Here is a 53,517-nt window from a genome sequence, read left to right as displayed (position 1 = left end):
CTGGCCCCGTCGTTTGCGGTGTCGCTGTCGCCGTCTGTACCACCGTTGGAATCTTTCGTCTCGGATGAACTGTCGGACTCGTCGTTGCCTGCGGCGTCACCGGACTCGCCGGCGCTGGACGCGTCGTCTGAACCAACATCGTCATCGCTGTCGCTCTCGTCCCCGTTACTGTCATCGGCACCGGACGCTCCACGATCTCCGTTATCCTTGCCCCGTTCTGTACTCCTGTCAGCGCCGTTTCCCTCGCCCTCGCCCGCGTTGTCGGAGTTTCCGCTTTCCCCGTCGTTACCCCCGTCAACGGGTGGGTCTCCGTCGGTTTCGTTTCCCTGCTGTCCGGGGGCGTCATCAGGTGGTCCTCGTTCGCTCTCGTTGGCCCCAACGTCGTCCGGTGGTCCCTGCTGATCGGGGCCGGCGCTTTCCGGTGGGCCGGCGCTCTCCGGTGGGCCGGCGATACCGCGAGCAATCGATGCGACCTGTTGACCGGAAAGCTTACTGGCGTTCTGTTTCAGCTGCTCCAGTGCGGTGTCGTTCACACCGGTCTGTTTGGCAGCCGTGTCGGTGTCGTTAATCGCGGTCTGCAGGCCTGCGATCTCCGCAGTGAGCCGGCTCTGCTGAGCCACGTAGGCCTGCGACCCCTTCTCGTATCGCTGTTCGAGCGTGGCGTTGCGCTCCTGTAGCCGCTCAAGTCGGTGTTCGAGCGAGCCCGCTCGCTTCGTGACTAGCTCGGCCCGTTCGGTTCCGTTCGATTGGTTGTATGCCGACCGCCACATCCCGTTCTTGACCGTGTCGTTCGCGGCGGCAGCGTTCGACTGAAGGAACGCCGTTAGTTGCGTTCCCATCCCGCTAGCAGAGTTGTTCTGCGTGGCCACTGTCTCCGTCGCGGTCTCCTGCGCTGTCACGGCCGGGAGGCCGACAGCGACAGTCCCGAGGATGACCAGCATTGTGAGGAGCGTGGCCTGACGTGGGCTCATTCCTATCCCTACTTCTGCCCTCCCACATCAAAAAGAAACGCCTTCGTTCGCGCCGTTCACGGACACCTGAAACAAGCGCAGATAGTCCAAGAGCGTTTAAGCTGTTCTTTGCCTCGGCGCTTCCATCGGAAGCAGTCGCCAGACGAATACTACCGACAGTACCGAGAGTGCGACGGTGGCAGCCGGTAAGAGGAGTCCCGGGTCGTACCGCAACGGCGGATGATAGCCAAACCCGTAATCGAGCACGTCGTTGCCGAGTGCCAGCACTAGCGCGGTCACGAGCGCGCCCCTCGTCGTCCGGGCATAGTGTGGGACCAATAACCCCTCGGCAACGAAGCCGAGGTGAGTGACGATGATGCCGAAATACGCCCACGGGGCGGGGAAGTAGGCGTCGAAGCCGATGTTTAACGCCACGACGGTCCACAGCCCCATCTTGACCAGCCAGACCAACGCAATCGTGTGGAGGTATGCGAGCGGGACCGTCAGCGGAACTTCGTCGAGCGATTTGCCGAGGAACGGCAGGAGGGTGGCTACCGACAGCGTCATTAAAAATAGCGCGGCCGGCGAGTCGGCGAACAGCGGCCAGAGGAACGTCGACACGTCCGCAAGCTGCTTCTGACCCGGCATCGTCTCGACGTAGAACCGGACGCCAACGAGCATTGCGACAGCATTGACGACCAGCAACCACACGAGACTCGGCGTCTGTTCTAGGTAGTACCGCGCGTACCGACGTGGCAACGGCCCCCGCTGCTCGCTCATAGGTCGACTCGGGGCCGGCCGTGGCAAAGCCCTGTCGGACAGGACCCAGCACCGAATCCGCGCTGTTTGCACGACGGCAAAAGGCTGCCGGCGAACACTTATGTATGTCAATGACACACATTCAGTTGCACCGATGTTTGAACAGTTTTCGCGCGGATACTACCTCGGCCGCCTCTACGTCGAACCGCGAGACGACGCGGCGGCTGCGATGTGTCGCGAGCAGCACGAACGAGTGAACGAACAGTTGTACGCCTCCGGGGACGGGGTCGAGCGCATGGACTATCCGCTTGTAATGAAACTCGGCTCCCAGCACTTTGCCGTCCACGGGGACGAACAGGTCCCGGCAGACACACTCGTTGTTCCTGAAACGATGCTTGAAGACGCCAACATTCGGAACCCACCCAGCCTCGAAGCGGTGTTCCTAGCGAAGGCGGACCACGCCGCACAACTGCTCTCTATCTCTGAGGGGACGCCGACACTCCCCGATACAGCGGTCTGATGGCGTAGCCTCGCCGCTCTGGTGACGTTCACCACCTCCATCGACCGGTGTTTGGAGGAGGCGGGAATGCATGGCATTCTCGAGTTCGGTTATAAGGGGGTTATACGCTTAAGCTACAGACCAATGCGGACCAAGGGCTTCTATTACATTGTATGTCACAGCGGAACCACGCCGACGAGTGGGACAGAGCGACCAAGTCCAAATTCTACCTTCCAGCCGGGGTCACCCCGTCATCCGAAGCCGGCTGGTTCGGGCGTGTCTGGGCCAAGATATTCAACCATCGCGTCTGAGCCACCGAGATCGCTTCGCGGGAACACGCTGAACTGTGGGACAATTTCTGAGGACCCTTCTCAGACTGATCAGTGCGTCTGCGGCGAGGAGAATCGGACAGTAGCTACGTGTTCAGAAACCACGACCAACCGACTCAGTTACGCTACCGCACGGCGACCGTTACCCCCGGTAACGAGAAGCGTAATATCGCTTTTCACCAAGCGTCTCAAACAAGCTCCTGACGTCTTGACACACCAGAACCACTACCCTACAGAACAATGAGCGATATCAAGGCGGTCATCCGGGCCGAGCATCCTGACATAGTGCTCACGGAGACCGTTACCCACGACCGGAGTTCGAAAGTCAGGTCGGTGTCAGAGGCGGGAACAGACCCGACGTCGGGCAAGTTCTTCTATCACATCGAATCGTCTGATTTCCAGCAGTTCGAGGAGGGACTACGGAACGACGGTACCATTGGCGAGTTTGAACGGGTCATCGAAACCCGAGACGATGAGGCCATCTACAGCTTCGAGTATACGGACGAAGCGAAGATCCTCTCGCCTGTAATTTCGGCCGCGAACGGCGTCATCCTTGACATGGAGAACGACGGGAGCGCTTGGATGCTAACCGTGTGGATGCCTGAACGAACGGACTTGGGTTCGCTCTGGGACTACGCACAGCAGCATCAGATCGATATCGATCTACTGCGCGTGAACGAATACGCCAGCTTAGGGGAGACTGACGCTGGGTTGACCGACAGCCAGCGAGAAGCGCTCCTCGTTGCACTCGAAACGGGGTATTTCGAAGAACCACGGAACGCGACCCTCGGCGATGTCGCCGCCGATCTGGATATCTCGCAGCCGGCAGCCGGTGGTCTCCTCCGACGTGGGATCAAGCGACTCATCATCTCGTCGCTGCGGGATGACAGCGAAGTGCCAGACTGACTACCGGCTTTTGGACCCAGTGACGGTTCGGGAAGTCACTTTTAAGCCCGTCCCCGTCCGCCATCCAGTGATGCTTGACCGGTTGCTGGGACGGGCGTCGCTGAAGGAACGGGTGGCCGAACTCGAAGAGGAGAACCACCACCTCGAACGACAGCTCGACGCCGAGACGGAGCGCCGCGCCGACGCAGCGACCGAACGCCAGCGGGCCGAGGCCGAGGTCAACCGGCTGGAGGACCGCGTCGCCGAACTACAAGATCGCGTCGAGCGTCTGCAGGCCGAGGAGGGGGAATCGACGTTCCGGGCCGAGGAGACGCTCAGCCGAGCACGACTGAGTGCAGTGATCGACCGGCTGGAAGCCTTCGAGACGGAGCCGGAGGGCGTGTTCACGGCCTACGTCGACGCGGAGCGCTCCCTGCCCGGCCCGGTCCGGGACGCCTTCGGCGACCGCGCGTCGCTGGTCGCCAGCGCTGCACCGTGTCTCGCGGTGACCGACGACGCCGGCCTCCTGTCGGCGTGTCTGTCCGTCCCTGCGCCGCCGTCGCCGTTCACTGAGTGGAACGAGAGCGTTCGGCTGGAGCGGTCGTGGTTCGAACCGACCGGCGAGCACGTCGTCGCGCTGGTCCGCTCGGACCTGTTCGCGCTGGGCGAGTACAACGGTCGGGAACGGACCGCGTTCCACGGGTTTGATTCGGAGCTCAAGAGCCAACACTCGAAGGGCGGCTTCTCCCAAGGCCGGTTCGAGCGGCTCCGGGACCAGCAGATCGACTCTCATCTCGACCGCTGCCGGGCCGCTATCGAGGCGGTGTCGCCCGATAGGCTGTACGTCGTCGGCGAGGGGTCGGTCATCCACGAGTTCGAGGACCTCGCCACGGCGACGAAGCCGGTCGACGCGACCGGTGAGCCCGACGAGGCGCTCGACGACGCCGTCCGGTCGCTGTGGACCGTTCGACTTCGCGTGCCGTAGCTCGGGCCTGTCCATCGCAGTTCCGTCGGTACCGGTTCCGTAGCTTTTTCGCGGGGCGGTGACTCTCTCCGGCTATGGCCGTAGCCATCTTAACACACGAGGCTTTCCCCGACCGAGCCAAGACCGCAGTCGGGTTGTTGCGGTACGGTGACCGCGAAGTCCGAGCGCTCGTCGACCGCGAACGGGCCGGACAGCGCGTCCACGACGCGCTCCCGGACGTACAGGACGCTCCAATCGTCGCGTCGATGGCCGACGCGCCCGAGGTGGACGCGCTCGTCATCGGCATCTCGCCTATCGGCGGCGAGTTCGACGAGTCTTGGCGCGAAGACGTACGGACAGCACTGGAACGTGGCTGTGACGTGTACGCTGGACTGCACGACTTCCTAGCCGACGACGAAGAGTTCGCCCGTCTCGCCGCGGAACACGACGCTGCACTCCACGACCTCCGTAAGCCGCCCGAAGACCTGACCGTGGCAGCGGGGACTGCCAGCGATGTCGACGCGACGGTCATCACGACTGTCGGCACCGACTGCTCGACGGGGAAGATGACTGCGTCGTTCGAGATTCGTGACGCGGCGCGGGAGCGCGGTCTCGACGCCGCCGTCGTCCCGACCGGGCAGACCGGCATCGCTATCTCCGACCATGGCATCGTCATCGACCGCGTCATCGCCGACTACGCCGCCGGCGCGGTGGAGCGACTGGTCGAAGAAGCGCAGGCGGCGGACCTCCTCGTGGTCGAGGGCCAGGGCGCGCTGGCCCATCCGGCTTATTCGGGCGTGACGACGAGCATCCTCCACGGGTCGGCTCCCGACGCGCTCGTCATGTGTCACGAGGCCGGTCGCGAGGTCATCCACGGCTACGAGTCGTTCGACATTCCGCCGCTCTCCGAGTACGTCGACATCTACGAGCGCCTCGCCGCACCTATCTCTGACGCGTCGGTCGTCGCGGGGATGCTGAACACGCGCCACCTCGGCGACAGCGAGGCCGCGGATGCTGTCTCGGGGTACAGCAACGCGCTGGACGCACCGGCGACTGACCCAGTCCGCCACGGCGTCCCCGACGAGGTACTGGACGCCATCCTATGAACTGGAGTGTCGACCGCTACGACCTGCCGCTGTCGGACCCATTCGGTATCTCGCGGGAGACCAGCGAGACCAGCGAGACTGTCGTCGTGGAACTCACTCACGAGGGAACCACCGGAACCGGCGCTGTCACGCCGTCGGCATACTACGACGAGAGCGCGGCGTCGGTCGCCGAAACGCTACCCTCGCTCTGTGAGGTCGTCGACCGAATCGGCGACCCACACGCCCAGCAGCGCATCGAGCGGGCGCTCGGCGAGCGAGCGCCGGACCAGCCCGCGGCCCGGATGGCGCTCTCTATCGCCGTCCACGACCTCGCGGCTCGGTGCCTTGAACTGCCGCTGTACCGCCAGTGGGGGCTCGATCCCGACGCGGTCCCGCCGACCACCTACACGGTCGGCATCGACTCGCCTGAGCGGATGGCAGAGAAGGCCAGTACTGCGGCCGACAACGGCTTCGACCACCTGAAGGTCAAACTCGGGACCGACGACGACCGGGCGCGACTGGATGCGGTTCGTGAAGCGGCCCCCGACGCCGAGATACGTGTCGACGCCAACGCCGCTTGGACCGCCGCGGCGGCAATCGACAAGGCGGACTGGCTCGCCGACGCTGGCGTGACGATGCTGGAACAGCCGGTCGAGGCCGACGACATCGATGGCCTCCGGCGGGTGACTGAGGCGACCGAGATTCCGGTCGCGGCTGACGAGTCCTGTGTCACAGCCTCGGACGTGCCGCGAGTCGCTGACGCCTGCGACATCGCCAACGCCAAACTCGTCAAGTGCGGCGGGCTCAGGCCCGCAATGCGGCTGCTCAACACCGCTACGGCTCACGGCCTCGATACGATGCTCGGGTGCATGGTCGAGTCCAACGCCAGCATCGCCGCGGCGGTCCACCTCGCGCCGCTCGTCGACTACGTCGACCTCGACGGGGCGCTCCTGCTGGAATCAGACCCCTACACCGGCGTCCCGCTCGATGGTGACGTGTTCGACCTGACCGCGGTGTCGGCCGGCACCGGTACGACGCGAAATCCGGCCTTCGCTGAATCGGTGTGAGCAGTTGCGATGCCCCCTGCTACTCGGAACTGGACTTAGGAATCATCGGTGATAATCCGTGGCGAATCGTTTTGTGTGGTTCTTGTGAGTAATAGTTATGGCACGCTCAGTTCTCTGTGTTGATACTGCTGATCGGATAGACGACGTGGCGACGGCGATTGAGGACGACGAGTCGCTGACGGTGGAGACGGCGACGACGGTCGAGGAAGCGCGGGAGACGCTCGAAGCCGAGCCCATCGTCTGCGTCGTTACGGCGTACGAGCTTCCTGACGGGACCGGCCTCGAAGTCGTCGGTGCGATCCGTGAAACCGCGCCCCAGACGCCCTGTGTCCTGTTCACCGACGTTCCGCCCGCGGAGATTGACACGGCATCGTTCGAGGAAAGCATCGTCGAGTACCTCAACCGCGACCTTCCCGACGCGCACGACCGGCTTGGGTTCGTCGCCAACGACGTGATCGACTACAGCGCTCAGGCGAGTTTCATCCGCCCGGACGACGAGGACGAGCGACTGGAGACGCTCGCGCAGTACGACGTCGACGACCTCCCCATCGAGGAGAGCTTCGAGCGCCTGACCGACCTCATCGCCAGCCACTTCGACGCGGCGGTGTCGTTCATCGGGCTCATCGAGGAAGAGGAGGAGAACTTCCTAGCCTGCCACGGCGGCGATCTGGACACGCTGACCCGCGAGAACACCATCTGCACGCACAGTATGCTCCAAGAGGACGTGATGGTCGTCGAGGACATCATGCAGGACGCCCGCTTCGCCGAGAACGAGCAACTGGAGAACCTCGGCATCCGCTCCTACGCCGGCGCGAACATGACCGCGAGCAACGGACAGGTCATCGGACAGGTGTGCCTGCTCGACCACGAGCCGCGGGGCTACGACGCCGAGGAGCAGGCCGAACTTCAGGACTTCGCCGCCACGGCGATGGAGATACTGGAACTCAGGCAGAGCGTCCGCGACGCCGCCGGCGCGGAGGTCGCGCAATGAGCTCGCTCTCCGGAACCGAGTTCGAGGTGCCCGACGGAATCGGGCCCCTAGAGGGCGGGACGAGCGTTCTGTTGACGGGCGACGATACGGACGCGCTGGAGTCGGTGTTCGCCCGCGTCGTGGCCCCCGCCGACGGTGAGCGGAGTGTCGTCCTCGCGACCGACAGCCGCGGCCGTACGGTTAAACAGTCCCTGAACAGCGCGAAACGCGGTGCCGGGGACCGGTCGTCGATACTCACCGCTGCGGGAAGCCCGAGCGGCGACGACATCAAGACAATCGACGACCTCGCCGACCTCACCGGGATTGGGATGGAGTTCTCGGCGCTCGCCGCCGACTCACAGCAGGACACCGACCGATTCCGGACCGGGATCTTCCTCTGTTCGACGCTTGCCGGCGAACTCGACGACACCCGATCCCTGTACCGCTTTCTCAACTCCACGTTCCTGACCGAAGTCAGGCGGAGCGACGGTATCGGCGTCTGTGCGATCGACACGAGCGCCGATATCGGCGCGAACATGGACAGCACAGTAACTGGACTGAAGACGTCGTTCAAGTCTCACGTCGACGTCGAGACGACCGGCCGCACAGAAGCGACACTCACCATCTCCGACGGTGACGGCGAGACGTCGGTCGACGTTTCGATATAGCAGTCGCGACTGGCTATTCGTATGTCGAAAGAACTGTGAGAACGGGGTAACGCTGCGCGCTTACGCCGACTCGACGGCGTCCAGCAGTGCCTCGTAGTCGGGTTCGTTCGTCGGGTCGTCGGCAACCCAGCTGTAGGTGACCTCGCCGTCGTCGCCGACAACGAACACGGCGCGGTTCGCGACGCCGAGCAGCCCGAGGTCCTCGATATCGATTTCGAGGCCGTAGTCCTGAATCGCCGACCGGCCCATATCGCTGAGCAGGTCGAACTCCAGACCGTGCTCGTCACGGAAGGAGTTCAGCGAGAACGCCGAGTCAGCGCTGACACCGAGCACCGTCGCGCCGGCGTCGTGGAAGTCCCCGAGGTGTTCCTGCAGGGCCACCATCTCGTTAGAGCACGGCGGCGTGAACGCGCCCGGGAAGAAGGCGAGCACGACCGGCCCGTCGCCCAGATGGTCGCTCAGTTCGAAGGCCTCTACCTCACCGTTCGCGATTGTCGCCGAGATGTCCGGCGCTGTGTCGCCTGTGGATACCATCACCGGAATATAACGGCGTCACTCGAATAAACACCCGTCATCCGGCAGGGCAACCCCGGTTCCACTCCACGGTGGGACTGGCGGTTTACAGCCACTCGACGAAGGAGTGGTGTTCGCGGCTCGCCTCGATGTAGTCCCGCTGCATCGACTGGATGGCCGTCGAAAGGTCGTCGCTGTCGCCGAGATACTCGCGGACGCGGGCAATCTTCCAGTCACTCGGGGTCAGTCCGGCGTCGTATCTGTCTTCAATCGGCTCGAGATACTCGTCGATACGAGCCTCCGGCACATCCTGCTCGGCCAGCCCCAGACGGGCGTACTGGAAAATCTCGTCGTAGATTTCATCGTGGTCGGCCGTCCGCTCGCCCTGCGCTGTCACCCACGAGAGGTCGGCGTCCGAGCCGTCCGCTGCGGCGTTGTAGAAGCTCCGTCGAGCCTCCTGCCAAGGCAGTTCCGCGACAGGGTGGTCGGCGACGACCAGCCCGCGGATAAGGCCGACTGTCAGCGCCTGCAGCCCGATCATGTCCGTGACGTGGGGCTGGGTCGGGAGCGGGCGGTACTCGATGCGCAGCGACTTTTCAGTGCTTGCGCCGTCGACGGGTGCGCCGCCGACGACACAGCGGAGCCATCGCCAGTACGTCCCGCGCTTGTGGTCGAACTCCCAGAACTCGTCTTCGAACGCTGCCCGGTCGTCGTCGTGCAGAAACTCCCGGAGGAACGGGGCGAACAGGTCGTCGCTAGCGACGCGGCCGACCACGTCCGTCGTGCTGTCGAGGTCCCGGGGGACCCGAACTTTCGGATTTTCGCTTGTGTTGACCGACTGCTCGAAGGCCGCGATTCGGAGTTCGTGGTGCGTGTTGGCACAGAGCCACTCGCCGTCGGTGTCGTCGTACATGTCCGCCGGCAGGAACGGCGAGTTCACCGACAGCGCGAGCAGCGGGCCAAGCGTCCGTATCGCGGCGTTGTAGTACTCGGGGAACGCCTCGGCGTCGGGAATCTGGAGGTGGGGCTGAATCGAGGTGGCCAGCGACTCGAACAGGATCGTCGGAAACGGCCCGCTGTAGCCCGGCACGTCGAAGTCGATGTCGCCGCCGGCGCGGTCCAGCGCCTCGTTGTCCAGCGCCACGTATCTGGGGGCCTGTCGCATGTTGTCCGCGAGGACGACCCCGTCGCGGGTCTCGTGTGCCGAGAGGTACTGCTCGCTACCCTCCTCGGGGGGGATGGTCCACATCGCGTCCAGCACGAGTTCGCAGTTGTGCTTGCTCGCCTGCTGGCGGGCCTGTTTCGTCTGCATCTCCACCGCCGTCGTCTGGACTTCCATCCCGGTCTGGTCGAAGCTGTTCGGTTCGGTGTTGACTTCGGCGTTGTGCAGGCCCAGCTCCTTGTTGGCCTCGCCCTCGAACACCGCGTCGGGCAGGCGGGTCAGTCGCCCGTCCCAGTCCTCGGGGTCCATGTACGGCTCGTCGTCTGCTTCCTCCTCGACTGACGACTCGACGGCCGGTTCGGCCTCGTCTTCGGGCGTCTCGGGTTCGTCCTCGGCCAGCGGGCTGTCCGGATCGATGTCGAGCGACGGCCCTTCTCCGGGGCCGAACGAATCCGCGGGTTCGTCGGCGGCTTCCAGCGGGTCGCCATCGTCCGGTTCTAGCGACGCGTCGTTTCCACCGCTGGGTTCGAGCGACGCCCCACCACCGCCCTCCGGTTCAGCCGGCGCTTCGAGCGACCCGCTCCAAGCCCCGTCCCCCGAGCTACTCAGGTCGTCGTCGAGGTTCTCTTCGGCGACTGCCTCGCTGTCTTCCTCCTCGTCCGGTTCGGGCGGGTCCGGTTCAGCGTTGATGGCGTACAGCTCGACTTCTAGGCCGACGGAGAACGCTTCGTTGTCGAACTCCCCGGCCTCGATGGCTCTCCGGAGCTGCATCGCCTGTTCGTCGACCCGCTCGGTGAACTCAGCGGCAGTCTCGTCAGCGAGCGACCGGGTCACCAGGTCGACGATATCGTCCATGCTCGGTACTGTGTGGGTTCTTCCACTATAAGTGACCCGTCGTTCGTTCGCAGATCTGATACTGTGCGTTACTCGAACAGGTCCTCGTGGCGGGCTGCGAGATTGGCGTAATCGCCGGAGCTGAACGCCTCGAACACCTCGTTGGGATCAATAGTCGTCTCGGATAGTGGCGTCACCGTGGCCGGGCTTCCGCGGACGAACGACTCCGCAGGCACCTCGTAGCCCGGCGGAACGACTGTTCCCATCGCGACGATGGAGCCCTCGCCGATGGTGGCGTCGCTGACCGTCGAGTTGAAGCCAACGAGCGCCCCGTCGCGCACATGGGCGTCGTTGAGGACGGCCCCGTGGCCGACCATCACTTTCTCGCCGACCGTCGAGGCGTGGACGATCGCCCCGTCGCCGATTGCCGATTCACGGCCCACTTCGACGGGTGCCACGTCACCGCGCAGCACGACGCCGGGCCAGACGTTCGCGTTCGGGCCGACGGTGACATCGCCCACAAGCGTCGCCTCGCGGCTGACGTGGGCGTATCCGTTGATGTCCGGCGTGGCTCCTTCGAAGGCGTACTCTCGGCTGTCCATACTGCTCCATCGTGTCGGCGGCTCGAAAAGATACCGGTCAGAACGGGGGGTTACTGGAGGTCTGCTCGCTGTCGAGCGGCTGCCAGCCCCACCTGAGCTATTCGATGTGGACTACGAGGACAGGGACGGGCGCGCTCTGGACGACCCGCTCGGTGACGCTCCCGAGATTTGCGACCCGATCCCGTCCGGTGCGGCCGTGGGTTCCCATCACGATGAGGTCGATGTCTTCCTGTTCGGCGTAGTCAGTGATCGTTTTGTGGGGGATGCCCTCTTCCATGTTCGTGACGACTTCGACACCGGCCTCCTCGCCGCCGACGGCGATGTCATCGAGCGCGACCTCACCCTCTTCCTCCAGCGACTGGCGCACTTCGTCCTGATTGGACTTGTCGGCCGCGACGTACAGCCGTTTGTCCACGACGTACAGGCCGTGGAGGGTCGCGTCGTTGTCGCGCGCGATGGAGGTGGCGTGTGCGAGCGTCTCCGTCGTTCCCGAACTGCCGTCCGTAGCTACGAGCACCGAATCGTACATATGCGGCTTCTCATGCGAACTGTGCCCACATAGTACTCCCTATCACGCTAACACGGTCCGTGACTGTCCAACCGATGGCGAAACCGTATGATTCAGCTTCCGTCGTTCAGTGTATAATCGCTCTAACCATTAATTGTCAACAGGAATACTTTTGCCGGTCGCTACCCATTCATTCCTATACGATGCAGGGGAGCACGCAGCCAGACGACACACGGGCAGAACTGTACGTTCGTTCACTCCTGCCCGACGGGCACACGCAGCAACAGGCTGCGGTCATCGACCGGCTTCAGGGGCTGTCGGACACCGACGTTCTGTCAGATGTCACTGTTCAGGTCATCGGTCGGCAGATACCGTCTACGCCAGCGGAGGCACGGACCGAACTCGGGCTCTTCGCGCTCAACCGAGTCAGCGTCTTTCAGGAGTGGGCGAAACGCAACAACTGTTCACTCGAACCCGCGTTTCAGGTCCGGTCAGTTGACTCTGAGATGTCGGGGGAGCAGTACCGGGCGCTCGTGTTCCCGGTCCAACTATTAGCCGAGTACGACGGGTCGGAGCTCAGGTGCGTGACTCCGCACACGGCCGACGGAGAGACGGTCACCGTCATGGACCGGCTTACCATGCTTGAAGGAGAGGAAGAACTGACGCTCTCATCGCTGGAACGGGCAAGCGCAGCACGGCCGCCAGCCCAGTCTGACCCGCCAGCGGTCGACACTTTCGACGAGGACTCGGACCCGCTGTTGCCAGAGTAACGCCAGCGCCGCCCGCGTCTCAATACACTTATCCCCGGCCGCCGTCGTATCCTCGGATATGAGTACGGTCACGGTCACGCTGCCCGACGGGACCCCCCTAGAGGTCGAGCGTGGCAGCACGGTCGAGGATGTCGCCTACGAAATCGGGCCAGGGCTAGGTGATGACACGGTCGCCGGTGTCGTCGACGGCGAACTTGTCGACAAGCACACGCCGCTGACAGCCGACGTTGAGCTCGAAATCGTCACCGAGAGCAGTGACGAGTATCTCGACGTGCTTCGGCACTCCGCCGCCCACGTCTTCGCACAGGCCCTGCAGCGGCTCTACTCCGACGCGAAGCTCACAATCGGGCCGTGGACCGATAACGGGTTCTACTACGACATCACCGGCGTCGATCTAGACGAGGACGACCTCGAAGCCATCGAGGCCGAAGCCGAGGAGATAATCGAGGAGGACCTCGACATCGAACGCGAACTCGTCGACCGCGATGAGGCCTCCGAGCGCTACGAGGACAACCCGTTCAAGCAGGATATCCTCGAAACTGAGGCCGCAGACGACGAGCAGGTCTCCTTCTACAGCCAAGGCGAGTTCGAAGACCTCTGTCAGGGCCCCCACGTCGAATCGACCGGCGAAATCGGCGGCTTCGCCCTGCTCGAAATCTCCGCGGCCTTCTGGCGCGGCGAGGAGGACAACGAGACGCTGACCCGCGTGTACGGAACCGCTTTCCCGACGCAGGACGCGCTCGATGAGTTCCTCGAACAGCGCCGCAAGGCCGAGGAGCGCGACCACCGCAAGATCGGTCAGGAGATGGACCTGTTCTCCATCGACGAGACGACGGGGCCGGGCCTGCCGCTGTACGAACCCAACGGCAAGAAGATCCTCAACGAACTCTCGGACTACGTCGCCGGGCTCAACCGCGACGCCGGCTACGACGAGGTCGAGACGCCTCACGTCTTCCGTACCGAACTGTGGAAGAAGTCGGGCCACTACGAGAACTACGTCGACGACATGTTCCTGCTCGACGTCAACGACGAGGAGTACGGCCTGAAGCCGATGAACTGCCCGGGTCACGCCACCATCTTCGAGCAGAACTCTTGGAGCTACCGGGACCTGCCGGTGCGGTACTTCGAGGACGGGAAGGTCTACCGCAAGGAACAGCGCGGCGAACTCTCCGGGCTCTCCCGAACGTGGGCCTTCACCATCGACGACGGCCACCTGTTCGTCCGCCCGGACCAGATCGAGGAGGAAGTGCTGGCGACGGTCGACATCATCCTCGACACGCTGGATACGTTCAACCTCGACTACACCGTCCAGTTCGCTACCCGACCCGAGAAATCCGTCGGCGGCGACGAAATCTGGGAGAAAGCCGAGTCCCAACTGGAGGCTGTCCTCGAAGAACAGGACATCGACTACGTCGTCGAAGCAGGCGATGGGGCCTTCTACGGCCCGAAGATCGACTTCGCCTTCGAGGACGCGCTCGGCCGCCACTGGGACGGCCCCACCGTCCAGCTGGATTTCAACATGCCCGAGCGGTTCGATCTCTCCTACACCGGCGAAGACAACGAGGAACACCGCCCGGTGATGATCCACCGCGCGCTGTATGGCTCCTACGAGCGCTTTTTCATGGTGCTGACCGAGCACTACAACGGGAAGTTCCCGCCGTGGCTCGCGCCCGAGCAGATTCGCCTGCTCCCGGTCAGCGACGACAACATCGAGTACTGCGAGGAGATTCAGGACGAACTCGACGACTTCCGGGTCACCATCGAGGACCGCTCTTGGACCGTCGGCAAGAAGATCCAGCAGGCCCATGACGACCGAGTACCCTACATGTGCGTCATCGGGGACAACGAGGAGGAAGCCGGGACCATCTCGGTCCGGGACCGCAAGGAACGAGAAGAGAAGGACATCGACATCGCCGAGTTCCGCGACCACCTCGAAACCGAAATCGAGCAGCAGCGAACTGCCGTGACGTTCCTCGCCGGCCGGTAGTCGCTGCTCACGACTGATTCTCGCTGACCATCCATCGACTCTCAGCGCGTCCCGGGCGCGCCCTTTTATCCCCGGCGGGCGAGCCGACCTGTATGACCGCCGACAGCGGGGAGTCGAGCGACACCATGCGGGAGCGCGCCGCCGGTGACACTCGACTCCTCTGGTTTCTCCTCGATGCGAACCGCTGGCTCGTCACCGGCCTGCTCTCTGCCGTCCTGTTCTGTGGAATTCTGGCGGTCGGGCTCTTACACCCCACACCGGCCCTGACGCTGCTGACTCGCGGCGACCCCGTTGAAACGCTGTTTCAGGCGCTGATCACGGGGACGATAACCGCCGTTACCTTGGTCCTGACACTGAACCAGCTCGTCCTGTCACAGGAACTCGGTGCTGTCGGTGATCAGCGCGAGCGGATGGACGGGTCGATGCAGTTCCGCGCCGACGTTGCTAAGGCCGTCGACACGCCAGTCAGTCCGGCAGAGCCCTCGGCGTTTCTCCGGTCGCTGGTCCGCGGGACTGCCGAACAGGCTGAGACGATTCAAGACACCGTCGACGCGACTACGCTTGATGATGACCTGACGGCGCTGCTGTCGACCTATCTGGACGACGTTCGGAGCAACGCCGACGGGGTCACTGGCCAGCTCGAAGGCGGGACCTTCGGCGAGTTCGATGTCCTCAAGGCCGCGTTGAACTACAACTACTCTTGGAAGCTGTACATCGGTCGGCGCATCCGCGAGGCCTACGCCGACGAACTCACTGATGACATCGACGACTCGCTTGCGGACCTCGTCGAGACGCTCGAACTGTTCGGCCCAGCCCGAGAACACTTCAAAACGCTGTACTTCCAATGGGAACTGTCGGCCCTCTCTCGAACGCTGCTGTACGTCGCTATCCCGGCACTTACCGTCGCAATCACCTCGTTGCTGTTCCTCGATGTGCAGGGTTTCGTCGGCGTCACGGCCGGTGTCCCCGACGTGTTGTGGCTCCTCGCAGTGACGACGACAGCATCGCTGCTGCCATTTACAGTCCTGATCTCGTACGTCCTTCGCATCGTCACAATAACCAAACGAACGCTCGCCATCGGCCCGTTCATCCTCCGCGAGACGGACCGGAGCGTCGACGTCGACTGGGAGTGATGCCGTGCCACATCACCACGGTATAAGTGCCGGTCTGAATTCGATAGTACCATGCAGATTGGTTCGCGTCGGTGCATCCTCAACCCCGCCAGCGGCAACGGCGAGCACGCCGACTACGTCCCGCGGCTGATGGAGGCCCGTGGGTTCGAGGTGTCCGAAACCGAGACGGCGGGCGATGCGGTCGAACTCGGCCGCGAGGCCGGTCGGGCCGAGGCCTCTGAGGTCGCCGTCTGTGGCGGTGACGGGACGATAAACGAGGTGGCCCGCGGCCTCGATGCTGCCGGCCACCTCGATTCAGTGACACTGAGCGTCATCCCGGCCGGGACCGCGAACCTCCTCGCGGGGACCATCGGCGTCGGTGACATCGAACACGGCATCGAAATCGCCGACACCGGGGAGAAGCGGACCGTGGATGTCGGAATGGCCGGCGACGAACCGTTCCTCGTCTCTTGTATCGCCGGGCTCCCCGCCGACGCCAGCGTCTCGACCTCCGGCGAACTCAAAGAGCGGTTCGGGACACTTGCGTTTCTGCTTACCGGGGCACAGGAGGCGCTCCGCTTCGACGGGCTCGACATCACCATCGAGGCCGTCGGCGAGGACGGCCCGTTCACGTGGTCGGGTGAGGCCGCCTGTCTACTGGTGGGCAACGCCCGAAAGTTCGTCGCCGAAGGCGGACAGGCAAACATGGAGGACGGCCTGCTGGACGTGGCCATCGTCGAACAGATGCCAACGGGGAACCTCGTCGCGGAGGCCATCGGCCAGCGACTGCTGGCGCTGGACACCGACGGGGTGACTCACGTCCGGGCCGATGAGATCACTGTCGACGGCCACGGCGAGCCCATCACGTTCAGCCGCGATGGCGAACTCAGCACGCACGAAACGCTGCCGCTGTCAGTGCGTGAGACAGCGCTGACGCTCCGGGTCGGTCCGGGATACGAGCCGACGCCGGAGTGAACGCATCGACCGCTGACCGGCGATTCCCGGACGTTTTTATCGCCGTCCGCCGAGAGACGTGGTATGCCCCCGCTCTCGACGGGCGCGCTCGTGGTGTTCGCGCTCGTCGCCGCCGCCCTGACGCTGTTCGTCACCGAGTGGCTGCCGCCGGACATAACGGCCGTCGCAGTCCTCGTCGCACTGGTCGTTCTCGAACCGTACACCGGCGTCCCGGCCCGGACGGCCATCGAGGGGTTCGCCAGCCCGGCGGTCGTCACAATTGTCGCGATGTACATCCTCAGCGCCGGCGTCGAGTCCGCGGGCGTCGTCGACTGGCTGGCCGGGAAGTTGGCGGCGCTGACGGGTGGGGACGAACGGCGCTTGCTGACCGCCATCGTCGGCACGACGGGCGTCAGCGCGGGGTTCGTCAACAACACGCCGGTAGTCGCCGTCTTCATCCCGCTCGTCACCGGGCTCTCGGACCGGTACGGCATCTCCCCGTCGAACCTGCTGTTGCCGCTCTCCTTCGCCGCGATGCTCGGCGGGACGCTCACGCTGGTCGGGACGTCAACGAACTTACTCGCCAGCGACCTCTCGGCGCAGTTGCTCGACCGTTCGTTCTCGATGTTCACGCTGACGCCCGTCGGAATCGTCATCCTCGTCGTCGGTGTGGCCTACCTGCTGACCGTTGGCCGGGCACTCGTCCCCGAACGGATTCACCCCGCGGCCGACTTCACGGAGGAGTTCGACATGGACCGACATCTGGCGCAGTTACGAGTCCGCGAGGCGTCGCCGCTGATCGGATTGACGGTTCAGGAGGCGCTCGAAGGCGGCGTCGCTGACGACGTGGCCGAGGCGGTCGGCGCGGGGGAGTCACTGCCGACCGACGCGACCGTCGAACAGGTCCTCGCCGCGAGCGACCCGCTCGATATCGACGTGCTCCAGATCGACCGCAACGGCGAATCGTTCTTCGCTACGGCCACCGACCGGCCGCTTGAACCCGGGGACGTGCTGACGGTCCGCGGCAACCGTCAGGCGGTCAATCAGTTCGCGCAGACGTTCGACCTGCGGAACCTCGCTCGCGAGTCCGTCACGGCGGACCTCTTAGCAGCGGGTGACCATCCGGGTGTCCTCGCCGAGGCTGTCATCGACGGGGAGTCGCGGCTCCGCGGGCGAACCCTTGCCGACGTGCAACTGCGCAGCCGGTTCGACGTGACAGTCCTCGCTGTTCGTCGGGGTGACGAAATCATCCACGACAACCTCGAAGCGGTCGAACTCTCCCGCGGCGACCTGCTCTTGCTCCAGACGCCCGTCGACGAGGTGGGTCACCTCCAAGACGAGGGCTACTTGGTCCTGACTGAAGGGCCGCCGGAACTGTTCGACGCGCTCGACGGCGGGACGACGGCGTCGCTCGACGCCTCGGCGGCGGTCCCGCTCGCGACCCTGCTCGCCGTCATCGCGCTCGCGGCGCTGGACCTGCTCCCCATCTACATCGCCGCGCTGGGCGGCGTCGTCGCCACAGTCGCGACCGGCACGCTGAGCGCGTCGAAGGCCTACGACGCGGTGAGCTGGAACGTCGTGTTCCTGCTCGCCGGCCTGCTCCCGCTGGGGCAGGCGATGCAGGCCACTGGCGGGGCCGCGTTCGTCGGCGCGCTCCTCGTCGACGCCGCCGGCGTCCTCCCGCCGCTCGCGCTGCTGGCGCTGGTGTATCTCCTGACGGCCGTCCTCGCCAGCGTCATCACCCCGGCCGCGACCGTCGTGTTGATGATTCCGATTGCCGTCGCCACCGCCGCCGAAATCGGCGTCGCCGGGTTCCCGTTCCTCGCGGTCGTGACCTTTGCGGTCGCGACGGCGTTCCTGACGCCCATCGGCTACCAGACGAACCTGATGGTGTACGGCCCCGGCGGCTACCGCTTCACCGACTTCGCGCGCGTCGGCGCGCCGCTCCAGTTGCTTCTGTGCGTGGTCACGACGCTCTCGGTATCGGTCGTCTGGCCGCTGTGAAAACGCCGGTATCGGCGCTGCGTGTCGTCGTCGCTACTGCTCGTCCTCTTTCAGTTCGTCCAACTCGGCCTCGACCTCGCTCTCGTCCACGTCGACCTGCGTGGACTCGTCGGCGAGTTCCTGTTCGAGTTCGGACTCCGAGGCGCTCTCGGAGTCGGTCGATTCGCCGTCGCCGTCCTCGGCTTTCCCCATCTCGGCTTTCAGCGTGTCGAGTTCGGCGTCGACAGACCCCTTCTGTTGGACTTCTTCGAGCTCGCGCTCCAGCGTACTCTTGTCTGAGAGCTGGTCTTCGAGCACCCCGTCCTCGCGGAGTTCGTCCATCGCCTGCGAGCGGGCTTCCATGTCCTCGGTGCGTTCCTCCGCGCGCTCGATGGCCTGATTGATGTCCTGCATCTCGTCGCCCGCGCCGGTCATTGCCTCGTTGACACGTGCCGAGGCCTTGGCGGCCTCGTGGCGGGCCTTCATCGTCTCCTTCTTGGTCCGGAACTGCTCGATCTGTTTCTGGAGTTCGTCTTTCTGCTCGACGAGCTGGTCTTGCTGGGCCTGCAGGTCCTGTATCTGGCCTTCCAGCTCCTCGATCTGGCTCATTTTCTGCTTCTTTTTTTCCAGAGCTTGGCGTGCGAGGTCCTCCCGGTCCTGCTCGACGGCCTGACGGGCCTGTTCGTTGTGCTTCTCGACGTTCTCTTCGAGGCGGCGCTTCTGTATCTCCAGTCGCTTCTTCTGGGTCGTCAGGTCCGCGATGCCCTGCTTGACGTCCTGCAGTTCGTCACGGAGCTGCTCGTAGCTGTAGTCGAGGGTCTCTGTCGGGTCCTCCGCTCGGTTCAGGACGGCGTTGAGCTTGGAGCGGATGACGTACGACGCGCGCGAGAGGATTCCCATACATGCGCATTGGTCTCTCCAACCTTAAATTTCTTACAGAGGGCTGGCGAGTGAACACGTATGACTACCGTCGGGATACCGGGTGGGCGGGGCGTCACCGCGTCGCTTGACCGCCCAGCATCGGACACCGTGGTCGTCGCGTGCCCGCCACACCCACAGTACGGTGGCTCTCGGTCTGACAGTCGCCTCGAAGCGGTCAGCGACGCGATTGCACCCGAAATCGGCTGTCTCCGCTTCGATTACGGCGCGTGGGACGAGGGCCGCGGCGAACGGGCCGACGCCGAGAACGCGCTGGCGTGGGCGAGCGAGCAGACAGACGCCGTCGGTCTGTTCGGCTACAGTTTCGGCGCGGCTGTGGCGTTGCGGACGGCCGCCGAGGTCGATGGCGACGCCGGCCCAGCGGTCCTGTCAGTGCTCGCGCCACCGGCCGGACTGACCGAGCACCTCGATGCTACTGCCGCGCTCGACGCTATCGACTGCCCGGTACAGGTCGTCGTCGGCGAGCGCGACGACACCGTCGACTGGGAGCCGGTCGTCGACCGGGCCGCCGAGTTGGGACACGCTGTCGAGCGCCTGCCGGCCGACCATCACTTCGTCGGTCAGCGCGGCCGTATCGCCGAGACTGTCGGCCCCTTCCTCCGTGACCACCTGTAGCTGTCGGGAACCACTGTTCGGGGTCCGTAGTTAATTCTCACCGCCAGTGCAGAAGCGATACGACGCATCGCTGATAGCCGCGCCTGCTGCGCCTGCTGGACAGTATCGAAAGACAGAGGCGCTGTCGACCCAATCTCTGCCCATGAACCGCCCGCTTGCGTTCGCAGCCGTTTCGTTCATCGCCACGCTGGTGGCGCTGTTAGTACTGATGCAGACGGCGCTCGTCGCCGGCGGACCAGCCCGGGCGCTCATCCTCGCTTCAGTCGGCAGTCTCGGGACCTACGTCGCTATCAGATCCGGCGTACTCAAGTCCTGACCGTCACCGAGCCCGATCACGGATTCCGGAGGTACACTTATACTACATACTGATCAATAATGTACTATGTCAACACACACCAGAAAGGCGGTGTCTCAGTCGACACGGCACGGTGCGGTTTCATTTCTGGGTGGGTTCATCGCCGGCTATCTGCTGTTCCTCGCCATCGGCTCCAGTCCCGGTGATGCGGTGTTCTCGGCGCTGTCTCTCGCTGTCCTCGTTGCCGTGTGGCGTGTCCTCACGCAGCCGACACTGTAGCCCCGTTGACAGTGCGGCGGGGTGGCGAACAGTGCGCGCTCCGAAACCGTTTAGACTACGCGGGGTTCACCGTCGGTATGCCGACCGAACCTGAAACGGACTACGACCCCGAGCTGGGTCGGAAGTTCATTTTCGTCACCGGTGGTGTGATGTCTGGCCTAGGGAAAGGCATCACCGCCGCCAGTACAGGCAGATTACTCAAAAACGCCGGGTTCGACGTTACAGCGGTCAAAATTGACCCGTACCTGAACGTCGACGCCGGGACGATGAACCCCTTCCAGCACGGCGAGGTGTACGTGCTCAAAGACGGCGGGGAGGTCGACCTCGACTTGGGGAACTACGAGCGGTTCCTCGACATCGACATGACCTTCGACCACAACGTCACCACGGGCAAGACCTACCAGCACGTCATCGAGAAAGAGCGGTCCGGCGACTACCTTGGTCGTACGGTCCAGATCATCCCACACATCACTGACGACATCAAGCGGCGCATCCGTGAGGCCGCCGAGGGCAACGACGTCTGTATCATCGAAGTCGGCGGCACCGTCGGCGACATCGAGGGAATGCCCTATCTCGAAGCGCTCCGGCAGTTCGCCCACGAGGAGGACGAGGACGATATTCTCTTTACCCACGTCACGCTCGTGCCCTACTCGAAAAACGGCGAGCAGAAGACCAAGCCCACCCAGCACTCCGTGAAGGAACTGCGATCTATCGGCCTCCAGCCCGACATCCTCGTCGGCCGCTGTTCGGACAAACTCGACATCGACACGAAGGAGAAGATCGCGCTGTTCTGTGACGTACCGACAGAAGCCGTCTTCTCGAATCCCGATGTCGACGACATCTACCACGTCCCGCTGATGGTCGAAGAAGAGGGCCTTGACCAGTACGTGATGGAAGAACTCGACATCGCGTCGGAGGCGCTGCCCGAGGACGAACGGGAGAACCGCTGGCGTGACCTCGTCACCCAGAAGACCGAAGGCGAGGTCGAGGTCGCCCTCGTCGGCAAGTACGACCTCGAAGACGCATACATGTCCGTCCACGAGGCGCTGAAACACGCCGGGCTGGAGAAGAACGTCGACGTGAACGTCCGGTGGGTCAACTCCGAGAAGATGAACGATCACCACGCCGACCGGATGCGCGAGGCCGACGCTATCGTCGTGCCGGGCGGCTTCGGTGCCCGTGGCACGGAGGGTAAAATCGAAGCCATCCGGTACGCCCGCGAGAACGACGTCCCGTTCCTCGGGCTCTGTCTCGGCTTCCAGATGGCCGTCGTCGAGTACGCCCGTAACGTGCTGGATCTAGAGGGCGCACACTCGGCGGAACTGGACGAGGACACGCCCCACCCCGTCATCGATATCCTCCCGGAGCAGTACGAGATCGAGGACATGGGCGGGACGATGCGGCTGGGTGCCCACGAGACCGAAATCGACGAGAACACGCTTGCGGCGACGCTGTACGGTGGCGAGTCCTGTACGGAACGGCACCGCCACCGCTACGAGGTCAACCCCGAGTACATCGACGACCTCGAAGCCGCCGGGCTGAAGTTCTCCGGCTACGCCGAAAACCGTATGGAGATACTCGAACTCGCGCCCGAGGACCACCCCTACTTCATCGGGACGCAGTTCCATCCGGAGTTCCGCTCGCGACCGACGCGTGCCAGCCCGCCCTTCGTCGGTCTCCTTGAGGCTGTGCTCGGCGACGACCCGCACAGCGTGACGACCGAGGAGGTGAGCCACTGATGGTGGACGTCGACGAGTTCATCGAGGAGGCGAAAGCAGAGATCGCGGACGAGATCGGTGACAAGCACGCTGTCATCGGGCTCTCTGGCGGCGTCGACTCTTCGACCGCCGCCGCGTTGGCCTACGAGGCCATCGGCGACCAGCTCACCGCCGTCTACGTCGACACCGGGCTGATGCGGAAAGGCGAGACCGACGAGATCCGCGAGACCTTCGACTACATGGACTCGCTCCGCATCGTCGAGGCACAGGACCGCTTCCTCGACGAACTCGAAGGCGAGACCGACCCCGAGGAGAAGCGCCACATCATCGGCGAGCAGTTCATCCGGGAGTTCGAGACGGTCGCTCGCGAGGTCGACGCGGACTACCTCGTGCAGGGGACCATCTACCCCGACCGTATCGAGAGCGAAGGAACGATCAAGTCCCACCACAACGTTGGCGGCCTCCCCGAGCGAATCGACTTCGAGGGCATCGTCGAGCCGATGCGGGACCTCTACAAGGACGAGGTCCGCGAGGTGGCCCGCGCGCTCGACCTCGAAGAGATCATCTCCGAGCGGATGCCGTTCCCCGGCCCCGGACTTGCCGTGCGCATCATCGGCGAAGTCACCGAGGAGAAACTGGAAGTCGCCCGTGAGGCCAACCACGTCGTCGAGGAGGAACTGGAGGAGTACGAGCCGTGGCAGGCACTCGCCGCCGTCATCGGCAAGGCCACGGGTGTCAAGGGCGACAACCGCGTCCACGGTTGGGTCGTCGCCGTCCGCTCCGTCGAGAGCCGGGACGGCATGACTGCCCGCGCTCAGGAACTGGACTGGGACACGCTCCAGCGCATGCAGTCGCGCATCACCGGGGCCCACGAGAACGTCGCCCGCGTCGTCTACGACGTGACCCACAAACCGCCGGCGACCATCGAGTACGAATGAAGGTCGTTCTCGTCGGTTCGGACCCGAACGGACTCAGAGACGCGCTCGATGCCGAGGGCCACGCGGTCACGGTTGCCGATGTCGGCAACCGACCCGGTCTTGAGGAGGCCGGCATTCACGAGGCCGACGTGTACCTGCTGACCGAGATGTCACAGGCCACTTCGATTGCCGTCGCCAAGGACCTCAATCCCGACCTGCGGGTCGTCGTCTACGCCGAGGGGTCGCTACCGGACTTCGCCAGCCGACAGGCCGATCTCGTTGTCGATCCGGACCTGCTGGACGCCGACGCGGTCGCCGAAGAACTCGACTGAGGACTTACTCCGCCGTTTTTTCGCCGTCTCTCGTTGAATGCTCCGCTTCTGCGATCACAGCCCGTCTCTTTCGCTGATTATTCTACACTTATTTCGACGAATTTAATAGATAGATTAATAGATACTGGAACGAACTAGATTATGGTTGAGATCCAGGCTGTTACGGAACGACCGTTGCTACTGCAAGCGAACCTCGGGGACCGCCTCGTCAAGTTTTTGACTGATCTCGTCGCTAACGGGATCTCGGCCGCCGGAACGGTTCTGCTTGCAGCGATCGTCCTTGCTATCGGCTACGGTGTCGGAAAGTACCTTGATGAGTCTGTTTACGACTGGACGCTGGAACGCGGCCTCGACGACCGCGCCAGTGAGACACCGGTGGCGGTCGTCACGACCGAGTCGGACGCAGTCGCGTCTGCTGCGGGACTGCTCACCCGGTATTTCGTCTACCTGACCACCGTCCTCGCGGCAGTGCGGGTGCTGAATATCCGTGAACTTCAGACGCTCGTCGGCTCGCTGTTCGGGTACGTCCCGAATATCGTCGCTGCCGTAGTCTTCGTCGTTGTCGGGTTCGGCCTCGGTCGACTGTTCGGCACGCTCGTTCCCGGTCTCGTCTCGCGGACGACACTCACCACTGACTTTCCGGAGACGCACTTCGGTCAGTTACTCGACGCCGACGACGAGACGGTGGGCACGGTCACCGGACTGCTAGTCGAGTACTACATCTATGCGACGGCACTGTACGTTGCCGCCGCGACGCTCACAATTACGCCGGTCGCGGGGCTGCTCTACGAGGGGCTGCTGTACACGCCGGCGCTGATCGGCGGGCTGGTCGTTCTCGTTCTCGGCTCGCTCGTCGCGGACCACGTCGCTACAGTGGTCACCTCGGTTGACGACATCGAGGACTGGGCTCCGCGCTCGCTCGTCTCGGGTGCTCTGCAGGCGCTCGTCTACCTGTTCACCGTCGTCATCGCGCTCAACCTCGCCGGCGTCGACTCGCTGTTGCTGGCCGTGCTGTTACTCGCAGTTGTCTTCCCGATTGGTATCGGATTCGCGCTCGCGGTAGGATTGGGCGGCCAAGACTTCGTGGCCGGTCGGCTCCACGGCGAATAAGGGCCCGTCACAGCGTCGCTGCGAGCCGGTCGAGTCGGTCATCGCCGCCGCGCTGGAAGGGGACGCCGTGGCCCGGCACGGCCGTTTCGAACTCCGGTGCGCTCTCGCAGAGCGTTCTGATGCTCTGCTTGACCACGTCGGTATCGTAGCTCACCAGCCACGGCGAGGGCTCGAAGCGGCCGCTGTCTTCCCTGACGAGGTCACCGAGCAGTCCCAGCGACAGTTCCTCACTGACGTAGCTCACGTGGCCCGGCGTGTGACCCGGGGTGTGATAGGCGGTGAAACTGCCGACGGTGTCGCCGTCGGTGAGGGGAACCACGTCGTTAGCCGGTGCGTCCAGAAAGGGCGAAACGAGGCGCTGGAACGCGCCCTTGTGATTTCCCAGCGGCGGGGCCTGCTCGCCGGTGACCAGCGGCACGTCCCGCTTCCCGACGTAGATTGTCGCGTCGACGCCGTCGAAGGCCGTCAGCCCGCCGACGTGGTCGAAATCGAAGTGCGTGAGCAGAATCCGGTCCAGATCCCGGAGCTCGTACCCGGCGTCGCTCAGGCCGGCGACGAGTTCGTTTCCGTGCCATGGGAAACCCGTGTCCACGAGCGTTAGCGTTCCGTCGTCGTCGACGAGCGTCGCGTTGACGCCCGTGAGATCGTACCACCAGCTGTCGTCGGCGAGCGCCGTTACCATGGCCCGGGGTTGGCGCGGCGGCGTCAAAACCCTTGGTCACGGTCGCGTTTCGGCGACCCGTTTCAATCGAGTGCGACCGGTGCGGCCTGTCGCACGTCGTCTTGGAGGCGGTCGGCGTGCTCCAGTCGAATCTCTCGGGCGTCGCGAGCCGTGATTGGTTCCGGCCTGTCGAACGTCGGCGCGACCGGCTCGTACGCGTCCACGTCGAATCCCATCCGGTCGAGATACGACCACACGCTGTCGGCGCTGACTCCGTCCCGGATAGCGTCGTTCGCGTACTCCAGTACGGCATCGAACTCCGGGAGCACGATTTCGTCGTCGGTAACACGGCCCGTCTCGCCCTCGATACGCACCTCGGTCCCCCTGAGATGGTCCATGAGCGACGCCACGGCGTCGGCCAGTTGCAGAACCTGGCTCGGCAGCGCAGCGTCGGGCGACCGCCACTCGACGGTTCCGAACTCCGCACGAATCTGGACTGGCGTCCAGATGGCGCTTTCGGGCTCGAAGTTCGCCGCGACGGTTCGACGGTCGATACCGGCTTCGACAGCCGCGGTCACGAACTCGTCGTAGCGCCGTTCGAGTCGGCGGTCCCATTCGGCCCTGTCGGTGACGTACGACCACAGCCACCCCTGATGTGGCACCGAGTTGTACGCCATCCAGCGGTACAGTTTCGAGCGGGCGCTGTCGGCCAGCCGCCGGCCGCGGAAGTACGGCGACGACGAGACGAGCGCCAGTGCGGGGTCGATAGCGATTAGCGCGTTCAACTGGTCGATTTCCCGTCCCGGCTGCTGTTCGACGTGGATGTGCGTGCCGGCGCAGTGGCGCACGTACTCGAAGTCGTCGCCGACGACGCAGTTTTGAATCCGGGTCCGGTCGCTCGGCAGCTCCCGGATATCGTCGGCGTTGACCGGGGTCGAGAGCGGAACGAGGCGTTTCCCGAACTCGTCGGCCCGCCGCAACACGGCCCCGAGTCGGTCAAGGAGTTCCTCGCGCAACTCTGTCGCTGTCTCACACGGCGTTGTCTTGACTTCTAGCAGGGGCTCGACGAACTCCCGCTCCGCTCCCGGGGTTGCATCGACGAGCGCGCCCGGCTCGACCAGCCGGCCCGCGTCGTCGATGACCCAGTACTCCACCTCAATGCTCCGCCGTATCGGTTCGGATTCGTGTACTGACACAGTGGCCTCGCTGTGGATGCAGCGGTGTGTTCCCGTCTTGGACTCTATTGGTAACACACCACACGAAAACATCGACCAGACAGCTTATGATTGTTGTGTGACTCGTAATATTTGCTGCAACCGAGACAACAAACATAGCTGTCTATGTTCCAGAATCAAAAATATTGGTAGAATTGACTGTCGCCTGCGGGGATATGAATCGATACAGGACGGCACTGACCACGTTCAGAACGGCAACTGCGACCGGACGAACTGCAGTCCCGTCTTGACCTTCGACGGGTCCCGTATCCGCTCCATCTCCGCCTCGGTGAGTTCGAAATCGAAGACGGCCATGTTCGCTTCCAGATGCTCGCGGCTGGAGGCTTTCGGAATCGCGGCCACACCGTCCTGCTGGACCAGCCACCGGAGCGCGATCTGCGCCGGGGATTTTTCGTACGTGTTGCCGAGCTGGACGAGTGCCGGGTCGTCGAGGACGCCGCCGCGGGCAAGCGGACTGTAGGCCGTTAGGAGCACGTCGTGGATGCGGCAGTAGTCCAGCAGTTTGCGCTGGTCCCAGTAGGGGTGGTACTGCACTTGGTCGGTGAGGATGGGGGCCGAGGAGAGGTCTCGGGCTTCGTCCAGCAGCGACGGCGAGAAGTTGCTGACGCCGATGTGCCGGACTAGCCCTTCCTCGACGAGGTCGTTCATCGCCCCGAGCGTCTCCGACAGCGACGCCATCCACGGCGTGTTCGGCCAGTGGATGAGTAGGAGGTCAAGGTAGTCTGTCCCCAGTTTGTTCAGGCTCTCCCGCGTCGACCGGCGGACGCTGCGCTCGTCACGGTTCGAGCCGTCGAGCTTCGTCGTCAGAAACACGTCCTCGCGGTCGACGGCGGCGGCCTCCATTCCCAGCCCTACCTGCCGCTCGTTGCCGTACGCCTGTGCGGTGTCGACGTGGCGGTAGCCCATCTCCAAGGCGGTCTCGACGGTCTCGGTACAAGACGGGCCGGTGAGCTGCCACGTTCCGAGGCCGAGTGCGGGGACCGACGTTCCTTGGACCTGAATCTCGTCCATGCAGGGTGTTGGAGGGGGTCGGTGAAAAGTCAGTGGCTGCGACTCGCCCCTGTCTCGAACCGGCCAGCGCTACCGTGTCGTCGTCATTTTTCCAGTATCGTTCCGCCGGAGCCGACCGCGATGTCGGTGCTGCCGCGGACGACGGCCTTCAGGTTCTCGCCGGCGGGCGTCTCCTCTTGGGTCCAGTCGCCACCGCCGAGGGCGTACACCTTGCCGCCGCCACCGACCGTGTCGCCGGAACCGTCGCCGTCGGTGACCTCGATGTCGCGCAGGCCGGCGTCACCGGTGTCTGTCGGCGTCCACTCGGTGCCGTTCCAGTGGAAGATCATGCCGCCGCCGCCGGAGATCCACACGTCGTCCGGGCCGTCGGAGTCGACGCCGTAGAAGTTGACGTTGGCGTCGGCGAGGCCGATCTTGTTCCACGTCGAGCCGTCGTCGGTGGCGAAGACGCTCTTGTTCCCGTCGACGATGTGCCCCGAGCGGACGCCGTGGAAGTCGACGGCGTTGATGGCCGACCCCGAGCCGGGCGTGGTGTAGTCCCACGTCTGGCTCGCGCCGTTCTCGAAGCTGTAGTACATCTTCCCGGAGTCACCGGCGATGTAGACGTTCGCCTCGCCGGCCCTGCCGGTCACGGATACGTCGTTGAAGTTGTTGGTGACGTCCATCGGGGCGCTGTGGTCGGTGAGGACGCCCGACTCCACGTCGTACTCGCCGATAGCGCCGGACGAGCCGACGAACCAGAGGGCCTTGCCGTCGTCGGTCACGTCAGCCCCGTAGAGGTTGTTGCCGTTACCGGTCGGGCCGCCGCCGACGACTTTCCGCCAGCCCTTGCTGGTCCGTTCGAGGACGATACCGCCACCCGCCACCGCGTACGCGCCGGCGGCCGTGTATTCGACATCGTGGAGGGTGTTCCCGGTTGGGGACTCGACGGCCGCCCAGGGATCGGCCGCCGCAACCGTCCCAGAGAGGGTCGCCCCGCCCAGTGCGGCTGCAGCTGTCGCGCCGATACCCTTGAGTACGCCACGTCGTGTCGCGTTGCAATCGGACATGACACCCGAGCCTGTGGGCTGTCTGCACTTCAATGGGGGACGCAGTTAACGACCTTTCACGGCGATTTAAACGTTTAAACGGCCGATATCGCGGAGAAACATCCACTGAACGTGGAAAAATCAGCGACCCGTGACGTACCGGAAAATATCGCAGTAAGCCGGCTAAACGGACACAAGACTGATACCACGAATCCGCTGGGCCGACTCAGGGAAGTTCGGCGACGAGATTCCCGGCCTCCGCCGCGATGATCTCGTCGATAGCGATCCGTGCGGCCGCTGGGTCCGCGGGCAAACAGAACACTGGCGTCCCGCCGGCGATTCCGGCAGTCGCACGGACGGTGATGACACCGGTGCCCTGTTGTTCGAACAGGAGGCCCCGGTACACCTCCTCGAATCCCGGCAGGGCTTTTTCGAACAGCGGGTGGACCGCTTCGAGAGTCTGCTCCGACGGGGCGACACCGAGGCCCCCTGCGGTGACGACGACTTCCACGTCGTCGCGCCCGACCAGTCTGTCGACGGCCCCTTGGATGCTGTCGTAGCCTCCTTGTAGGCGCTCACGGGCTGTGACGTCCTGTCCGGCCGCTTCGAGTGCTGTCTCGACCGCTTCGCCCGTGGGGTCGCCCTCCTCCGTCGTCGTCCCGACCGTGACGACGGCGACGGCAACTGACTGTTCCTGTGACGCGTCGCTCTGGGTCACTGTCTGCGTTGTCGGAGCCGTCTCGCCCTGCGGTGTCTCCGTCGGTCGGGTGGTTGCTTGTGTCTCAGGGTGGGGTTCGTCGTGAGGTTCCTGCCTCGAATCATCAACTCTCTCGGTGTTCTGTGTGTCGTCCGTTGGCTGGCTGTCTCTGCTTTGCTCTGCCGCCTCGTCGATTCGTTCTGTGACAGCGCTGTCGGTTTCAGGCTCTGCTGCGGTCTGATCACTGTCTCCCGTCGTGTCGGCTACCGCGGCCGGCTCTGTACCGTCGCCCTCACTGGCTGCTACGTCGTCGTTTCCCGCCGCTGTATCCGCTGCTTCGCTGGGCTCTGAAGTAGATGCCTCAGTGTCAGTATCGACCGCTGCGGATTCCTCGTTGTCCCCCGTTTCGCCTTCACCTGTCTCGTCGTCTTCCCCGTCAGTCGGGCCCCGGCGTGTGTCGCGGGACTGGAAATCCACCATACTAGTCCAACGGCCGCGGTGGATAAATACTCTGACGACCGCTTGCGTGACTGCAATACATATATAATATCTGAAAGCGGTAGGCTTAAAATATAGTGTAAAGAAAGAAAATGTATGGCTGGGAGATACCACGTCGTCTGCCATGAGTGTGCGTTCGAGGGACTGTACGAAGACTCGTCGGTCGCGGAGGGTCAGCGGGACGCACACGCTTCTGCCAGCGGACATCGGATGAGCCTGCGTGACATCTCGAGTCAGGAAACCCCCGGTCTGTCGCAGTAGCGGGACCGTTAGCGTTTTGCGCTCGCTTGCCTGATTCCGAGATATGCAGCCACGCTGTTCCGTCGGCATTACTGGAGGTGGTCCTATCGTGACGTCATCGTTTACATGGGCGCGACGGGGTGCGTGTTGATGGGTGACGACGAGTCCGGCTACGTCCATCGTCCTGACACGGAGCCACAGTCCGCAGACGCCCCTCGGGCGGACAGTGAGACAGGGACGGCAGCGGCCGACGGTCCCGAGTTCGGGACGAGTGGGTGGCTTCTCGTCGGGATGATCGGCGTGGCGTTTCTGCTCGTTCCCGGCGCAATTTTGCTCTTGCCGTCCGCCCAGAGTGTTATCAGTAGCTTTGGACTCACACTCCGGGACGCCTATCTCACGCTCCCGCTTGTTCCGGCGTTCGCGCTTGGTGCTCTTGCCGTGTGGTCTGCGGTTCGCTCACAATCGGAGTGACCGGGAATAGTTATGTCTGGGACGCCATTACTACGCTACTGAATGGTCCTGTCGCCGCTTACTGTCGTTTTACTGTCGGGTGTCGTCGGTATGGGCGTCGCCTTTCTGGTGTGGCTCCACCGGGACCGACCGAGTGCGGGACCGCTGGCGGTGTTCGTCGTCGCGGCGAGTCTCTGGGCCGTTACGTACGGTATCGAACTCGCTGTGCCGGGCTTATCCACCATGGAGCGACTCGTCCAGACACAGTTGACGCTCTCGGTCATCATCCCTGTCGCGTGGCTCGTGACGGTTATCGAGTACACGGGGCACCCACACTGGCTCACGCAACGCCGAACAGCACTGTTGGTCGTCGAACCGGCGGTGTTTGTCACGCTCGTGTGGTCGAATCATGCCCACGGACTCATCTGGTCAGGTCACGGGACCCAATCCGTCTCCACATCGTCAGTCGCGCTTGTTCCCGCGTACGAAATTCTGTATTGGGGGCACATGTCCTACATCTTGCTGCTAATCCTCGCCGGCAGTGTCCTCCTGTTGCGGATGCTGTTCCGGTCGAATCAGGTGTTTCAGGGACAGGGGCTTGCACTGCTGCTCGCTATCACTGTCCCGACGGTTATCCAGACGCTGTTCGTGCTTGGCGTGTTGCCGATCGCCTTCAACCCGACGAGTCTCGGGTACGTCGCGTCGGGGGCTGTCCTCTCGGTTGCAATCCTCCGTGGGCAACTACTCGACGTGGCACCGGTGACCAGAGAACTGGGTCGGGAAGCCATCTTCACGGAAATGGACGATCTGGTCATTATCGTCGACGACGAGCGCCGCATCGTCGATGTCAACGCGGCCGCCACGGCGCTGTTCGACGGTGACCAGAACGCACTTCTGGGCTGTTCGCTACCGCGTGTGCGACCCGCACTCGCCGAGACAGTCCCCGGCCCCGGTGAGCGAACGCAGACCGAGACGGCTCTCGAACACGACGGCGGCGTTCGGTACTACGACGTGCGCGTGATACCACTGTACCGCGCGTACGGCGTCGTCTCGGGCCATCTCATCAGTCTCCGGGATATTACGGAGCGGCGACAGCGCGAACAGCGGCTGGACGTGCTCAACCGCTTGCTCCGTCACGACATCCGAAACGAGATGAACGTCGTCAAGGGGAACGCGGATCTGCTTCGGGATACGGCCGATGCTGACGAACGCGAGCGACTCAACCGTATTATCAGCACAGTCGACGACATTGTCGACCGCAGCAACAAGATCGGCCGAGTCACCGAAGCTCTGGAGACCGAACAGCACAGCCCGACAGTACTTCAGAAGCTGCTGGCATCAGTCGTGAGCGATGCCCGAGACCGTCACCCCGACGTGGCGATCACGCTCTCCTGCGAGGATGATCTCTGGATACAGGGCGGTCCGTCGATCCGTATCGCACTGGAGGAACTGGTCGAGAACGCCGTTGAACATCGGGCGGCTGACGCCGATCTCGCCGAGGTCGATATTACGGCGATACGGACCGACGGAACGCCGGGCGTCCGTCTGGCCGTTCACGACAACGGCCCCGGTATCACCGACCACGAGCGCGAGGTCATCCGTTCGGGAACCGAAACGCCGCTCAAACACGGTTCCGGTGTCGGGCTCTGGCTCGTCAACTGGATCGTCCGGAACCTCGGCGGCCGGATGTCGTTCCCTGCTACGGACGAGCCGGGAACGACTGTGGAACTGCAACTGCCGGCGGCAGAGCCCGCCCACGCGACGGACGAGGCGGCGGCCCGCACTGAGAACGCTGATTGACCGCGACCGTTACCACTCGATTTCGGCTCTGTCACGCCAGAACCGTCCGCTTGGTGCATCGGGTCGGAAGCGAGCGAGCCAGACCGGTGTTTCGGCCCCTTTCTCGGGCGTCCGCGGGGCGCTCTCTTCAGTCATGTCCGTCTGGACGTAGCCCGGGCACACCGAGTTGGCGATGAGGCCATCAGCCGCGTACTCGCCGTCGAGATACTTCGTCAGCCCGTTGACGCCGGTCTTCGAGATGCGGTAGGCCGGTGTTCCGCCCGATTGGCTCTCTGTGATGGCCCCTAAGCCGGAGGACATGGTAACCACGCGGCCGCCCTCGTCTGCCAGCAACAGCGGGAGGGCAGACTTTGTCATGAGAACCGCCCCTCGGAGGTTCGTGTCGAGAGTGTGGTCGATAACGTCGGTCGGCATCGTGTCGAGCGGTTCCCGCGAGTCCATCACGCCGGCGTTGTTGACCAGCACGTCGAGTCGACCCTGCTCGCGCTCGATGCGGTCGACGGCGGCGACCATCCCCTCGTCGTCGGTCACGTCGAGTTCGACGGCGTGGCGGTCCGATGCCTCGATATCGTCGGTGTCGCGCGCACCGGCGTACACGGTCGCGTCAAGGTCGACCAGCCCGTCGGCGATTGCCTTCCCGATGCCCCGCGTCGCTCCGGTGACGAGGGCGACCTGCCCGTCGAGGGAGTCATAGAGCGGCACGTCCATACCCGGGGTTGGGCGGCCGGGCCGAAAAGAAGGGGGGCCGTGACGCCGCGGTGGCGGGGCCGACCTACCGCTCCTCGTCACGGCGCATCGCGATCTCGAACCAAGGACAGAGACGGAGCTGGCGGTAGTACTCGGGATGTTCGCGCAGTCGCTCGTATGGGACCCACATGAGGCCGTCGACTTCCTCGGGATTGGGGTCCAGTGAGGTGTCGTGGAGCGTGGCCTGTAGCACCGCACACACTTCCCATTCGAGGCCGGCGTTCTCGTAGTAGCGCTTGTACTCGAACCGGTCGGTCACGCGGAGGTCCCCGTACTGCGAGGGGTCGATACCCAGTTCCTCTTCGAGCCGCTCCTCGGTGGCTTCGACCTGTGTCTGGCCCTCGACCGGGTGGGAGGCGACGGTGCCGTCCCAGTGGGTGTCCCAGAGGCGTTTGTTCGCGGCGCGCTGTGCGAGCAGGACTCGGTCGTTCTCATCGAACAGCAAGGCGGTAAAGGCGCGGTGGCGAACCCCCTCACCGGTGTGGGCGTCGAGCCGATTGACCAGCCCTTCCTCGTTGTCATCGGCATCCACTGCGATGACTTCCTGTCGGGCGTTTTCGTGCGTCTCGTCGGCCGCGTCGGAACTCATATGTCGTACCTCTCACAGAGGCGCGTATTACGCGCTTCGACTTCCCGTCACCGTCCGGGGAGGTCCGAAACGAACTGTTTCAGTATCTGCTCTTCCGCGCGGTGGAGCGTCTCGCTGCAGGTCGACTTCGCGATACCGACGCGGTCCGCCAGCTCCGTGAGCGAGCATTCCCGCGGCGTGTCGTAGTAGCCCGCGTCGATGGCCTCCTGAACCAGTTCGAGCTGGCTTTCGGTCAGTACTTGCTCTGTTTCGAGGTGTTGCTGGATGCGGTCGACGCTGAAGGAGATGCCGAACTCCTCCAGTTGTTCGCCGAGCTCGGAGAGACGCTCCTGCGGTGCTGATATCTCCCAGACGGCCTCGCCGTCAGCTAGCGTGAACGGCATCTCTAGCGGGACGCCTGAGCCCTGAACCGGGAAGAGGAGGAGCGGCATCGACGTCTCGAACTGGACCAGTGCGCTGTCGTCCCTATGTGAGAGGATCTCCAGCGTGGTAACAGACTCCCGGTTCTCGATGTCACGGAGAACTGCGGGGAGGTCGTCCGACGTGATTTCGGCTAATCCCACGCCGGAGTCCTCGCCCGGGAGCGCGGACAGGATCCGAAACGTCGCGTCGTCGTACGTTCGCGAAACGTCGCCGATCCAGATCTCGTCTGGAATCGTGAGCGTGAGTTCTGCGTGTGGCATTGGTGTATCCGAATATATTCGTCCGACCGCCGCGGCCGTGTTCCCGAATATGTTCGCCTATTCGGGATGGAGATAAGAAGCTTGGGGAGTGCTGTCAGGTCGGTATTGGGCCACACAAGCCCATCGAGCCGAACACCTTCGGGTATGGCGAACGCTTATTCCGTCGGGCACTCGCCGTCTGATATGGAGCGCGTTTCGCTGACTCGGACGGTCCCGGCCGACCCGGAGACAGTCACTGCCCTGATAACGGACGTGGCGCCGTTCATGCGCGCGGCGGGGTTCGACGGGGTGACACTCGACGGGGACGACCTCGGCATCACGAACCGCGTCGGACTCTTCGAAATCGAACTGGACCTCGAAATCGTCGAGACTGATGCAGTGCTGCGGTACGAACAGCGTCAGGGGATCTTCGAGTCGATGATGACAGAATACACGGTCGAGGCCGTCGACGGCGGGACCGAAGTCACGGCAACCACGGAGTACAATGCGCTCGATCTCCCGGTACTGGGCGAGATGATCGACTCGACTGTCATCTCGCGACAGCGCACGAAAGAACTGAACAGGCAGTTCGACTGGCTCGTCGAACAGGTCTCGTAGCGTAGTGCCACAGAGGCCGTTCGGACGAATCACTCTCTTCCGTTCGTTGAATATAATAACCCGAACATCTTCGGGAGAGGACCGAGGGACACACACCGATAACCGGTACATATGAGCCATTCCCACGAGGACGTGCCGCCGGTTACAACCGAGGTCCACGATAACTCTTGGTCGGCGAACCTAGAGACGCCCGCACACGCTGCGGACCCCGACGTGGTCGTCGAACAGGCTATCGACGCCGTCGAGATGACGACGGCTGGGAACCACGTCAATCTGGTGAGCCACGCCACACATGGCCACCCTGAGACCTACCTGTTCGACGCGCTGGCGGAGGCGTTCGGTGATACGATCACGACTGAGTACGTCCAACAGTGTGGCTGTGGGGGCCACGTCACCCGCGTCCACCGGGAGGCATAGATGCGCGGAAAACTCGACCTCGACCAGCAGCCCCTCGTGCTGATCTGGGAGGTAACTCAGGCCTGCGAACTGGCGTGTAAACACTGTCGGGCCGACGCCCAGCCCCGCCGCCATCCCGACGAGCTATCGACGGCAGAGGGAAAGGCACTGTTGGATCAGGCCCGCGAGTTCGGCGACGGCCAGCTAGTCGTCCTCTCGGGCGGGGACCCGCTCGCTCGCGCGGACCTCCCGGAGCTCGTCGACTACGGGACCGAGCAAGGTCTGCGGATGACGCTGACGCCCAGTGGGACGAACTCGATCACGCAGGACCGACTTGCTGAACTCGACGACGCTGGACTCCGGCGACTGGCACTGTCCATCGACGGCGGCGACAGCGAGTCTCACGATGCTTTCCGGGGTGAGGCCGGGAGCTTTGAGGCGACGATGGAGGCGGCCGAGGCGGCCCGTGACCTCGACATCCCGCTACAGATCAACACAACCGTCTGCGCGGAGACGGTCGAGCAACTGCCGGCGATCCGCGACCTCGTCGCGGAGCTCGACGCGGTGCTGTGGTCGGTGTTCTTCCTCGTCCCGGTCGGTCGCGGGCGAGTCCTGACACCGATTGATCCCGAGCGAGCGGAGCGCGTGCTGTCGTGGCTCCACGAGGTCAGCGAGGAGGCCCCGTTCGGGCTCAAGACGACTGAAGCGCCCCACTACCGGCGCGTCGCGATGCAGAACCAGAACGAGGGTGCCGGCGGGCTCAAACGCCGCATGGGCATCCGCGCGGGCAAGGGCTTTGCCTTCGTGAGCCACACCGGCGAGGTGTACCCTTCCGGGTTCCTGCCGAAATCGGCCGGCAACGTCCGGGAAGATAGCGTCGTGGACATCTATCGGGACTCGACGCTGTTCCAGCAACTGAGAGACGACGACGCGCTGACGGGCAAATGCGGGGCCTGTCGATACCGAACGGTCTGTGGCGGCAGTCGGTCCCGGGCATACGCGACGACGGGGGACCCGCTGGCAGCGGACCCACTGTGTGACTACCAGCCGGATGGGTTCGAAGGGACGGTTCCCGACCAGCACCCAGCAGATTGAGGGGGTTTTTCACTCCGTGGGAACGCGCATCACCCGTTTTGTAATGTGGTGTCACAGTATCTTATATGAGCGACTCCGGCATTCGAGTGGAGCTGTCGGTCGACGCCCCCGGAGCCTGTCCGGTGGCAAGCGTCTCGGACGAGGCGGGTGCCGCTGTGACCGATGTGGCCCGAAGTAGCCCAGATTCAGACGGGCAGGTCATCGAAGAGTTCACTACGACGGGCACTGACGAAGCGGCAATCGAGGCACGGGAAGACATGGACAAAGTGTTCGCGACGGGCAACGGGGCCCGCTATCAGTTCTCCCGGGCGAGAACCGACTGCGTCTGCGAGGCGGTCGAAACGTATGACTGTCCGGTCGCGGACATCCGCGCCGAGAGCGGACAGCTCTACCTGACGTTCCATGCGCCAGATGTTGACCGAGTTCGTGCTATCGTGACGCGGCTGAAAGAGTTGTACGACGGCGTCTCGCTCCGCTCGATGCGCCGAAACGGCGACGTGGACCCGGTGGACTCGATACTGGTCGACCGGAGCAAACTCACCGACCGACAGCAGGAAGTGCTCGAAACGGCCGTCGAGATGGGGTACTTCGAGTACCCGAAAGGGGCCAACGCCGGCGATGTGGCGGCGGAGCTGGACATCTCCGTTTCGACGTTCGCGGAACACCTCGCCGCTGCCCAGACAAAACTGCTCGACACCATCATCGCGGAGTAGGCCTGCAGAGCGTCGCCACTACTGTCTCCGGCGAGCGAACGCCGCCAACAAGAGATACGTATAGAGAAGTGCGCCAAGAACCCCGGCCGCTGTCCCGACTGATCTCATCCAGCCGAACCGGCTGACGAGACCGAGTAGCTGTATGCCGAGTCCGCTACCAAGCAGCCCAATCGACACCAGCGCCGTCCGGTCATCTGCAGAGGGCCAGACACCGACTGCTGGCGGATAAAACTGGAACGCCGCTCCGACGACGGTCAGCCCAAGAAAGCCCGCAAGCATCGTCCGATAGTGGGCAGTGACCAACGCTGGTTCCCGCCCGAGTATAGCGAGCGCCAGTCCGAGTCCGACACCGACGACGCCAGCCGCGGCCGCCACCACCACCGCGTAGAACCCCACGCGGCGGCGCTCCGACCGCAGGAACAGCACCAGATACGACAGTGCGAACCCCACGACTGCGATGGCTTCGACGACGCCGCCGACGAGGAGGAGCGTGCGGTTGAAGAGTCCGAACCCGAGTAGCGCCGGACCGACAGCGCCGGCAGCGATGACGAGGGCGACGACCGGGCGCGGCACCGCCGCGACGAGAAACCGGGGAAACAGCCGGAACCCGGCACCGAAGACGAACAGCACGGCCGTCCCGGCTGCGAGCAAGTGCGACAGTTGCTGGGGCAGAACTGACCCGAAGCCAGCGGTCGTGGCGAGCGCGCCACCGGCGGCGAGTGCGAGGTAGCCGAGTGCTATCGGGACCGCGACGTTAGCGGTTCTATCAACCGGCTTCCGGTGGACGTTCGGACCGCCGGTCCCCGTCGCTGCGCCGGTGATGTTGTCACGAATCGTCCACCCGAGCGTGCCGAGAAAGACCGCGATGCCACCGGCCCAGAGCGTGGTTCCGAGGGACCGGAGCCACAGCGGACCGAGCGGTGCGAGCGCCAGCCCTGTTGTGCCGAGGACGGACAGCGGGAACTGGGTGGCAGGCCCCAGTTCCCACGCGAGGTCCCGGTCGAAGTATGCCGGCACGAGTGCGTAGGCCTTCCCGAACAGGACGTGCAGGACGAATCCGTACAGGCCGAGCGCGACGACGACGCGGCGGGGCGCGGCGACCGCCATTGCGACGTGAAAACCGACAAAAAACAGCGCGCTGACGGTGACGAACCACCGCGAAGCACGCTCGGGTCGCATCTCACTCCGGCCGGATCGTGACGTGCCACTCCTCGTCGGCGACCTGTTCCGTATCGTACTGGTACCCTTTCTTCGAGAGTACGTCGTACAATGGTACCGGCTCGAAACTGTTCACCAGTCGGAGCGCCTCGCTTTCGCTGACAGCGTCGAGCGCGTTCATGATCTGTTCGAACGGTTCCCCCTCGACGTCCCGAACATCGAGTTCTCGCACCGACTCTTGATGGTCTGTACTCATACGTTCGATGACGGTCCCAGCCAGTCAGACATTTCTCCCGAACGTGTTCGCCTATACGGCGGCCGGTATCCCCGGCTGTGTCTCGGCACGCGTGTACAGGGGTCGACTGAGCGTACTGTCTCGTCTCTCATGTAGCACTGGCCACGGGGACCCGATCCAGTTCAAGGCACGTATGGCTGCTCGGACACTACAGGGTGCTGCTCAGAACGTCCATCCCACTTCACCCACCGGCACGGCTTCCCTGTGTCTACCCGCACACGGGCCTCACAGCCATGTTCTCTTCACGTCTGCTGTACAGCCTTCTGTCTCCCAAGAATATTTGACGTTTGGTTGTCAATATCTGGGCAATGTATGGACTGATTCACCGCTACATTCCAGACAGTCCTGATGGTCGAGCCAGTACCGCGATTATTGCTTCGCTCGTTGGTCTCCCATCGATGGTGGTCGGGATTATTGGGCTGGATCCCACAAACGGAAGCGTAACTACAGAGTTCGGCTTCCTGTTTTTCCTGATCGGCGCTGTGACTCTTGCTATCGCTGGGCAGCTAGCATTGAGCGTGGTCCGACAGACGAATGCGGCGTCCGCGGCTAACTCCCGTGACGAAGCGGAACTAGCTGAAACGACTGAAGCTCCGATTGAAACGCTCCGACGACGATATGCGGAAGGTAAACTCAGTGACGAAGAGTTTCAGCGCCGTCTTGACCGACTTCTTGAGGCTGAGGAACTAGCGGAGGCACCGACTGACCGCGAGCGTGTGTTAGAGTGAAGTGCTCGGATCTCGCCGCAGTATGACCGAGACGCAATCGTACTGCGCAGCCGTTTCCGCTGCTCCAGTGAATAACGAACTCGTAATTAGGCCGACCGTTACCGAAGCGTGGTGTAGCTCAGCCCGGCAATCGCGATGAACTGCAGCGTGCGAAGGACCAGTACGGCCTGCTGGACGTGCGGGTCGCCGGCGTAGAAGCTCTGCATCGAGAAGAAGAAGTAGACGGCGATGGCGTTCTCGGCGAGCATCGCGACGGCGAAGGCGATGAGGCCGGCGACGAGTCCCGTCCGGAACGTCGCGTAGTTGCGGACCCAGACGCCAAGCAGCGGGAGCAACAGCAGGACGTTGAGCCCCGCGAGCGCCGCCGCAGCGGTGATGAGCGGTCCCATCGCCATCAGCGCCGTCCCTCCCCTTGGCCGGCCGCGCTCGGTCCGGCGACAGCCACAGCGAGTGTCCCCGTCATTCGTCCATCTTCTCCACGATTTCCTCGAACGTGTCGCGATAGTTATCGAACCGGTCGGTGAGGAAGTAGAGTTTGGCGTACTCCTCGTCACCGGACTCGACCACGTCGTGGTCCTCTAGCTGTTCCATGTGGTGTCTGATCGTCTTGTAACCCACGTCGAGTTCGCTGGCGAGTTCGTTGGCGTTCATCGGTCGGTCCGAGAGAGCGTCGATGATACGCGCCCGGTTTGCGCCGCCGCGCGTCGCCGTCAGCAGATACCAGAGCGCTTTCTCCATCCCACTGTCCTCCCGGGACCTGCGTCTGCCGGTCGTATAGTCCTGTCTCTCCCCGTCGAACAGCGTGCTGGACTCGGATGCATGTACCACGATGGGATACGGGAGGCAAGACAGCCGACGGATAAAGCGTTTCTTCGCACTCTCTTCCGAGACTGTTCCAATTTCGGTGCGACTGTCCGGCGCGATGCCGACTTCGCCCGTGAGCCCTCAGCGAACCGCCGCCGTCGCGTCGGCCATGATGTCGATGGCTTCTTTCAGCGTCTCCATATCCGTCGCGTAGGAGATGCGGGCGTAGCCCGCGCCGTGTTCGCCGAAGGCGTCGCCGGGGACGACCACGACGCCGCGGTCGATGACCTCGTCCACCCAGCCGTCGGGGACCTTCGGCATCGCGTAGAACGCGCCCTTGGGCGTCGGACAGTCAAGCCCCATCTCCTCAAGTCCGTCCAGCAACACGTCCCGTCGCTTCTGGAAGGCCTCGCGCATCTCCGCAACGGGCTCCTGTGGGCCGGTTAGCGCCGCCTCGGCGGCGTACTGGGCCGGAGCCGACGCACAGGCCTGTGCGTACTGGTGGACCCGCAGCATCCGCTCGATGCGGTCGGTCGCGCCGGTGACCCAGCCGAGCCGCCAGCCCGTCATCGAGTACGCCTTCGAGCAGGCGTTGACGACGACGACGTTGCCCGTGTCGCTGAACTCCGCCGGCGAGCGGTGCTCACCCTCGAACACCTGATGCTCGTACACCTCGTCAGAGATACACAGCACGTCGTGCTCGTCGGCGATGCGGGCGAACGCCCGCATGTCCTCGGGGGACTGGACCGCACCGGTCGGGTTCGCCGGCGAGTTCACAACGAAGGCCGCCGTGTCGTCGGTGATGGCTTCCTCGACCGTCTCGGGGGCCATCGTGAGATCCTCACGCAGCGGGACGGGCCGCGGCGTCCCGCCGGCCAGGTGCGTCAGCGCGTCGTAGGAGACGAATCCGGGGTCCGGGAAGATGACTTCCTCCCCCTCATCGACGTGGGCCTCCAGCGCGATGTGTAGCGCCTCGCTCCCGCCCGACGTGGCGATGATGTCCCCCGGGTCGACGTCGAGGTCGTTGTCCCGGGCGTGCTTGGCGGCGATGGCTTCCCGGAGTTCCTCGGTCCCTTTGTTCGATGTGTACGCGTCGACTTTCCCCGCCTGAATTGCCTCGATAGCCGCCTCGCGGGCGTGCTCCGGCGTCGGGAAGTCCGGCTGGCCGAGGCCGAGGTTGATTGCGTCTTCGCCCGCAGCCTCGAACACTTCACGGATACCCGAGATCGAGACCTGCTCTACCCGTCGAGAGAATCCAGTCATATTCTGTGTGGGGGCGGCCGGACCGATAATTCTTCCCGATTTGCGCTGTTTTCCGGTGGGACTGTTCGTGTCGTTGTGACACTGCGTGCCGTCCTCAAAAGCCCCCACTCACTGGCTGTGACTCGCTGCGGTCCTCGTCACTCCCGTCGGTCGTTCTTGTGGTCCTTGCGTCCTCTCGCGCAGCGGGCGGCTCCTTGCAGTCACCACCTGATCCGCGGCAGCCACGCCCTCCCCAGCCGACTGCGTTGCTCGGCTCACGCTGTTCGCCTCCGCGACTCGTCCCTCGCACGGCAGTTTCGCTCGACGGAGCGAGCGAGAGCGCGCGCCGCTGCATTCGTACTCTCCCTCGTAACGGACTACCGGACGACAGACATCGCAATCGCGCCGCCACCGCTGACGCTCACTCGCCTCGGCGCTGGCGGGTTCTATCGGACGACAGACATCGCAATCGCGCCGCCACCGCCGACGCTCATCCCCACAATCCCGCGGTGATGGTCTTCCCGTTCCATGGCGTACAGCATCGTGGTTGTGAGGATGCCGCCGCTGGCCCCGATTGGATGGCCGAGCGCCACCGCGCCGCCGAGCGGGTTGTGCTTCTCAGCAGGGATATCGAGTTCGTCGGCGACGTACACCATCTGTGCAGCGAAGGCTTCGTTGAGTTCGAAGTGGTCCACGTCGTCGACTGCGAGGTCGTTGCGCTCCAGTAGCGTCGCGACGACATCCCGAACCGCGATGGAGAACTCCGACGGGTCGCGGTAGGCGACCGCGTAGTCCTCGACGTGGGCCATCGGTCCCAGTCCCTCGCGCTCGACTGTCTCGGCATCGGCCAGCACCACTGCACCTGCCCCGTCCGAAAGTTTCGAGGCGTTGCCGGCAGTGATCGTGCCGCCGTCGCTAAAAGCCGGTGGAAGCGCCGCCAGCTGGTCCACCGTTGTGTCCGGGTGTGGCCCTTCGTCTTCAGTCACGAGGCTGTCCGCCGTTTCCACGGGGACGAGTTCCTCTGTGAATTTCCCGGACTGGATGGCCTCGCCGGCCCGATGGTTGCTCCGGCGAGCGTACTCGTCTTGGGCCTCGCGACTGATGTCGTGGTCGGCTGCGATTTCCTCCGTCAGCGTGCCCATGTGGGCGTCGTAGTGTTTGTCCCACAGCGAATCCCAGATCATCGCGTCGACGAGTTCGCTGTTGCCGTGCCGGCGGCCGCCACGCATATCGGGCACGAGATACGGCGCGTTCGACATCGACTCCATGCCGCCGGCGAGACAGACCGACGCCCGCCCGGCTTCGATGCGGTCGGCGGCGGTCGTGATCGCCCGCAGTCCCGACCCGGAAGCCTCGTTCAGCGTCGTCGCGGCAACGCCGTCCGGGAGTGGCGACTCGACGACGACCTGTCTAGCCGGCACTTGGCCGACCCCTGCCTGCACCGCGTTTCCGAGTCCAACCCAGTCGACGCTGTCCGCACCGACGCCGGTTCGGTCGAGCAGTCCCTCGACAGCCGCAGTGCCGAGCTCTATGGCGCTTCGATCCGAAAGGCCTCCCAGTAGTTCACCGTGTGCGGTGCGTGCGCCGTCTACCAGAACCACATCCGTCATACGGTTTACATGAGCCCAATCCTACAATACTGTTCGCCCGACGATGGACGGCGTCCTACTCCTCGGTCGCCGTCCGCAATTCATCGATTGCCGTCTCCAGTCGCCGGAGCGTCGCGTCGGCGTCGGTGTATCCTTGTTCGTACTCGCCGTAGGCGTCGTCGGCTTCGCTCAGAAACTCCTCGACAGCGTCGTGAATCTCGTGGTCGCTCATAGCGGCACCGACGGCAGCCGACCGGAAAAGTCCCGCTACTTGCGGCTCACTGCGTCACGTCGTAGTCCACACTCGCGTCGCGGAGGGCGTCGGTCACACGCCCGACGGTGTCCTGTGTCGCGACGACGACGGCATCAAGTCCCCGGGATGCTGCATCGGCGGCCACCTCGCCCGCTGCGAAGTGTGTCGTCGGCTCAATGCCGGCATCGCGGAGGGCAACAACGGACTCGACGCCCGTGGCAGTGACGATGGGGACGTCCGCACAGGCTGTGGCGATGTCGTCGGTGTTCTCGACGGGTCCCGACCGGACCGGCGGGACCTGTATCACGCTAACGTGGCCGGGGTCGAGGTCGATAACCCCCTTGAATCCGGTGACACCGACGACCTCGCCTTCAGCAGCGCTGGTCGTCGTCACACCCGTCGCGTCGCCGCCGCCGGGGTCGGCGTGCAACAGGCCGTTCGACAGCGAGAGCGTCACCGTCTCGCCTTCTGACAGGTCTGCCGTAGCGATGGCGGCGTCTTCCTGCACGCTACCGAGTACGTCGTCAGTGACGTGGTCGGCGAACCGGCGCACGTCGGTGGCGGACTGGAACACCCAGTCGACGCCCTCCTTCGTGACGCGGTAGCGCGACCGGCCTTCCTTCTCGACTAAGCCGTCGTCGACGAGTTCCCGGATGTACTCGCTGACGGCTTGGCTCGTCACGCCGACAGCCTCGGCGATTTCGCCCTGACTCACCGCGGGCTGGCGCTCGGCGATCTCCACGAGGACCCGAAACCGCGTCGCGGCCCGCTTGTTCTCCAGGACGTCGACCATACCAGAGTCACGGGAGTCACAGGTAAAAATACCACCGACACCGTCAGGCCGGGATATTCGACTGCAGGCCGACTCCTCCCCACCGCCGCCACCGTGACCGACAATATAACCGTCACCAGTGCCGACTGAACGGCGATGACAGCCACCTACGACGACCGGGCGCTCCTGCTCGGGGAGACACTCGTCGTCGCGGACCTCCACGTCGGCCGAGGCACCGGTGGGAACCTCGAACTCCCGGTTGGCTCTGGCTCTGATATGGTCCAGCGGTTCCAGTCGCTCGTCGACCGCCACGCCCCCGACGAGGTCGTCATCGCCGGCGATCTGCTCCACTCGTTTCAGACCGTCCCTCGGTCGGTCGAGAGCACCGTTGCGGGGCTCAAAAGCGCCTGTCAGGGGGTCGGTGCCCGTTTGCTCGTGACGCCGGGCAACCACGACACGATGCTCGACAGCGTGTGGGACGGCCCGACCGAGTCGGAGTACCGGATCGGCGAGACGGTCGTCTGCCACGGCCACGAGGCCCCCGAAGCCGACGCCGACCGCTACGTCGTCGGCCACGACCACCCGACCATCTCCATCGAGGGCCAGCGCCGGCCCTGCTATCTCGTCGGGAGCGGCCAGTACCGCGGCAGCGACGTGGTGATGCTTCCGTCGTTCAACAGGCTGAACGCCGGCGTCGAGGTCAACGAGATGCGCGCCGGCGACTTCCAGTCCCCGCTGATCACCGACGCCGACCGACTGGAGCCGGTCGTCTGGGACGAGAGCGGGCGCGAGACCCTGTCGTTCCCGCCGCTGGGTGAGTTCCGCCGCATGCTATAACGGTAAGTATTTGACCCACGACGGTGGACGCTGGAATATGGTTCAGACACAGATCGCGCTGGGTCTCATCGCGATTACGCTCTTCTCGCTGCTGCTGCTGTACTTCGCGACGATAAAGTACGTCTCGGAAGTCCTCGAAGGGGAGGGCCACGACCACGAGGGAAACACGAATAGCGGCGGTCCGGCCGCCTAGACCGTCGCAGAACCGCGTGGCCGTCCGTTTTTACCCTTACTGAAGCAGGTCGGCAGCCACTTTGCCGCTTTCCAGTGCGCCCTGTATCGACGACCAGCGGGTGTAATCCCCGGCCAAGACGGCGTTCCCGTCCGGCGCTGTCGGGTCCGGGAGTGCGTCCGGATACCCCGGCGGTTGGGCGAACTGCGAGAACGGGACCCGGTCGGTTCGAAGCAGTTCCAGCGCGTCGAAACTCGCGTTTGGATACCACGACTGCAGCGCGTTCCGGACCTCGGCGGCCAGATCCGCGTCGTCTTCTTCCGGCGTCCCGAGGAACGTGGCGCTGTATAGCTCCATGCCGGCGGGCGCGTACTCGCTGGCGACGGCCGACAGCGGCGCGACGGTGTTTGGCCGGTCGTCGGCCGCGTTGAGGATGATACGTTTCCCGGTCGTCGGCGCGCGGTTCGTCGGGAGCGCGAAGTACTGGGTGACACAGCCGACGGGCTCGGTCGGTATCGCGTCGATGTCCGTCAACTCCGCCGCAGTCCGGGGGTCCGTGGCGACGACAGCACTCTCGGCCGTCACGGTCTCGCTGCCCACCTCGGCAGTGACCTCGCTGTCGTGGATCTGCAGGTCCGTCACGGCCGCGTCGGTCTCGATGGTCGCGCCCGCCGAGCGTGCGCGGTCGGCGAGCTGTCGGGGCATCGCTTGCATCCCGTCGGCGGGGACGAATATCTCGCCCTCGCTCAGCATCTTGTAGGTGTACGCGAAGATGCTGCTGTCCGTTCCAAGCGAGCGGTCGAGCGTGATGCCACCGTAGAACGGCGCGGCGAAGCGCTCGACAAATTTCTGTGAGAACCCGTAGTCGGCGAGGTACTCCCGGATGGTTCTCCCGCCCCGGGAGAGCAGTTCGACGGGCTCGATACCGGCCAACTCTCGCTGGAGGCGGAACAGCCGGAGTTTGTCGGCCGTGCGCACGTCGGTGTTCAGCAGTGTCTGTGGCGCGGCCGAGGGGTTCCGGAGCGGGTCCGACAGCACCGAACGGTGGTTCGGGCTGGCGATTGTCGCCCCCGGCGTGAACGTCCGCGGCGACAGCTCCTCGATGTCGAGTTCACGCTTTGCCGCGGGGTAGGCGGTGAACATGACCTGAAACCCGCGGTCGAACGTGTAGCCGTCCTCGTGGGTCGTCCGGATGCGGCCACCTACGTCCGAGCGCTGCTCGAAGACGGTCACGTCTCGGCCCGACTCCGCCAGATGACGGGCTGCGACCAACCCGGCGAGTCCCCCACCGGCGACGACGACATCTGTCATGTCTCCCAGTTCGGCCGCCCGGGACAAGAGCGTGCTGAAGCCGGACCGGACCACACTTGGTCGTCCCGTCCACAGGGGAAGACATGGAGACGACTGCGGCGTTTCGCGGCCTCATCTGCACAGCGTGTGGCGCGGAAACCGACAGCACGGCCGACCGTTGCCCAGACTGCGGCGGAGTCCTCGTCGGCGACTACGACGTTCCGGACCTGACGCCCGCGGCGCTGCCCGACGGGACAGGTCCCGACCGGTACGAGCCGCTGCGACCGTTTTCGCGGGCCGAAACGGTATCACTCGGCGAGGGGGCGACGCCGCTGGTCTCTGTCCCGGATCTGGCCGACGAACTCGGTGTCGAATCAGTGTACGTCAAAGACGAAGGGCGAAATCCGACGGCCTCGCTGGGCGACCGCAAGCTCTCGCTTTCAGTCACTGCCGCCGCCCAGCGCGGGGCCGAGCGCGTCGTGACGCCCTCGACGGGCAACGGCGCACAGGCAAACGCCGCCTACGCGGCCCGCGCCGGCATCGAATCGAAGGGCTTCGTCCCATCCCGCTGTCCGTTCCTCAACAAGGCGATGGTGAACGTTCACGGCGGCGATATGCGCGTCGTCGAGGGCCGGTACGACGACGCCGTCTCGGCGTTCGACGAGGAACTGGCCGATGCGTCCGACGGCTGGGTTCCGATCGCGCCCGGTCATCCCTTCCGCATCGAGGGGGCCAAATCCGTCGCGTTCGAGACCGCCGACGACCTCGACTGGACGGCCCCCGACGCGGTGGTCCACCCTACCGGCCACGGCGAGACGGTCGTCGGCCTCGAACGCGGCTTTCAGACAGCAGCCGACAGCGGCCTCACTGACTCGGTGCCACGAATCTACGCCGCACAGCCGGATTCGACCGCTGCCATCGCCGACGCAGCGAGCGCGGGCGACGATGACCCGGCGACCATCGAGCACCCCGACACCATCGTCGGCCCGCTGGAGGTCACCGACCCCGCCGCCGGCGTTGCGGCGCTAGACTCGCTCGACCGCTCGGGCGGGGGCGGTGTCGCCGTCTCGGACAAAGATATTCTTGCCGGTGCTGTCGACGGCTGCGAGATGGGGCCGGAAACCGGTGCGACCGGTGGAACGGCAATCGCCGGCGCGCGGGCACTGGCTGACGACGGTGCCTTTGACGCTGACGACGTGGTCGTCCTCGTGAACCCCGTCGCCGGGAGCAAGGAGGCGGACCTGCTGCGGAGCCACCTCATGAGTCAGGGTATCTGAGAAATCGCTCGCCGACCCGAGAGCGAGAACTGATACTGCCCCTGATCAGACAGTCCATACTTCGCTGTGGTTTATACGGTTCTGGCCCATCCACGAACCTAATGCGCGCCGCAGCGTTCAGCGAACTCACTGGCCCGGACGGCGTCTCGGTTATCAATCAGACCACTCCTGTGCCCGAACGCGGCGAGGCGGTGGTCACCGTTGAAGCGTGTGCAATCAACCGCCATGACCTCTGGGTTCTCGAAGGCGATTCCGCGATGGTCGACACGGACGACCTGCCGTTCGTCAGTGGCCTCGACGTCGCCGGGACCGTCGACGCCGTTGGTGAGGGCGTCACGGCTGTCGAGCCCGGGGACCGTGTGGTCCTCTGCCCGAACGAGACCTGTGGCACCTGTCGCTACTGCCGTGAGGGGCCGGAGAACCTCTGTGAGAACTTCTCGCTGTACCACGGCGGCCTCGCTGAGGCGGCCCGCGTGCAGGCCGACCGGCTCGTCACGCTTCCCGACGGTGTGGATACTGTTGAAGCGGCCGCGCTGCCGACGGCCTACATGACCGCCCTGCATATGCTCCGCAGGGTCGAGGCTGGACCGGGCGATCTGGTGTTTATTCCGGGCGTCACCGGCGGTGTCGGCGTCGCTGGCGTACAACTCGCCGCCGCTCTCGGCGCTCACACCATCGGCACATCGTCCTCTGAGTCGAAACTGAACCGCGTCGAATCGCTCGGCATGGACCACGCTATCCAGAGCACCGACCCGGACGAGATTCGCGAGACTGTCGCCGATATCGGGCCAGTCGACGGCGTGCTCAATCACCTCGGCGGCGAGTACACGCAAGTCGGGCTGGACGCCCTCCGACGCGGTGGCCGGATGGCGGTCTGTGGACGGACGGCCGGCGGCACCTCCGAGATTGACATTCCCGACCTGTTCCTCGGTCACAAACGCGTCATCGGGAGCACGATGGGGACGCAGGTGGACTTACAACGGCTTGTCGGTCTCGTCGCCGACGGCAAACTGACGCCAGAAATCGACCAGACGTACCCGCTTGAAGAGACTGGTGCGGCGTTTGCGGCGATGCAGGACCGCGATAGCGTCGGGAAGCTCGTCGTGACCCCGTAGTCATTCCTGCGGGTCGTGGACGGTGTTGCCCCGGACTGACTCCGGCACGGACCGCGGCAGAGCTGGTCGGTATCCCGTTAGCTGACGGTGCCTGAAGTGCGTCCGTCCATCGGTCTCAGCCGCCACTGCTTATCGGGCGACGATGACCGGAACAGCCGAGTTGCGAAACACTTTCTGGGCAACGTTCCCGACGACCAGTCGGTCGGCCAACGAGCCGCCGTGGGTTCCGATTACGACCGCATCGAAGTCGTCGGCTCTCTCCAAAATCGCCCGAGCCGGATGTCCCAGCTGAACCTCGGTGGTGATTTCGATATCGTACTCGGCGGCGAGCTCTCGAGCGTCATCGAAGACTGCCTCTGCACGCTCGTTCGCGGCCTCTTCGATATCTCCTTCGAGAGCGAGTGCCGTCGCCGCTCCCCCCCACGGTGACGGTCCGCCCACGACGTGCAAGACAGTAATTTCCGCCCCGGGATGGTTTTCAAGCGCATATTCGAGCGCTCGCTGCGCCATCTCCGAGTCGTCCATCGGAACAAGAATTGTAGAGATCATACCGGGACTACGGTCAGGCTGTGGATAAAACGGTGGTTCGCTTGGTTCAGATAAGCGACGCATTACCACCGGCTGCTGGACCCGCTCTCTATCCGATCAACTGTTTCTGACGGCTCCTGTGTCGGTCGATTGGGGGGTACAAGACCGAGTACGCGTCTGTAGCGCACGGCCGTCTCAAATCTACGATGAGACAGTGTGATGAGAATCGAACGTAGCGGTAAATAGCAATCACGCTATCGTCGTGACCCGGACAGTCAACTCGATTCTCGTGCCAACCGACGGCAGTGACGGGGCACGCATAGGAGGCCGGCGAGGTGCTGATATCGCTGCCACGCTTGGTGCCGATCTCCACGTCCCGTCGGCGGTCGACTCTCGAGTGACCAGTGCGCTCGTGAACCGCTGTCTGACTGCTTTACGACGCTTGCTGCCTCGACGCTCCGGACGCGTGCTGTTTCGCAGTCGTATACGCCTCTCGGACGCGCTTGAACTCGTCCTCGTTGCCGCCGTGGTCCGGGTGGACCTCCTTGACGCGCTCGCGGTAGGCCGATTTCACGTCATCCAGTGACGCGCTCTGTGTGAGACCCAGTTCGCTGAACGCCTGCACTGTCGGGTGTGGTTCCTCCTCCGGATCCGGGCCAAGGTCGACTTCGGGCGTCTCGAAGGGTAAACGTGCGCCGAGGTGAACACCGGGCATCTCGTGTTCGACCAGCACCGGGACCGTCGGGGACCGCTCGATACGGTAGTACGCCCGGGCATCGAACGTGATGGCCACGTCGCGCTTCGGGAGGTAGAAGGCGACGTGTTGCCCCTCGACGAAGTGGTTCTCGGCGAACTGCTCGTCGATGGCTGTGAGGTACTCACGGAGTTCGGCCCGGCGGCGCATCTCACCGCCGTCGGTCGCCTGTCGGTTCGGCCGCTCGGCCGGAAACACCCGGTTCGCGAGGACGAACAGCCCGGCGACGACGAGGGTTCCGGCGACACCGAGGACGAGTCCGAGGACCAGCCACTCCGGCGGCATGCCCGGTTGTGTCTGCACGCCCTGCAGTATGGGGTCAGCGATAAAGAAATTCCCGCTCTCAGGCAGTCACCGGTCTCAGCCGATGTACCTGAGGTCCTCGTCGGCGGGCGACGGGGAGTTCTGCTGTTCCATCTCCTGTATCTTCCGGACAACCTCCTCCATCTCGTCGGCGCGGTCCTCCAGCGAACTGTAGTCGACCTCGAACCCGATGACCTCCTGCAGGATTTCGAGGACGGCCTGTGCGCTCTTGGGGTCGACAAGGTAGCCCGACGTTTCGCCCATGAGACAACTGGCCGGCACATCGCGGCGCTTGCTCAGGCCAAGCAGCAGGCCGGAGACACCGACGATACCGCCGGCCGGTTCGTCTTCGCGGAAGGCCACACCGGCGTCTTCCAGCGTCTGCTTGAAGTCCTCGGTCGTTGTCGCACCGAGCACGTCGTACTCCTCGATGAGTTCGCCGGTCGGGACACCGCCGAGGGCGAACACTCGCTGGACACCGAAGTCCTCGGCGATATCGAGGAACGTGTCGGTCAGGCCGTAGTGTCCTTGATTGTTCTGGGCCTGATGATCCCCAGAGAGCACGAGCAGGTCCTGACCTTCGTCGGGGGTGACGGCGTGGAACTCGGCGCAGGCGAGTTGTGCTTGGCCCTCGTCGATGCTGACCTGTGGGGGGAAATGCGTCGAGTAAACACGGCGGACGAGCTCGCTTTCGAGCTCCTCAAGCAGGTGCTCTGCGGCGAGTTTGCCGACGTGGCCGACGCCGGGCAACCCCTCGACCAGTACCGGCTCGTCGAGGTCGGGGTCCGCTACGCGCTCGATGTCGAATTCGTCCATACGGCTTATTCGCGGCTGCGGCGCTTAAGAGAACGTCGATACTCGCCGTAGCTGTCTTCGGGGGAGAACGGCGCGGGTGCGCTGTTGACCGCCTCGGCCCCACACTCCGGACAGGTGTCGTCCAGCGTGTACACCGGTCGGTCGTGTTCGGATTCCCAGACGGTACAGACGTGGATATCTGATTTCATCGGCTGTAAATCACTGGCGCGACAACCGACTTACTCGTCGTCTTCACTACGCTCACGGTGGAACTGCCCCGTGCCACCGTGTTGCTCGACGACTTTCGCCGCGCGGTCCGCGCTCTCTTCGAGCGCGTCCTCGGCGGTCTTGTAGTCCGGCGCTTGTACCTGAATGCGGTACTCGGGCGAGCCGACGTAGGTCACTTCGAGTTCGATCTCGTCGGGAACTTCGCCGTTACCCTCCGCTGCCTGAAGCGCCTCCTTGATGATGTCGACACCGTCGCTTTCGGGACAGGACAGGTCGACGTAGCCGGTGACCTGCACATACGGCACGGAGACGTTGTTCCGGGCCGTCTGGACGATGGCCTCGATCTCCTCCTCGGAGAGGTCGACGTCTTCGAGGGCGTCCATGCCGTGGATCGCCGCCGACTCGAACCCGTCGTACATCGAGCCGAACTCCGCCAGCAGTTCGTTGGCGATAGCGGCGTAGGTCTCGTCGTCCAGATCCTCGCCGAAGGCCAGTTCCATCCAGTTGTCGGCCTTCTGCTCGTTTTTCCACTCCTGAATCTTCTCTTTCCGCTGGTGGTCGTTGACGTCCTTGATCGAGAGGTCGATCTGCTGGGCGTCCTCGTCGACATCCAGCACTTTGGCAACGACTGTCTGCCCTTCGTTGACGTGGTCGCGGACGTTCTTGATCCATCCGCTGGCGACCTCGGAGATGTGACAGAGGCCACGCTTGCCCTCGTACTCGTCTAGGTCGACGAACACGCCGAAGTCCTCGATCTCGTCGATCTTGCCGACGACGAGTTCGCCCGGTTCGGGCCAGCCGCTGTATTTCATCCTATCGGGCCTCGACGACGGCGGTCACTTCGCCTTCGATGTCGGCCTTCCCGCCCGTCGGCTGGGCGATTGTGTGGCCACAGACGGCACACGAGACCTCACTCGCGGCCTTTTCGAAGAGGGTCTGTTCGTTCTCGCAGTCGGGACATTCGACGGTGATGAAGCTTCCTGCCATCGTTACTCCTGGAACTCCAGTCGGCCGGCACGCCATCCTTCGCGGAGGTGGGCCTTCCCACACTCGCCACAGCGGTACTTGAGGTCCGTCTTCTTGGTGGGCTTGTCGCCACCCGGGACCTTCGAGAACTTACCGTCGTTCCCGATACCGGAGTTGCGCTCGCGCTGGCGGTCGATCCACTTCATGCCGGTCTGGCGGCCACTACGGACCTTCTCGACCTCGTGTTCCTGGTGCTCGTTACAGTGCGGACAGTACGTATTGAATCGTCGTGGCATCTGCATAGATATCGGCCTTACCGAGCGATTTGACGTGGCCGCTTAAAACCCGTTTGGTTCGGACCCACCATGTGCCGCACAATCACGTCCCTATCTGGCGACCGCCCCATGTCCTGTTTGCCCCCACTGGTGCAGACCTGACTACTGAAACCGAGCGGACGGTCCGCTGGATTCGATTCGGACCGCACCGAACACGTCCGACTTTGAACCCGCCAGCAGTTCGAGCTTCACCGCTTCGCCAGCAGAGAGCGATTCTAACTTCGTCGCCAGTTCGTCGTCGATGTAGTCCACGATTTCGTAGGTTTCGTCGGCTTCTACGTCCCGAAGCTCCATTCGTCCATCGTCGTCCATCGGATCGACCACGACCGAGGCCCGCTCGCACGACCGCTGCTGTTGTTTCAACATATGTGACTGTCATCGATTCGAATATATAAATCTCCGCTATCAGGATGTTAAGCATCTAAACACTCTCGGTGAGAATATAAGGTTGTTCTAGTTACAGTGGCCCGTCTGTCGTCCGCTGTTGGTTGGTGTGCTGTGTCGCAGTCGCCTTCGAAGTCACTAAGTACGCTGTTGGCAAAGGAACGCGCATGAAGAAGCTCATTATCCACGGCGACCCGGGGCTGCGCAAGGGCGGCCGCATCGAGTACGAGGATGAGGAATACGAGGTGTTCTCAGTCTCACGGCAGGGTGACTGGCACGGTCCGGACCGGCCACAGCTCTGGTGTACCATCGGCTCGGAGGACGAGGAAGAGACGTTCAAACGGCAGGAATACATCCCAATGCATCTGGATACGGACGACATTGAGGCCGAAGCCGTTACTGTCCTCCGCGAGCGCGCGCCGCCGAACGCTGAGTCCTGACTTGCT

General features: G+C 64.1%; 64 protein-coding genes (1 of these 64 only partly in view). 32 read left to right on the top strand and 32 right to left on the bottom strand.

What is annotated here, in order from left to right:
* Positions 1–971, bottom strand: the 5' portion of a protein-coding gene (locus Har1129_RS11580; RefSeq protein WP_225307806.1) for a hypothetical protein. The gene continues 388 nt to the left of window position 1, outside the view; 971 of the gene's 1,359 nt are visible here — the first part of the coding sequence; it begins with the start codon at positions 969–971; its stop codon lies beyond the left edge, outside the window.
* A 96-nt stretch (positions 972–1,067) separates the two neighbouring features.
* Complete coding sequence (locus Har1129_RS11575) at positions 1,068–1,730, bottom strand: DUF1405 domain-containing protein (RefSeq protein WP_151100792.1); 663 nt, start codon at positions 1,728–1,730, stop codon at positions 1,068–1,070.
* Between the two features lie 133 nt (positions 1,731–1,863).
* Between Har1129_RS11575 and Har1129_RS11570 the strand changes: the two genes are divergently transcribed.
* From Har1129_RS11570 to Har1129_RS11540, 7 genes are all read left to right on the top strand, one after another.
* The gene (locus Har1129_RS11570) at positions 1,864–2,229 is read left to right on the top strand and encodes a DUF5802 family protein (protein WP_151100791.1); all 366 of its coding nucleotides are present in this window, start codon (positions 1,864–1,866) and stop codon (positions 2,227–2,229) included.
* 548 nt (positions 2,230–2,777) lie between these two features.
* Entirely contained in the window at positions 2,778–3,443 is a 666-nt protein-coding gene (locus tag Har1129_RS11565; protein WP_151100790.1) for a helix-turn-helix domain-containing protein, read from the top strand.
* Between the two features lie 70 nt (positions 3,444–3,513).
* Positions 3,514–4,407: a Vms1/Ankzf1 family peptidyl-tRNA hydrolase gene (locus Har1129_RS11560; RefSeq protein WP_151100789.1), complete on the top strand. Its 894-nt coding sequence runs from the start codon at positions 3,514–3,516 to the stop codon at positions 4,405–4,407.
* A 74-nt stretch (positions 4,408–4,481) separates the two neighbouring features.
* Entirely contained in the window at positions 4,482–5,492 is a 1,011-nt protein-coding gene (locus tag Har1129_RS11555; protein ID WP_151100788.1) for a DUF1611 domain-containing protein, read from the top strand.
* Positions 5,489–6,538: a dipeptide epimerase gene (locus Har1129_RS11550; RefSeq protein WP_151100787.1), complete on the top strand. Its 1,050-nt coding sequence runs from the start codon at positions 5,489–5,491 to the stop codon at positions 6,536–6,538. Before Har1129_RS11555 ends, Har1129_RS11550 begins: the two co-directional genes overlap by 4 nt.
* Before the next feature lie 97 nt (positions 6,539–6,635).
* Positions 6,636–7,529 carry a GAF domain-containing protein gene (locus Har1129_RS11545; RefSeq protein ID WP_151100786.1) on the top strand — a complete coding sequence of 298 codons (894 nt, stop codon included), beginning with the start codon at positions 6,636–6,638 and terminating at the stop codon, positions 7,527–7,529.
* Complete coding sequence (locus Har1129_RS11540; RefSeq protein WP_151100785.1) at positions 7,526–8,176, top strand: hypothetical protein; 651 nt, start codon at positions 7,526–7,528, stop codon at positions 8,174–8,176. Before Har1129_RS11545 ends, Har1129_RS11540 begins: the two co-directional genes overlap by 4 nt.
* Positions 8,177–8,236: 60 nt before the next feature.
* Here Har1129_RS11540 and Har1129_RS11535 read toward each other — a convergent pair whose 3' ends face one another.
* From Har1129_RS11535 to Har1129_RS11520, 4 genes are all read right to left on the bottom strand, one after another.
* Complete coding sequence (locus tag Har1129_RS11535; protein ID WP_151100784.1) at positions 8,237–8,710, bottom strand: peroxiredoxin; 474 nt, start codon at positions 8,708–8,710, stop codon at positions 8,237–8,239.
* Positions 8,711–8,795: 85 nt separating this feature from the next.
* Entirely contained in the window at positions 8,796–10,706 is a 1,911-nt protein-coding gene (locus tag Har1129_RS11530) for a hypothetical protein (protein WP_151100783.1), read from the bottom strand.
* Between the two features lie 68 nt (positions 10,707–10,774).
* Entirely contained in the window at positions 10,775–11,287 is a 513-nt protein-coding gene (locus Har1129_RS11525) for a gamma carbonic anhydrase family protein (RefSeq protein ID WP_151100782.1), read from the bottom strand.
* A 97-nt stretch (positions 11,288–11,384) separates the two neighbouring features.
* Positions 11,385–11,816 carry a universal stress protein gene (locus Har1129_RS11520; RefSeq protein WP_151100781.1) on the bottom strand — a complete coding sequence of 144 codons (432 nt, stop codon included), beginning with the start codon at positions 11,814–11,816 and terminating at the stop codon, positions 11,385–11,387.
* Between the two features lie 182 nt (positions 11,817–11,998).
* On the opposite strand from Har1129_RS11520, the gene Har1129_RS11515 reads away from it, so the two are divergent.
* The 5 genes from Har1129_RS11515 to Har1129_RS11495 all read left to right on the top strand — a co-directional run bounded on the left by Har1129_RS11515 (position 11,999) and on the right by Har1129_RS11495 (position 18,622).
* Complete coding sequence (locus Har1129_RS11515) at positions 11,999–12,565, top strand: HTH domain-containing protein (RefSeq protein ID WP_151100780.1); 567 nt, start codon at positions 11,999–12,001, stop codon at positions 12,563–12,565.
* 58 nt (positions 12,566–12,623) lie between these two features.
* Complete coding sequence (gene thrS, locus Har1129_RS11510) at positions 12,624–14,552, top strand: threonine--tRNA ligase (protein WP_151100779.1); 1,929 nt, start codon at positions 12,624–12,626, stop codon at positions 14,550–14,552.
* 92 nt (positions 14,553–14,644) lie between these two features.
* Positions 14,645–15,685 carry a hypothetical protein gene (locus tag Har1129_RS11505; protein WP_151100778.1) on the top strand — a complete coding sequence of 347 codons (1,041 nt, stop codon included), beginning with the start codon at positions 14,645–14,647 and terminating at the stop codon, positions 15,683–15,685.
* Positions 15,686–15,736: 51 nt separating this feature from the next.
* Positions 15,737–16,639: a diacylglycerol kinase family protein gene (locus tag Har1129_RS11500; RefSeq protein ID WP_151100777.1), complete on the top strand. Its 903-nt coding sequence runs from the start codon at positions 15,737–15,739 to the stop codon at positions 16,637–16,639.
* Positions 16,640–16,702: 63 nt separating this feature from the next.
* Positions 16,703–18,622: an SLC13 family permease gene (locus tag Har1129_RS11495; protein WP_151100776.1), complete on the top strand. Its 1,920-nt coding sequence runs from the start codon at positions 16,703–16,705 to the stop codon at positions 18,620–18,622.
* 33 nt (positions 18,623–18,655) lie between these two features.
* Here the strand turns inward: Har1129_RS11495 and Har1129_RS11490 are convergent, their stop codons facing one another.
* Positions 18,656–19,501, bottom strand: a complete 846-nt coding sequence (locus Har1129_RS11490; RefSeq protein WP_151100775.1) for a PspA/IM30 family protein — start codon at positions 19,499–19,501, stop codon at positions 18,656–18,658.
* Between the two features lie 60 nt (positions 19,502–19,561).
* Here Har1129_RS11490 and Har1129_RS11485 point away from each other — a divergent pair, with 60 nt between their 5' ends.
* From Har1129_RS11485 to Har1129_RS11460, 7 genes are all read left to right on the top strand, one after another.
* A complete protein-coding gene (locus Har1129_RS11485) occupies positions 19,562–20,155 on the top strand; it encodes an alpha/beta hydrolase (protein WP_151100774.1) in 594 nt (197 codons plus the stop codon).
* A 142-nt stretch (positions 20,156–20,297) separates the two neighbouring features.
* Positions 20,298–20,471: a hypothetical protein gene (locus Har1129_RS20610; protein ID WP_191906162.1), complete on the top strand. Its 174-nt coding sequence runs from the start codon at positions 20,298–20,300 to the stop codon at positions 20,469–20,471.
* Positions 20,472–20,537: 66 nt separating this feature from the next.
* Entirely contained in the window at positions 20,538–20,729 is a 192-nt protein-coding gene (locus Har1129_RS11480) for a hypothetical protein (RefSeq protein ID WP_151100773.1), read from the top strand.
* 77 nt (positions 20,730–20,806) lie between these two features.
* A complete protein-coding gene (locus Har1129_RS11475) occupies positions 20,807–22,468 on the top strand; it encodes a CTP synthase (protein WP_151100772.1) in 1,662 nt (553 codons plus the stop codon).
* On the top strand, positions 22,468–23,385 hold the full coding sequence (guaA, locus tag Har1129_RS11470) for a glutamine-hydrolyzing GMP synthase (RefSeq protein WP_151100771.1): 918 nt from the start codon (positions 22,468–22,470) through the stop codon (positions 23,383–23,385). The genes Har1129_RS11475 and guaA overlap by 1 nt, the downstream gene beginning before the upstream one ends.
* Positions 23,382–23,696 (top strand): NAD-binding protein, encoded by a 315-nt coding sequence (locus tag Har1129_RS11465; RefSeq protein ID WP_151100770.1) that lies wholly within the window; start codon positions 23,382–23,384, stop codon positions 23,694–23,696. Before guaA ends, Har1129_RS11465 begins: the two co-directional genes overlap by 4 nt.
* Before the next feature lie 141 nt (positions 23,697–23,837).
* Positions 23,838–24,806, top strand: coding sequence for a hypothetical protein (locus Har1129_RS11460; RefSeq protein WP_151100769.1), 969 nt, complete (start codon positions 23,838–23,840; stop codon positions 24,804–24,806).
* Between the two features lie 7 nt (positions 24,807–24,813).
* Here Har1129_RS11460 and Har1129_RS11455 read toward each other — a convergent pair whose 3' ends face one another.
* The 5 genes from Har1129_RS11455 to Har1129_RS11435 all read right to left on the bottom strand — a co-directional run bounded on the left by Har1129_RS11455 (position 24,814) and on the right by Har1129_RS11435 (position 29,918).
* On the bottom strand, positions 24,814–25,488 hold the full coding sequence (locus Har1129_RS11455; RefSeq protein WP_151100768.1) for an MBL fold metallo-hydrolase: 675 nt from the start codon (positions 25,486–25,488) through the stop codon (positions 24,814–24,816).
* 62 nt (positions 25,489–25,550) lie between these two features.
* Positions 25,551–26,621, bottom strand: a complete 1,071-nt coding sequence (locus tag Har1129_RS11450) for a glutamate-cysteine ligase family protein (RefSeq protein WP_151102139.1) — start codon at positions 26,619–26,621, stop codon at positions 25,551–25,553.
* A gap of 267 nt (positions 26,622–26,888) precedes the next feature.
* Complete coding sequence (locus tag Har1129_RS11445) at positions 26,889–27,713, bottom strand: aldo/keto reductase (RefSeq protein ID WP_151100767.1); 825 nt, start codon at positions 27,711–27,713, stop codon at positions 26,889–26,891.
* 83 nt (positions 27,714–27,796) lie between these two features.
* Positions 27,797–28,762, bottom strand: a complete 966-nt coding sequence (locus Har1129_RS11440) for a hypothetical protein (RefSeq protein WP_151100766.1) — start codon at positions 28,760–28,762, stop codon at positions 27,797–27,799.
* Between the two features lie 205 nt (positions 28,763–28,967).
* Positions 28,968–29,918 (bottom strand): molybdopterin-binding protein, encoded by a 951-nt coding sequence (locus Har1129_RS11435; protein ID WP_151100765.1) that lies wholly within the window; start codon positions 29,916–29,918, stop codon positions 28,968–28,970.
* Between the two features lie 114 nt (positions 29,919–30,032).
* Between Har1129_RS11435 and Har1129_RS20605 the strand changes: the two genes are divergently transcribed.
* From Har1129_RS20605 to Har1129_RS11425, 3 genes are all read left to right on the top strand, one after another.
* A complete protein-coding gene (locus Har1129_RS20605; protein WP_191906161.1) occupies positions 30,033–30,197 on the top strand; it encodes a hypothetical protein in 165 nt (54 codons plus the stop codon).
* Between the two features lie 129 nt (positions 30,198–30,326).
* Positions 30,327–30,647: a hypothetical protein gene (locus tag Har1129_RS11430; RefSeq protein ID WP_151100764.1), complete on the top strand. Its 321-nt coding sequence runs from the start codon at positions 30,327–30,329 to the stop codon at positions 30,645–30,647.
* Positions 30,648–30,689: 42 nt separating this feature from the next.
* The gene (locus tag Har1129_RS11425) at positions 30,690–32,426 is read left to right on the top strand and encodes a histidine kinase N-terminal 7TM domain-containing protein (RefSeq protein WP_151100763.1); all 1,737 of its coding nucleotides are present in this window, start codon (positions 30,690–30,692) and stop codon (positions 32,424–32,426) included.
* Between the two features lie 9 nt (positions 32,427–32,435).
* Here the strand turns inward: Har1129_RS11425 and Har1129_RS11420 are convergent, their stop codons facing one another.
* From Har1129_RS11420 to Har1129_RS11410, 3 genes are all read right to left on the bottom strand, one after another.
* Complete coding sequence (locus Har1129_RS11420) at positions 32,436–33,134, bottom strand: SDR family NAD(P)-dependent oxidoreductase (protein WP_151100762.1); 699 nt, start codon at positions 33,132–33,134, stop codon at positions 32,436–32,438.
* Between the two features lie 64 nt (positions 33,135–33,198).
* On the bottom strand, positions 33,199–33,762 hold the full coding sequence (locus Har1129_RS11415) for an isopentenyl-diphosphate delta-isomerase (RefSeq protein WP_151100761.1): 564 nt from the start codon (positions 33,760–33,762) through the stop codon (positions 33,199–33,201).
* A 47-nt stretch (positions 33,763–33,809) separates the two neighbouring features.
* Complete coding sequence (locus Har1129_RS11410; protein ID WP_151100760.1) at positions 33,810–34,445, bottom strand: helix-turn-helix domain-containing protein; 636 nt, start codon at positions 34,443–34,445, stop codon at positions 33,810–33,812.
* Between the two features lie 183 nt (positions 34,446–34,628).
* Between Har1129_RS11410 and Har1129_RS11405 the strand changes: the two genes are divergently transcribed.
* From Har1129_RS11405 to Har1129_RS11390, 4 genes are all read left to right on the top strand, one after another.
* On the top strand, positions 34,629–35,042 hold the full coding sequence (locus tag Har1129_RS11405; RefSeq protein WP_225307804.1) for an SRPBCC family protein: 414 nt from the start codon (positions 34,629–34,631) through the stop codon (positions 35,040–35,042).
* A gap of 111 nt (positions 35,043–35,153) precedes the next feature.
* Positions 35,154–35,459: a CGCGG family rSAM-modified RiPP protein gene (locus tag Har1129_RS11400; RefSeq protein WP_151100758.1), complete on the top strand. Its 306-nt coding sequence runs from the start codon at positions 35,154–35,156 to the stop codon at positions 35,457–35,459.
* On the top strand, positions 35,460–36,533 hold the full coding sequence (locus tag Har1129_RS11395; RefSeq protein WP_151100757.1) for a radical SAM/SPASM domain-containing protein: 1,074 nt from the start codon (positions 35,460–35,462) through the stop codon (positions 36,531–36,533).
* 65 nt (positions 36,534–36,598) lie between these two features.
* Positions 36,599–37,246, top strand: a complete 648-nt coding sequence (locus Har1129_RS11390) for a helix-turn-helix domain-containing protein (protein WP_151100756.1) — start codon at positions 36,599–36,601, stop codon at positions 37,244–37,246.
* A gap of 18 nt (positions 37,247–37,264) precedes the next feature.
* On the opposite strand, the gene Har1129_RS11385 is transcribed toward Har1129_RS11390, so the two are convergent.
* Positions 37,265–38,425: a hypothetical protein gene (locus Har1129_RS11385; RefSeq protein WP_151100755.1), complete on the bottom strand. Its 1,161-nt coding sequence runs from the start codon at positions 38,423–38,425 to the stop codon at positions 37,265–37,267.
* Between the two features lies 1 nt (position 38,426).
* The gene (locus Har1129_RS11380) at positions 38,427–38,660 is read right to left on the bottom strand and encodes a DUF2249 domain-containing protein (RefSeq protein ID WP_151100754.1); all 234 of its coding nucleotides are present in this window, start codon (positions 38,658–38,660) and stop codon (positions 38,427–38,429) included.
* A gap of 437 nt (positions 38,661–39,097) precedes the next feature.
* Here Har1129_RS11380 and Har1129_RS11375 point away from each other — a divergent pair, with 437 nt between their 5' ends.
* A complete protein-coding gene (locus Har1129_RS11375) occupies positions 39,098–39,427 on the top strand; it encodes an SHOCT domain-containing protein (protein WP_225307803.1) in 330 nt (109 codons plus the stop codon).
* Between the two features lie 98 nt (positions 39,428–39,525).
* Here Har1129_RS11375 and Har1129_RS11370 read toward each other — a convergent pair whose 3' ends face one another.
* The 6 genes from Har1129_RS11370 to Har1129_RS11350 form a co-directional block, all read right to left on the bottom strand.
* The gene (locus Har1129_RS11370) at positions 39,526–39,822 is read right to left on the bottom strand and encodes a hypothetical protein (protein WP_151100752.1); all 297 of its coding nucleotides are present in this window, start codon (positions 39,820–39,822) and stop codon (positions 39,526–39,528) included.
* Between the two features lie 64 nt (positions 39,823–39,886).
* Entirely contained in the window at positions 39,887–40,165 is a 279-nt protein-coding gene (locus Har1129_RS11365; protein WP_151102138.1) for a winged helix-turn-helix domain-containing protein, read from the bottom strand.
* Positions 40,166–40,372: 207 nt separating this feature from the next.
* Complete coding sequence (locus Har1129_RS11360) at positions 40,373–41,494, bottom strand: pyridoxal phosphate-dependent aminotransferase (protein WP_151100751.1); 1,122 nt, start codon at positions 41,492–41,494, stop codon at positions 40,373–40,375.
* 425 nt (positions 41,495–41,919) lie between these two features.
* Positions 41,920–43,083 carry a thiolase family protein gene (locus Har1129_RS11355; protein WP_151100750.1) on the bottom strand — a complete coding sequence of 388 codons (1,164 nt, stop codon included), beginning with the start codon at positions 43,081–43,083 and terminating at the stop codon, positions 41,920–41,922.
* A gap of 55 nt (positions 43,084–43,138) precedes the next feature.
* Complete coding sequence (locus tag Har1129_RS20600) at positions 43,139–43,294, bottom strand: hypothetical protein (protein WP_191906160.1); 156 nt, start codon at positions 43,292–43,294, stop codon at positions 43,139–43,141.
* Between the two features lie 46 nt (positions 43,295–43,340).
* Positions 43,341–44,108: a MarR family transcriptional regulator gene (locus Har1129_RS11350; RefSeq protein ID WP_151100749.1), complete on the bottom strand. Its 768-nt coding sequence runs from the start codon at positions 44,106–44,108 to the stop codon at positions 43,341–43,343.
* A 135-nt stretch (positions 44,109–44,243) separates the two neighbouring features.
* Here Har1129_RS11350 and Har1129_RS11345 point away from each other — a divergent pair, with 135 nt between their 5' ends.
* Together Har1129_RS11345 and Har1129_RS20595 are read left to right on the top strand one after the other, a co-directional pair.
* Positions 44,244–44,924 (top strand): metallophosphoesterase, encoded by a 681-nt coding sequence (locus Har1129_RS11345; RefSeq protein WP_151100748.1) that lies wholly within the window; start codon positions 44,244–44,246, stop codon positions 44,922–44,924.
* A 37-nt stretch (positions 44,925–44,961) separates the two neighbouring features.
* The gene (locus tag Har1129_RS20595) at positions 44,962–45,117 is read left to right on the top strand and encodes a hypothetical protein (protein WP_191906159.1); all 156 of its coding nucleotides are present in this window, start codon (positions 44,962–44,964) and stop codon (positions 45,115–45,117) included.
* A gap of 36 nt (positions 45,118–45,153) precedes the next feature.
* On the opposite strand, the gene Har1129_RS11340 is transcribed toward Har1129_RS20595, so the two are convergent.
* Positions 45,154–46,407, bottom strand: coding sequence for an NAD(P)/FAD-dependent oxidoreductase (locus tag Har1129_RS11340; RefSeq protein ID WP_191906158.1), 1,254 nt, complete (start codon positions 46,405–46,407; stop codon positions 45,154–45,156).
* A gap of 83 nt (positions 46,408–46,490) precedes the next feature.
* Here Har1129_RS11340 and Har1129_RS11335 point away from each other — a divergent pair, with 83 nt between their 5' ends.
* Positions 46,491–47,663: a pyridoxal-phosphate dependent enzyme gene (locus Har1129_RS11335; RefSeq protein ID WP_151100746.1), complete on the top strand. Its 1,173-nt coding sequence runs from the start codon at positions 46,491–46,493 to the stop codon at positions 47,661–47,663.
* Between the two features lie 101 nt (positions 47,664–47,764).
* Positions 47,765–48,778 carry an alcohol dehydrogenase catalytic domain-containing protein gene (locus tag Har1129_RS11330; protein ID WP_151100745.1) on the top strand — a complete coding sequence of 338 codons (1,014 nt, stop codon included), beginning with the start codon at positions 47,765–47,767 and terminating at the stop codon, positions 48,776–48,778.
* A 129-nt stretch (positions 48,779–48,907) separates the two neighbouring features.
* Here the strand turns inward: Har1129_RS11330 and Har1129_RS11325 are convergent, their stop codons facing one another.
* The 8 genes from Har1129_RS11325 to Har1129_RS11285 form a co-directional block, all read right to left on the bottom strand.
* Entirely contained in the window at positions 48,908–49,327 is a 420-nt protein-coding gene (locus tag Har1129_RS11325; protein ID WP_151100744.1) for a universal stress protein, read from the bottom strand.
* Between the two features lie 412 nt (positions 49,328–49,739).
* Positions 49,740–50,363 (bottom strand): J domain-containing protein, encoded by a 624-nt coding sequence (locus Har1129_RS11315; protein WP_151100743.1) that lies wholly within the window; start codon positions 50,361–50,363, stop codon positions 49,740–49,742.
* 57 nt (positions 50,364–50,420) lie between these two features.
* Positions 50,421–51,179 carry a proteasome assembly chaperone family protein gene (locus Har1129_RS11310; RefSeq protein ID WP_151100742.1) on the bottom strand — a complete coding sequence of 253 codons (759 nt, stop codon included), beginning with the start codon at positions 51,177–51,179 and terminating at the stop codon, positions 50,421–50,423.
* Between the two features lie 5 nt (positions 51,180–51,184).
* Complete coding sequence (locus tag Har1129_RS11305) at positions 51,185–51,367, bottom strand: RNA-protein complex protein Nop10 (protein WP_151100741.1); 183 nt, start codon at positions 51,365–51,367, stop codon at positions 51,185–51,187.
* 30 nt (positions 51,368–51,397) lie between these two features.
* Complete coding sequence (locus Har1129_RS11300; protein ID WP_151100740.1) at positions 51,398–52,198, bottom strand: translation initiation factor IF-2 subunit alpha; 801 nt, start codon at positions 52,196–52,198, stop codon at positions 51,398–51,400.
* 1 nt (position 52,199) lies between these two features.
* Positions 52,200–52,373: a 30S ribosomal protein S27e gene (locus Har1129_RS11295; RefSeq protein ID WP_151100739.1), complete on the bottom strand. Its 174-nt coding sequence runs from the start codon at positions 52,371–52,373 to the stop codon at positions 52,200–52,202.
* A gap of 2 nt (positions 52,374–52,375) precedes the next feature.
* On the bottom strand, positions 52,376–52,654 hold the full coding sequence (locus Har1129_RS11290; RefSeq protein WP_004593654.1) for a 50S ribosomal protein L44e: 279 nt from the start codon (positions 52,652–52,654) through the stop codon (positions 52,376–52,378).
* Positions 52,655–52,789: 135 nt separating this feature from the next.
* Entirely contained in the window at positions 52,790–53,053 is a 264-nt protein-coding gene (locus tag Har1129_RS11285) for a hypothetical protein (RefSeq protein ID WP_151100738.1), read from the bottom strand.
* A 185-nt stretch (positions 53,054–53,238) separates the two neighbouring features.
* Here Har1129_RS11285 and Har1129_RS11280 point away from each other — a divergent pair, with 185 nt between their 5' ends.
* Positions 53,239–53,511: an HAH_0734 family protein gene (locus Har1129_RS11280; RefSeq protein ID WP_004593652.1), complete on the top strand. Its 273-nt coding sequence runs from the start codon at positions 53,239–53,241 to the stop codon at positions 53,509–53,511.
* Positions 53,512–53,517 lie beyond the last annotated feature (6 nt).

The organism is Haloarcula sp. CBA1129 (assembly GCF_008729015.1).
Lineage (GTDB): Archaea > Halobacteriota > Halobacteria > Halobacteriales > Haloarculaceae > Haloarcula.
Note: the sequence above shows the minus strand (reverse complement) of the source record. Positions and strands in the feature narration are given on the sequence as shown.

Excerpts from the sequence above, each read along its gene's own strand:
- Har1129_RS11575 (WP_151100792.1), bottom strand. The coding sequence starts at position 1,730 with ATGAGCGAGCAGCGGGGGCCGTTGCCACGTCGGTACGCGCGGTACTAC.
- Har1129_RS11570 (WP_151100791.1), top strand. The coding sequence starts at position 1,864 with ATGTTTGAACAGTTTTCGCGCGGATACTACCTCGGCCGCCTCTACGTC.
- Har1129_RS11565 (WP_151100790.1), top strand. The coding sequence starts at position 2,778 with ATGAGCGATATCAAGGCGGTCATCCGGGCCGAGCATCCTGACATAGTG.
- Har1129_RS11560 (WP_151100789.1), top strand. The coding sequence starts at position 3,514 with ATGCTTGACCGGTTGCTGGGACGGGCGTCGCTGAAGGAACGGGTGGCC.
- Har1129_RS11555 (WP_151100788.1), top strand. The coding sequence starts at position 4,482 with ATGGCCGTAGCCATCTTAACACACGAGGCTTTCCCCGACCGAGCCAAG.
- Har1129_RS11550 (WP_151100787.1), top strand. The coding sequence starts at position 5,489 with ATGAACTGGAGTGTCGACCGCTACGACCTGCCGCTGTCGGACCCATTC.
- Har1129_RS11545 (WP_151100786.1), top strand. The coding sequence starts at position 6,636 with ATGGCACGCTCAGTTCTCTGTGTTGATACTGCTGATCGGATAGACGAC.
- Har1129_RS11540 (WP_151100785.1), top strand. The coding sequence starts at position 7,526 with ATGAGCTCGCTCTCCGGAACCGAGTTCGAGGTGCCCGACGGAATCGGG.
- Har1129_RS11535 (WP_151100784.1), bottom strand. The coding sequence starts at position 8,710 with ATGGTATCCACAGGCGACACAGCGCCGGACATCTCGGCGACAATCGCG.
- Har1129_RS11530 (WP_151100783.1), bottom strand. The coding sequence starts at position 10,706 with ATGGACGATATCGTCGACCTGGTGACCCGGTCGCTCGCTGACGAGACT.
- Har1129_RS11525 (WP_151100782.1), bottom strand. The coding sequence starts at position 11,287 with ATGGACAGCCGAGAGTACGCCTTCGAAGGAGCCACGCCGGACATCAAC.
- Har1129_RS11520 (WP_151100781.1), bottom strand. The coding sequence starts at position 11,816 with ATGTACGATTCGGTGCTCGTAGCTACGGACGGCAGTTCGGGAACGACG.
- Har1129_RS11515 (WP_151100780.1), top strand. The coding sequence starts at position 11,999 with ATGCAGGGGAGCACGCAGCCAGACGACACACGGGCAGAACTGTACGTT.
- thrS (WP_151100779.1), top strand. The coding sequence starts at position 12,624 with ATGAGTACGGTCACGGTCACGCTGCCCGACGGGACCCCCCTAGAGGTC.
- Har1129_RS11505 (WP_151100778.1), top strand. The coding sequence starts at position 14,645 with ATGACCGCCGACAGCGGGGAGTCGAGCGACACCATGCGGGAGCGCGCC.
- Har1129_RS11500 (WP_151100777.1), top strand. The coding sequence starts at position 15,737 with ATGCAGATTGGTTCGCGTCGGTGCATCCTCAACCCCGCCAGCGGCAAC.
- Har1129_RS11495 (WP_151100776.1), top strand. The coding sequence starts at position 16,703 with ATGCCCCCGCTCTCGACGGGCGCGCTCGTGGTGTTCGCGCTCGTCGCC.
- Har1129_RS11490 (WP_151100775.1), bottom strand. The coding sequence starts at position 19,501 with ATGGGAATCCTCTCGCGCGCGTCGTACGTCATCCGCTCCAAGCTCAAC.
- Har1129_RS11485 (WP_151100774.1), top strand. The coding sequence starts at position 19,562 with ATGACTACCGTCGGGATACCGGGTGGGCGGGGCGTCACCGCGTCGCTT.
- Har1129_RS20610 (WP_191906162.1), top strand. The coding sequence starts at position 20,298 with ATGAACCGCCCGCTTGCGTTCGCAGCCGTTTCGTTCATCGCCACGCTG.
- Har1129_RS11480 (WP_151100773.1), top strand. The coding sequence starts at position 20,538 with ATGTCAACACACACCAGAAAGGCGGTGTCTCAGTCGACACGGCACGGT.
- Har1129_RS11475 (WP_151100772.1), top strand. The coding sequence starts at position 20,807 with ATGCCGACCGAACCTGAAACGGACTACGACCCCGAGCTGGGTCGGAAG.
- guaA (WP_151100771.1), top strand. The coding sequence starts at position 22,468 with ATGGTGGACGTCGACGAGTTCATCGAGGAGGCGAAAGCAGAGATCGCG.
- Har1129_RS11465 (WP_151100770.1), top strand. The coding sequence starts at position 23,382 with ATGAAGGTCGTTCTCGTCGGTTCGGACCCGAACGGACTCAGAGACGCG.
- Har1129_RS11460 (WP_151100769.1), top strand. The coding sequence starts at position 23,838 with ATGGTTGAGATCCAGGCTGTTACGGAACGACCGTTGCTACTGCAAGCG.
- Har1129_RS11455 (WP_151100768.1), bottom strand. The coding sequence starts at position 25,488 with ATGGTAACGGCGCTCGCCGACGACAGCTGGTGGTACGATCTCACGGGC.
- Har1129_RS11445 (WP_151100767.1), bottom strand. The coding sequence starts at position 27,713 with ATGGACGAGATTCAGGTCCAAGGAACGTCGGTCCCCGCACTCGGCCTC.
- Har1129_RS11440 (WP_151100766.1), bottom strand. The coding sequence starts at position 28,762 with ATGTCCGATTGCAACGCGACACGACGTGGCGTACTCAAGGGTATCGGC.
- Har1129_RS11435 (WP_151100765.1), bottom strand. The coding sequence starts at position 29,918 with ATGGTGGATTTCCAGTCCCGCGACACACGCCGGGGCCCGACTGACGGG.
- Har1129_RS20605 (WP_191906161.1), top strand. The coding sequence starts at position 30,033 with ATGGCTGGGAGATACCACGTCGTCTGCCATGAGTGTGCGTTCGAGGGA.
- Har1129_RS11430 (WP_151100764.1), top strand. The coding sequence starts at position 30,327 with ATGGGTGACGACGAGTCCGGCTACGTCCATCGTCCTGACACGGAGCCA.
- Har1129_RS11425 (WP_151100763.1), top strand. The coding sequence starts at position 30,690 with ATGGTCCTGTCGCCGCTTACTGTCGTTTTACTGTCGGGTGTCGTCGGT.
- Har1129_RS11420 (WP_151100762.1), bottom strand. The coding sequence starts at position 33,134 with ATGGACGTGCCGCTCTATGACTCCCTCGACGGGCAGGTCGCCCTCGTC.
- Har1129_RS11415 (WP_151100761.1), bottom strand. The coding sequence starts at position 33,762 with ATGAGTTCCGACGCGGCCGACGAGACGCACGAAAACGCCCGACAGGAA.
- Har1129_RS11410 (WP_151100760.1), bottom strand. The coding sequence starts at position 34,445 with ATGCCACACGCAGAACTCACGCTCACGATTCCAGACGAGATCTGGATC.
- Har1129_RS11405 (WP_225307804.1), top strand. The coding sequence starts at position 34,629 with ATGGAGCGCGTTTCGCTGACTCGGACGGTCCCGGCCGACCCGGAGACA.
- Har1129_RS11400 (WP_151100758.1), top strand. The coding sequence starts at position 35,154 with ATGAGCCATTCCCACGAGGACGTGCCGCCGGTTACAACCGAGGTCCAC.
- Har1129_RS11395 (WP_151100757.1), top strand. The coding sequence starts at position 35,460 with ATGCGCGGAAAACTCGACCTCGACCAGCAGCCCCTCGTGCTGATCTGG.
- Har1129_RS11390 (WP_151100756.1), top strand. The coding sequence starts at position 36,599 with ATGAGCGACTCCGGCATTCGAGTGGAGCTGTCGGTCGACGCCCCCGGA.
- Har1129_RS11385 (WP_151100755.1), bottom strand. The coding sequence starts at position 38,425 with ATGCGACCCGAGCGTGCTTCGCGGTGGTTCGTCACCGTCAGCGCGCTG.
- Har1129_RS11380 (WP_151100754.1), bottom strand. The coding sequence starts at position 38,660 with ATGAGTACAGACCATCAAGAGTCGGTGCGAGAACTCGATGTTCGGGAC.
- Har1129_RS11375 (WP_225307803.1), top strand. The coding sequence starts at position 39,098 with ATGGTGGTCGGGATTATTGGGCTGGATCCCACAAACGGAAGCGTAACT.
- Har1129_RS11370 (WP_151100752.1), bottom strand. The coding sequence starts at position 39,822 with ATGGCGATGGGACCGCTCATCACCGCTGCGGCGGCGCTCGCGGGGCTC.
- Har1129_RS11365 (WP_151102138.1), bottom strand. The coding sequence starts at position 40,165 with ATGGAGAAAGCGCTCTGGTATCTGCTGACGGCGACGCGCGGCGGCGCA.
- Har1129_RS11360 (WP_151100751.1), bottom strand. The coding sequence starts at position 41,494 with ATGACTGGATTCTCTCGACGGGTAGAGCAGGTCTCGATCTCGGGTATC.
- Har1129_RS11355 (WP_151100750.1), bottom strand. The coding sequence starts at position 43,083 with ATGACGGATGTGGTTCTGGTAGACGGCGCACGCACCGCACACGGTGAA.
- Har1129_RS20600 (WP_191906160.1), bottom strand. The coding sequence starts at position 43,294 with ATGAGCGACCACGAGATTCACGACGCTGTCGAGGAGTTTCTGAGCGAA.
- Har1129_RS11350 (WP_151100749.1), bottom strand. The coding sequence starts at position 44,108 with ATGGTCGACGTCCTGGAGAACAAGCGGGCCGCGACGCGGTTTCGGGTC.
- Har1129_RS11345 (WP_151100748.1), top strand. The coding sequence starts at position 44,244 with ATGACAGCCACCTACGACGACCGGGCGCTCCTGCTCGGGGAGACACTC.
- Har1129_RS20595 (WP_191906159.1), top strand. The coding sequence starts at position 44,962 with ATGGTTCAGACACAGATCGCGCTGGGTCTCATCGCGATTACGCTCTTC.
- Har1129_RS11340 (WP_191906158.1), bottom strand. The coding sequence starts at position 46,407 with ATGACAGATGTCGTCGTCGCCGGTGGGGGACTCGCCGGGTTGGTCGCA.
- Har1129_RS11335 (WP_151100746.1), top strand. The coding sequence starts at position 46,491 with ATGGAGACGACTGCGGCGTTTCGCGGCCTCATCTGCACAGCGTGTGGC.
- Har1129_RS11330 (WP_151100745.1), top strand. The coding sequence starts at position 47,765 with ATGCGCGCCGCAGCGTTCAGCGAACTCACTGGCCCGGACGGCGTCTCG.
- Har1129_RS11325 (WP_151100744.1), bottom strand. The coding sequence starts at position 49,327 with ATGATCTCTACAATTCTTGTTCCGATGGACGACTCGGAGATGGCGCAG.
- Har1129_RS11310 (WP_151100742.1), bottom strand. The coding sequence starts at position 51,179 with ATGGACGAATTCGACATCGAGCGCGTAGCGGACCCCGACCTCGACGAG.
- Har1129_RS11305 (WP_151100741.1), bottom strand. The coding sequence starts at position 51,367 with ATGAAATCAGATATCCACGTCTGTACCGTCTGGGAATCCGAACACGAC.
- Har1129_RS11300 (WP_151100740.1), bottom strand. The coding sequence starts at position 52,198 with ATGAAATACAGCGGCTGGCCCGAACCGGGCGAACTCGTCGTCGGCAAG.
- Har1129_RS11295 (WP_151100739.1), bottom strand. The coding sequence starts at position 52,373 with ATGGCAGGAAGCTTCATCACCGTCGAATGTCCCGACTGCGAGAACGAA.
- Har1129_RS11290 (WP_004593654.1), bottom strand. The coding sequence starts at position 52,654 with ATGCAGATGCCACGACGATTCAATACGTACTGTCCGCACTGTAACGAG.
- Har1129_RS11285 (WP_151100738.1), bottom strand. The coding sequence starts at position 53,053 with ATGTTGAAACAACAGCAGCGGTCGTGCGAGCGGGCCTCGGTCGTGGTC.
- Har1129_RS11280 (WP_004593652.1), top strand. The coding sequence starts at position 53,239 with ATGAAGAAGCTCATTATCCACGGCGACCCGGGGCTGCGCAAGGGCGGC.